Source organism: Pseudomonas sp. K2I15, assembly GCF_002204795.1.
GTDB lineage: Bacteria > Pseudomonadota > Gammaproteobacteria > Pseudomonadales > Pseudomonadaceae > Aquipseudomonas.
The window spans coordinates 1-54,209 of sequence record NZ_NIXO01000038.1 but is presented as its reverse complement, the minus strand read 5'-3'; the positions used below and the strand labels follow the sequence as shown (position 1 = coordinate 54,209).

58 protein-coding genes (1 of these 58 running past the window's edge) are annotated in these 54,209 nt (G+C 62.1%); 32 read left to right on the top strand and 26 right to left on the bottom strand.

The genetic code is table 11. The features are described from left to right. Both CEC48_RS21085 and CEC48_RS21080 read left to right on the top strand, forming a co-directional pair. Window positions 1–43, top strand: the final stretch of a protein-coding gene (locus CEC48_RS21085; RefSeq protein ID WP_003213791.1) for a TetR/AcrR family transcriptional regulator. The gene continues 629 nt to the left of window position 1, outside the view; 43 of the gene's 672 nt are visible here — the last part of the coding sequence; the start codon falls outside the window, past its left edge; its stop codon occupies window positions 41–43. Between the two features lie 39 nt (window positions 44–82). Continuing rightward, a complete protein-coding gene (locus tag CEC48_RS21080; protein WP_088425509.1) occupies window positions 83–937 on the top strand; it encodes a sulfurtransferase in 855 nt (284 codons plus the stop codon). Window positions 938–1,058: 121 nt separating this feature from the next. On the opposite strand, the gene CEC48_RS21075 is transcribed toward CEC48_RS21080, so the two are convergent. The 4 genes from CEC48_RS21075 to CEC48_RS21060 form a co-directional block, all read right to left on the bottom strand. Then, a complete protein-coding gene (locus CEC48_RS21075; RefSeq protein WP_088425508.1) occupies window positions 1,059–2,054 on the bottom strand; it encodes a hydrolase in 996 nt (331 codons plus the stop codon). A gap of 229 nt (window positions 2,055–2,283) precedes the next feature. Continuing rightward, window positions 2,284–2,901 (bottom strand): 16S rRNA (guanine(966)-N(2))-methyltransferase RsmD, encoded by a 618-nt coding sequence (gene rsmD, locus CEC48_RS21070; protein WP_088425507.1) that lies wholly within the window; start codon window positions 2,899–2,901, stop codon window positions 2,284–2,286. Then, window positions 2,901–4,391: a pitrilysin family protein gene (locus CEC48_RS21065; protein ID WP_088425506.1), complete on the bottom strand. Its 1,491-nt coding sequence runs from the start codon at window positions 4,389–4,391 to the stop codon at window positions 2,901–2,903. Before CEC48_RS21065 ends, rsmD begins: the two co-directional genes overlap by 1 nt. Continuing rightward, the gene (locus CEC48_RS21060; protein WP_088425505.1) at window positions 4,384–5,739 is read right to left on the bottom strand and encodes a pitrilysin family protein; all 1,356 of its coding nucleotides are present in this window, start codon (window positions 5,737–5,739) and stop codon (window positions 4,384–4,386) included. The genes CEC48_RS21065 and CEC48_RS21060 overlap by 8 nt, the downstream gene beginning before the upstream one ends. 232 nt (window positions 5,740–5,971) lie before the next feature. On the opposite strand from CEC48_RS21060, the gene ftsY reads away from it, so the two are divergent. The 4 genes from ftsY (at window position 5,972) to rpoH (ending at window position 10,046) form a co-directional block, all read left to right on the top strand. After that, complete coding sequence (gene ftsY, locus CEC48_RS21055) at window positions 5,972–7,375, top strand: signal recognition particle-docking protein FtsY (RefSeq protein WP_088425504.1); 1,404 nt, start codon at window positions 5,972–5,974, stop codon at window positions 7,373–7,375. Further along, window positions 7,372–8,043 (top strand): cell division ATP-binding protein FtsE, encoded by a 672-nt coding sequence (ftsE, locus tag CEC48_RS21050; protein ID WP_003213784.1) that lies wholly within the window; start codon window positions 7,372–7,374, stop codon window positions 8,041–8,043. The genes ftsY and ftsE overlap by 4 nt, the downstream gene beginning before the upstream one ends. After that, a complete protein-coding gene (ftsX, locus tag CEC48_RS21045; RefSeq protein WP_088425503.1) occupies window positions 8,040–9,062 on the top strand; it encodes a permease-like cell division protein FtsX in 1,023 nt (340 codons plus the stop codon). The genes ftsE and ftsX overlap by 4 nt, the downstream gene beginning before the upstream one ends. Before the next feature lie 129 nt (window positions 9,063–9,191). Then, window positions 9,192–10,046, top strand: coding sequence for an RNA polymerase sigma factor RpoH (rpoH, locus tag CEC48_RS21040; protein WP_003176698.1), 855 nt, complete (start codon window positions 9,192–9,194; stop codon window positions 10,044–10,046). Between the two features lie 134 nt (window positions 10,047–10,180). Here the strand turns inward: rpoH and mtgA are convergent, their stop codons facing one another. Beyond that, the gene (mtgA, locus tag CEC48_RS21035; protein ID WP_088425502.1) at window positions 10,181–10,903 is read right to left on the bottom strand and encodes a monofunctional biosynthetic peptidoglycan transglycosylase; all 723 of its coding nucleotides are present in this window, start codon (window positions 10,901–10,903) and stop codon (window positions 10,181–10,183) included. A gap of 74 nt (window positions 10,904–10,977) precedes the next feature. On the opposite strand from mtgA, the gene CEC48_RS21030 reads away from it, so the two are divergent. The 4 genes from CEC48_RS21030 to trmB all read left to right on the top strand — a co-directional run bounded on the left by CEC48_RS21030 (window position 10,978) and on the right by trmB (window position 13,242). Beyond that, complete coding sequence (locus tag CEC48_RS21030) at window positions 10,978–11,355, top strand: DUF423 domain-containing protein (protein WP_088425501.1); 378 nt, start codon at window positions 10,978–10,980, stop codon at window positions 11,353–11,355. Window positions 11,356–11,446: 91 nt separating this feature from the next. Continuing rightward, window positions 11,447–11,647 carry a sulfur carrier protein ThiS gene (thiS, locus tag CEC48_RS21025; RefSeq protein ID WP_176438750.1) on the top strand — a complete coding sequence of 67 codons (201 nt, stop codon included), beginning with the start codon at window positions 11,447–11,449 and terminating at the stop codon, window positions 11,645–11,647. A 65-nt stretch (window positions 11,648–11,712) separates the two neighbouring features. After that, window positions 11,713–12,507: a thiazole synthase gene (locus tag CEC48_RS21020; protein WP_088425499.1), complete on the top strand. Its 795-nt coding sequence runs from the start codon at window positions 11,713–11,715 to the stop codon at window positions 12,505–12,507. Window positions 12,508–12,516: 9 nt separating this feature from the next. Then, window positions 12,517–13,242 (top strand): tRNA (guanosine(46)-N7)-methyltransferase TrmB, encoded by a 726-nt coding sequence (trmB, locus tag CEC48_RS21015; protein ID WP_017737956.1) that lies wholly within the window; start codon window positions 12,517–12,519, stop codon window positions 13,240–13,242. Between the two features lie 141 nt (window positions 13,243–13,383). Here trmB and CEC48_RS21010 read toward each other — a convergent pair whose 3' ends face one another. The 9 genes from CEC48_RS21010 to CEC48_RS20970 all read right to left on the bottom strand — a co-directional run bounded on the left by CEC48_RS21010 (window position 13,384) and on the right by CEC48_RS20970 (window position 20,144). Then, on the bottom strand, window positions 13,384–13,707 hold the full coding sequence (locus CEC48_RS21010; RefSeq protein ID WP_003213776.1) for a DUF3392 domain-containing protein: 324 nt from the start codon (window positions 13,705–13,707) through the stop codon (window positions 13,384–13,386). Between the two features lie 19 nt (window positions 13,708–13,726). Next, window positions 13,727–14,929 (bottom strand): radical SAM family heme chaperone HemW, encoded by a 1,203-nt coding sequence (gene hemW, locus CEC48_RS21005; protein WP_088425498.1) that lies wholly within the window; start codon window positions 14,927–14,929, stop codon window positions 13,727–13,729. Beyond that, window positions 14,926–15,522 (bottom strand): RdgB/HAM1 family non-canonical purine NTP pyrophosphatase, encoded by a 597-nt coding sequence (gene rdgB, locus CEC48_RS21000; protein WP_088425497.1) that lies wholly within the window; start codon window positions 15,520–15,522, stop codon window positions 14,926–14,928. Before rdgB ends, hemW begins: the two co-directional genes overlap by 4 nt. Then, window positions 15,519–15,953, bottom strand: a complete 435-nt coding sequence (locus CEC48_RS20995) for a DUF4426 domain-containing protein (RefSeq protein WP_010167700.1) — start codon at window positions 15,951–15,953, stop codon at window positions 15,519–15,521. Before CEC48_RS20995 ends, rdgB begins: the two co-directional genes overlap by 4 nt. A gap of 21 nt (window positions 15,954–15,974) precedes the next feature. Then, window positions 15,975–16,595 (bottom strand): methionine biosynthesis protein MetW, encoded by a 621-nt coding sequence (gene metW, locus CEC48_RS20990; RefSeq protein ID WP_088425496.1) that lies wholly within the window; start codon window positions 16,593–16,595, stop codon window positions 15,975–15,977. Window positions 16,596–16,620: 25 nt separating this feature from the next. Further along, the gene (locus CEC48_RS20985; protein WP_088425495.1) at window positions 16,621–17,763 is read right to left on the bottom strand and encodes a homoserine O-acetyltransferase; all 1,143 of its coding nucleotides are present in this window, start codon (window positions 17,761–17,763) and stop codon (window positions 16,621–16,623) included. A 230-nt stretch (window positions 17,764–17,993) separates the two neighbouring features. Then, on the bottom strand, window positions 17,994–18,581 hold the full coding sequence (locus tag CEC48_RS20980; RefSeq protein WP_088425494.1) for a YggT family protein: 588 nt from the start codon (window positions 18,579–18,581) through the stop codon (window positions 17,994–17,996). A gap of 24 nt (window positions 18,582–18,605) precedes the next feature. Then, a complete protein-coding gene (gene proC, locus CEC48_RS20975; RefSeq protein WP_088425493.1) occupies window positions 18,606–19,424 on the bottom strand; it encodes a pyrroline-5-carboxylate reductase in 819 nt (272 codons plus the stop codon). Between the two features lie 33 nt (window positions 19,425–19,457). Next, on the bottom strand, window positions 19,458–20,144 hold the full coding sequence (locus CEC48_RS20970) for a YggS family pyridoxal phosphate-dependent enzyme (RefSeq protein WP_088425492.1): 687 nt from the start codon (window positions 20,142–20,144) through the stop codon (window positions 19,458–19,460). A gap of 57 nt (window positions 20,145–20,201) precedes the next feature. Here CEC48_RS20970 and CEC48_RS20965 point away from each other — a divergent pair, with 57 nt between their 5' ends. Continuing rightward, window positions 20,202–21,236: a type IV pilus twitching motility protein PilT gene (locus CEC48_RS20965; RefSeq protein ID WP_088425491.1), complete on the top strand. Its 1,035-nt coding sequence runs from the start codon at window positions 20,202–20,204 to the stop codon at window positions 21,234–21,236. Window positions 21,237–21,377: 141 nt separating this feature from the next. Here CEC48_RS20965 and CEC48_RS20960 read toward each other — a convergent pair whose 3' ends face one another. After that, window positions 21,378–22,013, bottom strand: a complete 636-nt coding sequence (locus CEC48_RS20960; protein WP_088425490.1) for a C40 family peptidase — start codon at window positions 22,011–22,013, stop codon at window positions 21,378–21,380. Between the two features lie 249 nt (window positions 22,014–22,262). On the opposite strand from CEC48_RS20960, the gene CEC48_RS20955 reads away from it, so the two are divergent. Beyond that, on the top strand, window positions 22,263–22,691 hold the full coding sequence (locus tag CEC48_RS20955) for a TM2 domain-containing protein (RefSeq protein ID WP_088425489.1): 429 nt from the start codon (window positions 22,263–22,265) through the stop codon (window positions 22,689–22,691). A gap of 148 nt (window positions 22,692–22,839) precedes the next feature. Here CEC48_RS20955 and CEC48_RS20950 read toward each other — a convergent pair whose 3' ends face one another. The 7 genes from CEC48_RS20950 to gshB form a co-directional block, all read right to left on the bottom strand. Further along, entirely contained in the window at window positions 22,840–24,111 is a 1,272-nt protein-coding gene (locus tag CEC48_RS20950) for a dihydroorotase (RefSeq protein WP_088425488.1), read from the bottom strand. After that, window positions 24,108–25,112: an aspartate carbamoyltransferase catalytic subunit gene (locus CEC48_RS20945; protein ID WP_088425487.1), complete on the bottom strand. Its 1,005-nt coding sequence runs from the start codon at window positions 25,110–25,112 to the stop codon at window positions 24,108–24,110. Before CEC48_RS20945 ends, CEC48_RS20950 begins: the two co-directional genes overlap by 4 nt. Window positions 25,113–25,136: 24 nt before the next feature. Further along, entirely contained in the window at window positions 25,137–25,643 is a 507-nt protein-coding gene (pyrR, locus tag CEC48_RS20940) for a bifunctional pyr operon transcriptional regulator/uracil phosphoribosyltransferase PyrR (protein ID WP_088425486.1), read from the bottom strand. A gap of 84 nt (window positions 25,644–25,727) precedes the next feature. Further along, window positions 25,728–26,165 (bottom strand): Holliday junction resolvase RuvX, encoded by a 438-nt coding sequence (ruvX, locus tag CEC48_RS20935; protein WP_003213744.1) that lies wholly within the window; start codon window positions 26,163–26,165, stop codon window positions 25,728–25,730. Beyond that, window positions 26,165–26,734, bottom strand: a complete 570-nt coding sequence (locus CEC48_RS20930) for a YqgE/AlgH family protein (protein WP_088425485.1) — start codon at window positions 26,732–26,734, stop codon at window positions 26,165–26,167. The genes ruvX and CEC48_RS20930 overlap by 1 nt, the downstream gene beginning before the upstream one ends. A 190-nt stretch (window positions 26,735–26,924) precedes the next feature. Continuing rightward, window positions 26,925–27,824, bottom strand: a complete 900-nt coding sequence (locus CEC48_RS20925; protein ID WP_088425484.1) for an energy transducer TonB — start codon at window positions 27,822–27,824, stop codon at window positions 26,925–26,927. Between the two features lie 77 nt (window positions 27,825–27,901). Then, entirely contained in the window at window positions 27,902–28,855 is a 954-nt protein-coding gene (gshB, locus tag CEC48_RS20920) for a glutathione synthase (protein WP_003213738.1), read from the bottom strand. Window positions 28,856–29,094: 239 nt separating this feature from the next. Here gshB and pilG point away from each other — a divergent pair, with 239 nt between their 5' ends. The 16 genes from pilG (at window position 29,095) to madM (ending at window position 47,273) form a co-directional block, all read left to right on the top strand. Continuing rightward, a complete protein-coding gene (pilG, locus tag CEC48_RS20915; RefSeq protein ID WP_003213736.1) occupies window positions 29,095–29,502 on the top strand; it encodes a twitching motility response regulator PilG in 408 nt (135 codons plus the stop codon). 47 nt (window positions 29,503–29,549) lie between these two features. Further along, entirely contained in the window at window positions 29,550–29,915 is a 366-nt protein-coding gene (gene pilH / locus CEC48_RS20910) for a twitching motility response regulator PilH (RefSeq protein ID WP_017476512.1), read from the top strand. A gap of 12 nt (window positions 29,916–29,927) precedes the next feature. Further along, window positions 29,928–30,452 (top strand): chemotaxis protein CheW, encoded by a 525-nt coding sequence (locus tag CEC48_RS20905; RefSeq protein ID WP_088425483.1) that lies wholly within the window; start codon window positions 29,928–29,930, stop codon window positions 30,450–30,452. Then, entirely contained in the window at window positions 30,449–32,500 is a 2,052-nt protein-coding gene (locus tag CEC48_RS20900; protein WP_088425482.1) for a methyl-accepting chemotaxis protein, read from the top strand. The genes CEC48_RS20905 and CEC48_RS20900 overlap by 4 nt, the downstream gene beginning before the upstream one ends. Before the next feature lie 185 nt (window positions 32,501–32,685). Beyond that, a complete protein-coding gene (locus tag CEC48_RS20895) occupies window positions 32,686–38,526 on the top strand; it encodes an Hpt domain-containing protein (RefSeq protein WP_088425481.1) in 5,841 nt (1,946 codons plus the stop codon). Continuing rightward, a complete protein-coding gene (locus CEC48_RS20890) occupies window positions 38,519–38,974 on the top strand; it encodes a chemotaxis protein CheW (RefSeq protein ID WP_088425480.1) in 456 nt (151 codons plus the stop codon). Before CEC48_RS20895 ends, CEC48_RS20890 begins: the two co-directional genes overlap by 8 nt. A gap of 497 nt (window positions 38,975–39,471) precedes the next feature. Then, complete coding sequence (locus CEC48_RS20885) at window positions 39,472–39,795, top strand: DUF6124 family protein (protein ID WP_088425479.1); 324 nt, start codon at window positions 39,472–39,474, stop codon at window positions 39,793–39,795. 312 nt (window positions 39,796–40,107) lie between these two features. Beyond that, the gene (gene mdcA, locus CEC48_RS20880) at window positions 40,108–41,778 is read left to right on the top strand and encodes a malonate decarboxylase subunit alpha (RefSeq protein ID WP_088425478.1); all 1,671 of its coding nucleotides are present in this window, start codon (window positions 40,108–40,110) and stop codon (window positions 41,776–41,778) included. After that, complete coding sequence (locus tag CEC48_RS20875) at window positions 41,779–42,627, top strand: triphosphoribosyl-dephospho-CoA synthase (RefSeq protein ID WP_088425477.1); 849 nt, start codon at window positions 41,779–41,781, stop codon at window positions 42,625–42,627. It begins immediately after the preceding gene. After that, window positions 42,627–42,926 carry a malonate decarboxylase subunit delta gene (locus CEC48_RS20870; RefSeq protein WP_088425476.1) on the top strand — a complete coding sequence of 100 codons (300 nt, stop codon included), beginning with the start codon at window positions 42,627–42,629 and terminating at the stop codon, window positions 42,924–42,926. Before CEC48_RS20875 ends, CEC48_RS20870 begins: the two co-directional genes overlap by 1 nt. Further along, the gene (locus CEC48_RS20865; protein ID WP_088425475.1) at window positions 42,919–43,761 is read left to right on the top strand and encodes a biotin-independent malonate decarboxylase subunit beta; all 843 of its coding nucleotides are present in this window, start codon (window positions 42,919–42,921) and stop codon (window positions 43,759–43,761) included. Before CEC48_RS20870 ends, CEC48_RS20865 begins: the two co-directional genes overlap by 8 nt. Then, window positions 43,758–44,534, top strand: coding sequence for a biotin-independent malonate decarboxylase subunit gamma (gene mdcE / locus CEC48_RS20860; protein ID WP_088425474.1), 777 nt, complete (start codon window positions 43,758–43,760; stop codon window positions 44,532–44,534). Before CEC48_RS20865 ends, mdcE begins: the two co-directional genes overlap by 4 nt. Beyond that, window positions 44,528–45,124: a malonate decarboxylase holo-ACP synthase gene (locus tag CEC48_RS20855; protein ID WP_088425473.1), complete on the top strand. Its 597-nt coding sequence runs from the start codon at window positions 44,528–44,530 to the stop codon at window positions 45,122–45,124. Before mdcE ends, CEC48_RS20855 begins: the two co-directional genes overlap by 7 nt. Further along, window positions 45,121–46,026 (top strand): malonate decarboxylase subunit epsilon, encoded by a 906-nt coding sequence (mdcH, locus tag CEC48_RS20850; protein WP_088425472.1) that lies wholly within the window; start codon window positions 45,121–45,123, stop codon window positions 46,024–46,026. Before CEC48_RS20855 ends, mdcH begins: the two co-directional genes overlap by 4 nt. Window positions 46,027–46,093: 67 nt before the next feature. Next, entirely contained in the window at window positions 46,094–46,507 is a 414-nt protein-coding gene (madL, locus tag CEC48_RS20845; protein ID WP_088425471.1) for a malonate transporter subunit MadL, read from the top strand. Between the two features lies 1 nt (window position 46,508). Then, a complete protein-coding gene (gene madM / locus CEC48_RS20840; RefSeq protein ID WP_088425470.1) occupies window positions 46,509–47,273 on the top strand; it encodes a malonate transporter subunit MadM in 765 nt (254 codons plus the stop codon). Between the two features lie 158 nt (window positions 47,274–47,431). On the opposite strand, the gene CEC48_RS20835 is transcribed toward madM, so the two are convergent. The 3 genes from CEC48_RS20835 to CEC48_RS20825 are packed head-to-tail and all read right to left on the bottom strand — an operon-like array spanning window position 47,432 to window position 49,492. After that, window positions 47,432–48,346: a LysR substrate-binding domain-containing protein gene (locus tag CEC48_RS20835; RefSeq protein ID WP_010167642.1), complete on the bottom strand. Its 915-nt coding sequence runs from the start codon at window positions 48,344–48,346 to the stop codon at window positions 47,432–47,434. A 37-nt stretch (window positions 48,347–48,383) separates the two neighbouring features. Beyond that, window positions 48,384–48,926: a chromate transporter gene (locus tag CEC48_RS20830; RefSeq protein ID WP_063026551.1), complete on the bottom strand. Its 543-nt coding sequence runs from the start codon at window positions 48,924–48,926 to the stop codon at window positions 48,384–48,386. Further along, entirely contained in the window at window positions 48,926–49,492 is a 567-nt protein-coding gene (locus CEC48_RS20825) for a chromate transporter (RefSeq protein ID WP_088425469.1), read from the bottom strand. The genes CEC48_RS20830 and CEC48_RS20825 overlap by 1 nt, the downstream gene beginning before the upstream one ends. A 248-nt stretch (window positions 49,493–49,740) precedes the next feature. Here CEC48_RS20825 and CEC48_RS20820 point away from each other — a divergent pair, with 248 nt between their 5' ends. Then, complete coding sequence (locus CEC48_RS20820; RefSeq protein ID WP_088425468.1) at window positions 49,741–50,358, top strand: hemolysin III family protein; 618 nt, start codon at window positions 49,741–49,743, stop codon at window positions 50,356–50,358. Between the two features lie 49 nt (window positions 50,359–50,407). Here the strand turns inward: CEC48_RS20820 and CEC48_RS20815 are convergent, their stop codons facing one another. After that, window positions 50,408–51,310 (bottom strand): LysR family transcriptional regulator, encoded by a 903-nt coding sequence (locus CEC48_RS20815; protein WP_088425467.1) that lies wholly within the window; start codon window positions 51,308–51,310, stop codon window positions 50,408–50,410. Window positions 51,311–51,418: 108 nt separating this feature from the next. Here CEC48_RS20815 and CEC48_RS20810 point away from each other — a divergent pair, with 108 nt between their 5' ends. From CEC48_RS20810 to CEC48_RS20800, 3 genes are read left to right on the top strand one after another with little or no spacing between them, the layout of a single operon-like run. Beyond that, a complete protein-coding gene (locus CEC48_RS20810; RefSeq protein WP_088425466.1) occupies window positions 51,419–52,660 on the top strand; it encodes a D-amino acid dehydrogenase in 1,242 nt (413 codons plus the stop codon). A gap of 10 nt (window positions 52,661–52,670) precedes the next feature. Then, window positions 52,671–53,024, top strand: a complete 354-nt coding sequence (locus tag CEC48_RS20805) for a RidA family protein (RefSeq protein WP_088425465.1) — start codon at window positions 52,671–52,673, stop codon at window positions 53,022–53,024. 24 nt (window positions 53,025–53,048) lie between these two features. Further along, window positions 53,049–53,984, top strand: a complete 936-nt coding sequence (locus CEC48_RS20800; RefSeq protein WP_256579760.1) for a transporter substrate-binding domain-containing protein — start codon at window positions 53,049–53,051, stop codon at window positions 53,982–53,984. Window positions 53,985–54,209 lie beyond the last annotated feature (225 nt).

The window sequence follows — 54,209 nt, the reverse complement described above, 5'->3', positions numbered from 1 at the left end:
GTTTTACGTGCCGTTGAACCAGGCGCTGGAAGAAGTGAAGTAGGATATTTCCCGAACCCGAACGTAGCCACAGGAGTCAGTCATGCCGCTTGCCCAACTGATCAGCCCCCAGCAACTGGCCGAGCGCCAGAAGGCCGGCGGGCTGGTGATCCTTGATTGCCGCTTTGCCCTGGAAGACCCGGATTACGGCCTGTGCAGCTACGCCGAAGGGCATATCGAAGGGTCGCAGTATGCGGATTTGGAACGTCACCTCAGCGGGCCGGTGACCAAGGGCGTGACCGGTCGCCATCCCCTGCCGGCGGCGGATGCGTTTATCCAGCAACTGCGGGCCTGGGGCGTCAACTCGGACAGCGACATCGTGCTGTATGACGACGGCCCCGGTGCCTACGCCGCCCGCGCCTGGTGGTTACTGGCCTGGTTGGGCAAGCGCGACGGTGTTTTCATCCTCGATGGCGGCCTGAAAGCCTGGCATTCGGCGGGGTTCCCTCTGAGCTTGGATGGCCCGGTGGTTGAGCCTGGTACCTTCAACGGTACGCCGGACAACCACCTGCAACTGGACGCCGAGCACCTGCAAAAACGCCTTGGCCAGCCAGGCCTGACCCTGATCGACGCCCGCGCCCAGCCGCGCTTTCGTGGTGACGTGGAGCCGATTGACCCGGTCGCCGGGCACATCCCGGGCGCGCAGTGTGCGGCGTTCAATGAAAACCTGGGCAGCGACGGTCGTTTCCTGCCGGCGGACCAACTCAAGCAACGCTTCGCCGCCAAGCTGCAAGACCGCTCGCCGGATGATCTGGTGGCCTACTGCGGCTCGGGCGTGACGGCCTGCCACAACCTGTTCGCCCTGTGCCTGGCGGGTTACCCGTTGGGCAAGTTGTACGCGGGGTCGTGGAGCGAGTGGATCACTGATCCAGCGCGGGAAGTTGCAACAGGCGACTGAGGTCTACCTGATTCAACCCAATCAGAACTGTGGGAGCGGGCTTGCTCGCGAAGGCGATGTGTCAGTCACCAAATAGGTCGACGGGTATACCGCTTTCGCGAGCAAGCCCGCTCCCACATTTTTACCCGCGTTGTGCCAGCAGCCACTCTGGGATTCGCCGTTCCAGGTAGTAGGTTGGCTGTTTCAGAGAACCATCCACAAACCCGACATGCCCGCCCTTGGCCAGCAATTCGAATTCGGTGCAATCCGACAGTTCGCTGGCCTCGGGCAGGCTGTGGGCGAACACGAACGGATCGTCTGCCGCCTGGATGATCAGGGTGGGTGTGCGAATCGCGCCCAGGTAATAGCGGCTGGAGGCCTGGTGGTAATAGTCCTCGGCACTTAGGAAACCGTGCAGCGGCGCGGTGACGCGGCCGTCAAAGTCCCAGAACGTGCGTATCTTCTCCAGCGAGCCCAGGTCGGCCAGGGTTTTCAGGCCCGCCTCGTGGCCATCCTTTAGAAACCGGCTTTGTTTGACGCGGATGTAGGCCAGCATTTCGCGCATGAAATGCTTCTGGTAAACCCGTGAAAAGCCCAGGCCGATGCGATCGGCGCACTGGTCCAGGCGAAACGGCACCGATACGGCTGCCGCGCCTTGCAGGCCGGAGGCTTCGCCGGTTTCACCCAAATGCTTTAGCAGCACATTGCCGCCCAACGAATAACCCACCGCATACAGCGGCGCCAACGGGCGCTTGGCCCGCAGGTGAGCGATGGTTTCGGCCAGGTCTTCACTGGCGCCGGAGTGGTAGCTGCGGGCTAGCAGGTTGGGTTCGCCGGAGCAGCCGCGCCAGTTCAGCGCGACGCTGGCCCAGCCTTGAGCCGCCAAGGCTTTTTGCAGGCCGGCGACGTAAGGTGAGTTGGACGAGCCGGTCAGGCCGTGCAGCACCAGTACCAGCGGCGTTTGCGCGTCATGGGGGCCATGCCAGTCAAGGTCGAGAAAGTCGCCGTCTGCCAGCCACAGCCGTTCGCGCTGGCGTTCGATGTGGGTGGTTTTGCGCCACAGCGGTCCCCACAGCGTTTGCAGGTGCGGGTTGCCGAGGCCGAAGGCGGGGGTGAAGCGGTCGGGCGTTTTTGACACGATGGTTCTCGCGGCGGATGGCAGGGCGGATGAGCAACCTGTGGCGAGGGAGCTTGCTGTGGCGAGGGAGCTTGCTCCCGCTGGGCCGCGAAGCGGCCCTAAACGCTAACCCCTCAATCTCTCAGGAAACACCATCGCCTGCTTTGGGGCTGCTGCGCAGCCCAGCGGGAGCAAGCTCCCTCGCCACAACAAGCTCCCTCGCCACATTGGGCTGCGCAAGTTCAGGTGTTTAGGCGGCGCCCGACGTCGTACGTTGCCACAACGCGTAATACACCCGTCCGGATTTCTGCTCCCGGTGCAGGCGCCAGGTGCCCGGCAGGCCGAGTGTAGAAGGTGCCGTCTCGCTTTCGGTATAGATCCAGGCATCCGGTGCCAACCACTGGCGCTCTTCCAGCAACGCACACACAGTCGGCAACAGGTTCTGGTTAAACGGCGGGTCCAGGAACACCACGTCAAACTCACGCGCTTCCTGGGTTTCCAGGTAGCGCAGCGCGTCAGCGGTCTGCACTTGCCCAGTGGTGCAACGCAGGGTGCTCAAGTGTTCCTTGAGGCTGGCAACCGCCACATTGCTGGCATCCAGCGCCTGGCCCAAGGCGGCGCCACGGGACAGGGATTCCAGGAACAACGCGCCGCTACCCGCGAACGGGTCCAGCACCTTGGCTCCGGCAATGTACGGCGCGAGCCAGTTGAACAGGGTTTCACGCACGCGGTCTGGCGTCGGGCGCAGGCCCACGACGTCGGGGAAGCTCAGCTTACGGCTGCCCCACTCTCCGCCGATGATGCGCAGTTGGCCCACACCGTTGTGAACGTTGTGGACAGGTTTTTTTGGACGGGATGGACGGGCCATTAATGCTCCGGAACCCCGAGCGGTTGCTCGGCGGGTTTATCTGTGGGGGGCGGTAGTGGCTTTTGCGCAATCGTCGGGCCGGCAGTCACGATGACCAGCTTGTCGGCACTCAAATGTTTGTTCAAAGCAGCTTTGACCTGATCTACGGTCAGCGCCTGGGATTGTTTCATGAAATCTTCAAGGTAGCTCAGCGGCAGGTTATAGAAACCCATGGCGCCCAATTGCCCGACGATATCGGCGTTGCTGGCGGTGGACAGCGGGAAGCTGCCGGCCAGTTCGCGCTTGGCGTCTTCGAGTTCTTTTTGCGTCGGGCCGGTCTTGAGGTAGTCGGCTAGCACGTCCTGCACCAACCTCAACGTACCGGCGCTCATTTCGGCGCGGGTTTGCAGGTTGATCATGAACGGGCCGCGCACCTGCATCGGTGAGAAACCGGAGTATACGCCGTAGGTCAGGCCGCGTTTCTCGCGGACTTCGCTCATCAAACGGGTGCCGAAGCCTCCGCCGCCGAGGATCTGGTTGCCCAGGGACAGCGCGGCGTAATCCGGATCGGCACGGTCGATGCCCAGTTGCGCCAGCAGCAGGGTTGTCTGCTTGGACGGGAACTCGATATGCGTAGTGCCAGCCTTCGGCTCAACCGGTTGGGCGATCTTCGCCAGCGCCGGGCCCTTAGGCAGTGAAGCGGAAACCTTCGCGGTCATGGCTTCGGCTTCGGCGCGGGTCAGGTCGCCGACTACAGAAATTACCGCGTTGCCGGCGGCGTAGGCCTTGGCGTGGAAGTCTTTCAATTGCGCGAGGGTCACCTTCGGCACGCTCTCGGCGTTGCCTTCGCTCGGGTGGGCGTAAGGGTGGTCACCGTACAGATGCTTGAACAGCTCGATGCTCGCCAGTTTGCCGGGGTTCTGTTTCTGGTACTCGAAGCCGGCCAGCAGCTGGTTCTTGATCCGCGCCAGGGAGTCGGCGGGGAAGGTCGGTTTGCCGATCACGTCGTCAAACAGCGCCAGGGCCGCATCACGCTTGTCGCTGGCACTCAGGCTGCGCAGGGAAACCAGCGCCATGTCGCGGTAAGCGCCATTGCTGAAATCAGCCCCCAGGCCGTCGAAACCGGCGGCAATCTGGCTGACATCCTTGCCCGGCACGCCTTCGTTGAGCATCGCATTGGTCAACAGCGCCAGGCCTGGGGTGTTGCCGTCCTGGCTGCTGCCGGCGGCGAACAGGATGCGCATGTCAAACATCGGCAGTTCATGGGCTTCGACGAACAGCACCTTGGCGCCTTCAGCGGTGGTCCAGGTTTGCACGTCGAGCTTGCGGTTGGTCGGCGCCTTGCCGTCCAGCTCGGCCAAAGATTGCAGCTTGTTGGCGGACTTGGCCTGCTCCAGCGCCTGGCTGGCGACGGATTCGCTCGGGCGCAGGAAATACACCACGCATGCGGCGGCCAACGTGACCACGATCAGGCCGGGCAGCACCAGGCGGTTGTTTTTGCGTTCACTCATGAGCGGTCTCCTCAGGCAAAACATGGGCGACGCTGAGACGTTCGCGGGTGAAATAGGTGCGTGCAGCTTTCTGGATGTCTTCGGCGGTGACGCTTTGCAGCTCGGCAAGCTCGGTGTCCATGAGTTTCCAGGACAGGCCGACCGTCTCCAGGGAGCCGATGGCGGTGGCCTGGCTGGTGATCGAGTCGCGCTGGTAAACCACGCCGGCGATGACCTGGGCGCGAATCCGCTCCAGTTCGTCAGCGCTCGGTGGCTTGGCCTTCAGCTCGTCCAGCAGGCGCCACAGGCCGGCTTCAGCCTGGGCAACGGTTTTTTTCTTCTGCAGGTTCGGTGTGGCGGTCAGGGTGAACAGGCTGTCACCGCGGGTGTAGGCGTCGTAGCTCGACGAGCCGCCGGACACCAGTTCTTCACCGCGCTCCAGTTGCGTCGAAATGCGCGCGCTGTAGCCACCATCCAGCAGGGCCGAGATCAGGCGCAGGGCGTTGACCGAGCGTTTGTCTTCAGCGGTGGCGAGGCTAGGCACGTTGAAACCAAGGATTACGCTCGGCAGTTTGGTCTGTACGCGCAGGGTCAGCAGGCGTTCGCCGGGCTCGGCCAGTTCCAGCGGGATTTTTGCCGGTGGCACGTCGCGCTTGGGGATCGGGCCGAAGTAACGCTGGGCCAGGGTTTTGACTTCGTCCGGGGTCACGTCGCCCACCACTACCAGCGTGGCGTTGTTCGGCACGTACCAGGATTGGTACCAGTGGCGCAGCTCTTCGACCTTCATGCGTTCAAGGTCGGCCATCCAGCCGATGGTCGGCGTGTGGTACCCGCTGGCCGGGTACGCCATGGCCTTGAAGCGCTCGTAGGCCTTGGACATCGGGTTGTCGTCGGTGCGCATGCGGCGCTCTTCCTTGATCACCTCGATCTCGCGGCTGAACTCGTCGGCCGGCAAGCGCAGGCTGGCCATGCGGTCGGCTTCCAGCTCAAAGGCAACGCCCAGGCGGTCGCGGGCCAGCACTTGGTAGTACGCGGTGTAGTCATCACTGGTGAAAGCGTTTTCTTCGGCGCCCAGGTCACGCAGGATCAACGAGGCTTCGCCTGGGCCGACCTTGGCGCTGCCCTTGAACATCATGTGTTCCAGGGCGTGGGACAAACCGGTCTGGCCCGGGGTTTCGTAGCTCGAGCCAACCTTGTACCAGACCTGGGAAACCACCACCGGGGCGCGATGGTCTTCGCGCACGACGACCTTGAGGCCGTTGTCCAGGGTGAATTCGTGGGTGGGTTGTGGGTCGGCAGCCAAAGCTGAAAGGGGCAGACAAACTGTGCTGAGCAGCAGGCCTGCGGCGCGGCGGGCTAGAGCATTCATTCGTTTTTAAACCTGTTGAGCTGCCCGCTTGGTCTTAGCGTCGGCGGGCGAGGAGGTGCTAGGATACTGATCCGACCTAGGGACGGCCACTACGGCTGTCTTGTTGAGGCCCTATTTAGGCCTTACAAAATGTTGCGCATGAACGAGCTGGCTAAAAAACAGTCTGTTACGCATCGAATTTTATTTACCGACGCGCCCCTTGGCGCGTCGCTACCTTGAGATAGCCGTCTCCATGTTTGGTTCCAACGACGACAAGAAGACCCCAGCTGCGGCTGGCGAGAAAAAAGGCCTGTTCGGATGGCTGCGCAAAAAGCCGCAGGAAACCGTCGTCGAACAGCCGCAGGTTCAAGCAGAACCGATCCCTGAATCCATAGTAGAAGCCGAACCGGTTGCCGAAACGCCGGCCCCGGTGGTGTTGCCGATGGCGGAGCCGGTGTTGCAGCCGGTGGTTGAGCCAGAGCCTGCGCCCGAGCCCGAGCCGTGGCTGGTGTTGCCGGTGGCGGAAGAGCCTGTGGCATTGGTTGAAGACGAGCAAGCCGAGCACGTGACGCCGCCGATTCCGGCCGTCGTGGAACCGGTGGCCGTTGTGGTTGAAGCGCCGCCGGTGGTTGAAGTGCCTGCGCCGGTTGTCGCCGAGCCTGTGCCGGTCGTCGTCGCCGCGCCAGCGATCATCGAAGAACCTGCCGCCCCCACCGAAACCAGCAAGACCGGCTTCTTTGCCCGCCTCAAGCAAGGCCTGAGCAAGACCAGCGCCAGCATCGGCGAAGGCATGGCCAGCCTGTTCCTCGGCAAAAAGACCATCGATGACGAATTGCTGGAAGACATCGAAACCCGTCTGCTGACTGCCGACGTGGGCGTCGAAGCCACCGCCGTGATCATCCAGAGTCTTACCCATAAGGTCGCGCGCAAGCAGCTGACTGACGCCGATGCGCTCTACAAGTCGCTGCAGGCCGAGTTGGCCAATATGCTCAAGCCGGTGGAAGAGCCGCTGGTGATCAATACGCAGAACAAGCCGTTTGTCATTTTGGTGGTCGGCGTCAACGGCGCCGGCAAAACCACCACCATCGGCAAGCTGGCCAAAAAGCTGCAACTGGAAGGCAAGAAAGTCATGCTTGCCGCCGGTGACACCTTCCGTGCCGCAGCCGTGGAGCAATTGCAGGTCTGGGGCGAGCGCAACAAGATCCCGGTGATCGCCCAGCACACCGGCGCCGATTCGGCTTCGGTGATCTTCGATGCGGTGCAGGCTGCCAAGGCGCGCAACATTGATGTGCTGATCGCCGATACCGCCGGTCGCCTGCACACCAAAGACAACCTGATGGAAGAGCTGAAGAAAGTCCGCCGCGTGATCGGCAAGCTCGACGCCGACGCGCCCCACGAGGTGTTGCTGGTGCTGGACGCCGGTACTGGCCAGAACGCCATCAGCCAGGCCAAACAATTCCACCAGACGGTCCAACTGACCGGCCTGGCATTGACTAAGCTCGACGGCACGGCCAAGGGCGGCGTGATCTTCGCCCTGGCCAAGCAGTTCGGGTTGCCGATTCGTTATATCGGCGTCGGTGAAGGCATCGACGACCTGCGCACTTTTGAAGCCGAACCCTTTGTACAGGCGTTGTTTGCCGAGCGGGAGCGTTCATGATTCGTTTCGAACAGGTCGGTAAACGCTACGCCAACGGGCATGTCGGCTTGCACGAGCTGAGTTTCCGGGTGCGTCGCGGCGAATTCTTGTTTGTGACCGGCCATTCGGGTGCCGGTAAAAGTACCTTGTTGCGCCTGCTGCTGGCCATGGAACGTCCAACCACCGGCAAACTGCTGCTGGCGGGCCAGGACCTGGCCACCATCAGCAACGCGCAGATTCCGTTTTTGCGCCGGCAGATCGGCGTGGTGTTCCAGAATCACCAGTTGCTGTTTGATCGCACGGTGTTCAACAACATCGCCTTGCCGTTGCAGATTCTCGGGCTGTCCAAGGCCGAAATCGTCAAGCGTGTGGATTCGGCCCTGGAGCGCGTGGCGCTCTCGGACAAGACCGACCTGTACCCGGGCGACCTGTCCACCGGCCAGCAACAGCGCGTCGGCATCGCCCGCGCTATCGTGCACCGCCCGGCCTTGCTGCTGGCGGACGAACCCACCGGTAACCTCGACCCGCGCCTGGCCGCAGAAATCATGGGTGTGTTCGAAGACATCAACCGCTTGGGCACCAGCGTGCTGATCGCCAGTCACGACCTGGCACTGATCGCCCGCATGCGCCACCGCATGCTCACCCTGCAACGCGGCCGCCTGATCGGTGACGGGGAGGCTGGGGTATGAGTGCTACACGCAGCCCGAAGGTTTCCGAGCGCGTCGCGCCAAAACCGGCTGATCCGCAACCACAGAAGAAAAAACGCGACGAAGACGACGGCCCGGATTTCGGCACCCTGGTGCATGCCTGGATCGAAAGCCACCGTGCGAGCCTGGTGGACAGCCTGCGCCGCCTGGGCAAGCAGCCAATCGGCAGCTTCTTCACCTGCTTGGTAATGGCTGTGGCCTTGAGCCTGCCGATGGGCTTGTCGCTGCTGCTTAATAATGTCGAGCGCCTTGGCGGCTCGTGGCAGCGGGCGGCGCAGATTTCGCTGTACCTGGACCTGGATGCCAGCGCCAAAGACGGCGAAGCCCTGCGCGACGAGATCAAAGGCCTCCCGGGTGTGGCCGAGGCTGAGTACATCAGCCGCGATCAAGCCCTGGAAGAGTTCCAGCAACAATCCGGCCTGGGCGAGGCGCTCAAGGAATTGCCGCAAAACCCGCTGCCGGGCGTAGTGCTGGTAACACCAAATGAAGTCGACAAGACGACCCTGGAAGCCCTGCGACAAAAACTTGCAGAGCTGCCGAAGGTCCAGCAGGCACAACTTGACCTGGTCTGGGTAGAGCGTTTGGCGGCGATTCTCAAGCTGGGCGACCGGTTTGTGTTCGGCCTGACGGTGTTGCTGGTTTCTGCATTACTTTTGGTGATAGGCAATACCATTCGTCTTCATATTGAAAACCGCCGCACCGAGATAGAAGTGATTAAACTCGTCGGCGGCACAGACAGCTATGTGCGTCGTCCATTTCTGTACATGGGCGCGCTTTATGGCTTCGGTGCGGGGATTCTGTCCTGGGGCGTGCTGGCTTTTGGCCTGAACTGGCTGAACGACGCGGTTGTGGGGCTCGCCGGCTTGTACGGCAGTGATTTTGCCCTGGCTGGCGTACCGGCAGCCGATGGTCTGTCATTGTTGCTTGGGGCAGTGCTCTTGGGGTATATCGGTGCTTGGATTGCGGTCGCACGGCATTTACGTGAGCTGGCGCCCAAGTAGTTAATGTCACGGTAATGTGGTTTCGTTTGTATTGACCGTATCAGTGGTTTAGGGAACTTGTCCTACGGTTCCCGGTCAATTTTCGCAGTGCTGAACTGCACGAGTTATGTGAGTCGGAGGTTTTTTCGTATGACCACTTCTTTGCAACCTGCTTATGCCTTGGTCCCGGGTGCGAACCTGGAGGCCTATGTGCACACGGTCAACAGCATTCCATTGCTGACGCCCGAGCAGGAGCGTGAACTGGCCGAGAGTCTCTACTATGAGCAGGATTTGGGGGCGGCTCGGCAGATGGTGCTCGCCCACCTGCGTTTTGTCGTACATATCGCCCGTAGCTATTCCGGCTACGGCTTGGCCCAGGCTGACCTGATTCAGGAAGGCAACGTTGGCCTGATGAAAGCGGTAAAGCGCTTCAACCCGGAAATGGGTGTGCGCCTGGTGTCGTTTGCTGTGCACTGGATCAAGGCGGAAATTCACGAATTCATCCTGCGCAACTGGCGCATCGTGAAGGTCGCGACCACCAAGGCCCAGCGTAAGCTGTTCTTCAACCTGCGCAGCCAGAAGAAACGCCTGGCGTGGCTGAACAACGAAGAAGTGCATCGCGTGGCCGAAAGCCTTGGCGTTGAGCCACGTGAAGTGCGCGAGATGGAAAGCCGCCTGACCGGCCATGACATGGCCTTCGACCCGGCCGCCGAAGCGGACGACGACAGTGCTTTCCAATCGCCGGCCAACTACCTGGAAGACCACCGGTACGACCCGGCGCGTCAACTGGAAGATGCCGACTGGAGCGACAACTCCAACCACAACCTGCACGAAGCGCTGGAAGTGCTGGACGACCGTAGCCGTGACATCCTCTACCAACGTTGGTTGGCAGAAGAAAAAGCCACGCTGCACGACCTGGCGCAGAAGTACAACGTGTCGGCTGAGCGGATTCGTCAGCTTGAGAAGAGTGCGATGAACAAGCTGAAACTGTCGATCGCCGCCTGACACAGGTAGCCAAGACAGCACGATCGAAATGTGGGAGCGGGCTTGCTCGCGAAGGCGGTATGTCAGTCATATATCAGGTGACTGATCCACCGCTTTCGCGAGCAAGCCCGCTCCCACATTTGTTTTGTGTGGTGTCAGTCAGCCCAAGGCGCCTTGCGCGAGTTGTTCAGCTCGTTCAGGTAACTGTCGCCACCCAGCTGACTCATCTGCTGCCGAATCCACGCGGCCCGTCGCGCCACATATGACGTTGGATGGCTGGCACTCCACACCCGCGGGTTAGGCAGCACAGCCGCCAGGTAGCTTGCCTGCTGGCGGGTCAGCGCCTTGGCACTCACCCCAAAGTGATGCCGCGCCGCCGCTTCTGCGCCAAACACGCCTTCATCCCACTCCACGCTATTGAGGTACACCTCAAGAATCCGCTGCTTGGGCCAGAAAATCTCGATCAGCCCGGTAAACCAGGCTTCCAGCCCCTTGCGCAAATAGCTGCGGCCGGTCCACAAAAACAGGTTCTTCGACACCTGCTGGCTCAAGGTGCTGGCGCCGCGAATCGAACCGCCGCGCTCGTTATGCAGCAACGCCGCCTGGATCGCGCCGAAATCAAAACCCCAATGCTGCGGGAAGCGCTGATCTTCGCCCGCCATCACCGCCACTTTAAGTTCGTCGGAAATCTGATCCCACGGCACCCACGTGCGCTGCACGTCAATCGGCTCGCCGTCGACCCAGGATTCGACCTTGCGCTCAACCATCAGTGCAGTGCCCGGAGGCGGCACGACACGAAACAGCAGCACCAGCAACACACTGCCGATGGCAAACCACTTGAGGACTTTGAGAAAACGCTTGAAGAGGAGACGCAGCATAGAGATGGCTTGGCCGAACCCGTTGAGCGGGCCATTATACAGACCCTGCCCACTGAGTCTGACTGGAGTTCCTCATGTTGCGTGGCTTTCTGATGCTGGCTGCCTTTTTCGGTTTCACTGGCGTGGCCCTTGGCGCGTTTGCCGCCCACGGCCTGAAAAACCGCCTGAGCGCCGACTACCTGGCGATTTTCCACACCGGCGTGACCTACCAACTGGTGCACACCTTGGCGCTGTTCGGCGTGGCGCTGCTGGCTGCGCACATTCCGGGCCGGCTGGTGACGTGGGCAGGCGTGTCCTTTGCTGTCGGCATCCTACTGTTCTCCGGCAGCCTGTATGTGCTGACCATGACCGGCATCAGCAAGCTCGGCATCATCACCCCGTTCGGTGGGCTGGCGTTCTTGATTGGCTGGTTCTTCCTGGGTCTCGCTGCGTGGCGCCTGCAAGCCGCCTGAAGCTTGCGCCAGGTTGCTGACCGGAGGGCTTGGGTCATCACCGCCGATCACGCTAGAATGCTGGCCCCTAAAAACGATGGCGGCCCGTGGCATGCGCATTCAGTTGAACGGCGAATCCTTAGAACTGCCCGACGGTGAAACCGTTGCGGCCCTGCTGACTCGTCTGGACCTCACCGGACGCCGCGTCGCAGTGGAGCTCAACCTGGATATCGTCCCGCGTAGCCAGCACGCCGAAACTGCGCTCACCGAAGGTGACCAGGTCGAAGTGGTCCACGCCATCGGCGGCGGCTAGTCGCCTGCCGCTCAAGGGCGCCAACCCGCATTCTGCAGAACCTCACCCAAACTCGAGGATTTCCCATGAGCATCGTTCGTAGCGACAAGCCCTTCGTCCTGGCCGGTCGTACCTACCAGTCGCGTTTGCTGGTCGGCACCGGCAAGTACCGCGACATGGAAGAAACCCGCCTGGCCATCGAAGCCTCGGGCGCCGAGATCGTCACCTTCGCCGTGCGCCGCACCAACCTCGGCCAGATCGAAGGCGAGCCGAACCTGCTCGAAGTGCTGTCGCCGGATCGCTACACCTTCTTGCCGAACACTGCCGGTTGCTACGACGCCATCGAAGCCGTGCGCACCTGCCGCCTGGCCCGTGAGCTGCTCGACGGCCACAACCTGGTGAAGCTGGAAGTACTGGCCGACCAGAAAACCCTGTTCCCCAACGTGATCGAAACCCTCAAGGCCGCCGAAACCCTGGTCAAGGAAGGCTTCGACGTGATGGTCTACACCAGCGATGACCCGATCATCGCGCGCCAACTGGCAGAAATCGGCTGTATCGCCGTGATGCCGCTGGCCGGTCTGATCGGTTCCGGGCTGGGCATCTGCAACCCGTACAACCTGCAGATCATCCTCGAAGAAGCCAAGATCCCCGTGCTGGTGGATGCGGGCGTGGGCACTGCCTCCGACGCCACCATCGCCATGGAGCTGGGTTGCGATGCGGTGCTGATGAACTCGGCCATCGCCCATGCGCAGCAGCCGATCATGATGGCTGAAGCCATGCAACACGCCATTGTCGCGGGCCGCCTGGCGTACCTTGCCGGGCGCATGCCGAAAAAACTTTACGCCAGCGCCTCCTCGCCGCTGGGTGGTCTGATCAAGTAAGAGCCATTGATGACTGAATCAAACGAAACGCCGAACACCGTGGAAGAAGGCGACGAGTCCAAGCACCGCCGCATCAAGAGTTTTGTGATGCGCGCCGGTCGTATGACCGAAGGCCAGCAAAAGGGCCTGGAGCAGGGCACGCCGCTGTTCGTGTTGCCGCTGGCGGATGCACCGGTGGATTACGACCAGGTATTCGGCCGTTCGGCGCCACGCTCCCTGGAGATCGGCTTCGGCATGGGCCATTCCCTGCTGGAAATGGCCGCGGCTTCTCCGGAACAGGATTTTATCGGGGTTGAAGTACACCGTCCGGGTGTCGGCGCGCTGCTCAATGGCGTGCTGACCCAAGGGCTGACCAACCTGCGGGTCTACGACTGTGATGCGATTGAAGTGCTCAACCGCTGCATCGCCGACAACAGCCTCGACCGCCTGATGCTGTTCTTCCCGGACCCATGGCACAAGAGCCGCCACCACAAGCGCCGCATCGTCCAGGCGTCCTTCGCGGAACTGGTGCGCAGCAAGCTGAAAGTGGGCGGCATCCTGCACATGGCCACCGACTGGGAACCGTATGCCGAATACATGCTGGAAGTGATGGACGTAGCCCCTGGCTACCGCAACCTGGCCGAAGACGGCAAATGCGTCCCGCGCCCGGCCGAGCGGCCAATCACCAAGTTCGAACGTCGCGGCGAGCGACTCGGGCATGGGGTTTGGGATTTGAAGTTCGAGAAAGTGGACTGATAAGCCCCAGGCTTGGAATGCGGTAAAAAATGTGTGCGGGCTTGCTCGCGAATGCGGAGTGTCAGTCACCGGAAACATCGACTGATTCACCGCTTTCGCGAGCAAGCCCGCTCCCACATTTGTTTTGTGCTGTGCCTAAGGTCAGCGGCGATCCGCCACAACCCCGATCAACACCAGCACCACCAACAACACCGGCGCCAGGCTGTAGTTATTGAACTGGCTCAGCCCGCGCACAATCCACGGCGTGGCATAGATCAGCGCAGCACCGCTGCCGATCATGCACACCAGCGCCATCAGCGGTACGCGCAGCGCACCTGCGATGCTGCCCAGCCGTGCTTCTACCCAACCCTTGATGTCGGCGCCAAACAGCACCAGCAGGCAGCCTACCAGCGCCAGGGAGATTTCCGACAGGTTGCTACGGCTCCAGCGGGACACGGTGGCGAGTAGATCGAGTACCAAATCCATTCGATTTCCTTAAGAGCAATCAGCTCAAAAACTTCTGCAGCAGGTCATTGAGAAAGAGTTGCCCGCGGTCGGTGGCCGCCAGGCGTGACGGTTCGACCTGCATTAAGCCACTTTGTTCTGCATCCGTGCGGGCTTCATCGAGGCTGGACAGCTCAAGGCCGGTGCGCTCGGCGTACAGCCTGGCTTCCACACCATCGGTGAGGCGCAGGGCGTTCATCAGGAACTCGAACGGTAACTCTTCGTTGGTCAGTTCTTTGGACCCTGCCTGGTAGTTTTTCGCCGGGTTGAGGTAGTCCTTCGGCGCTCGGGTTTTCCAGGTGCGCACGATGCGCCCGTCCGGGTGGCTGAGCTTGCCGTGGGCGCCGGCACCGATGCCGATAAAGTCGCCAAAGCTCCAGTAGTTCAGGTTATGCCGCGCCGGCCTACCCGGTTGGGCGTAGGCCGAGACTTCGTACTGGGCGTAACCGTGTTCGGCGAGCAATGCCTGGCCTGCTTCCTGGATGTCCCACAGGGTGTCGTCTTCCGGCAGCACAGGCGGCTGGTTCCAGAACACGGTGTTGGGCTCCAGGGTCAGTTGGTACCAGGACAGGTGCGTGGGTTTGAGGGCAATGGCCTGGCGCAGGTCGTCCAGGGCGTCGTCCAGCGACTGATCGGGCAAACCGTGCATCAGGTCCAGGTTGAAGTTGTCGAACCCGGCCTGGCGCGCCATGCCGGCAGCACGTACGGCTTCGTCACCGTTGTGGATGCGGCCCAGTGCTTCGAGCTTTTCCTGCTGGAAACTCTGGATGCCAATCGACAGCCGATTGATCCCCAGCTTGCGATACGCCACGAACTTCTCTTGCTCGAAGGTCCCGGGGTTGGCTTCCAGGGTGATCTCGATGTCGCTGGCGAACGGGATGCGTGCTTCCACACCCTTGAGCAGTCGGCCCAGTGCAGCGGCGCTGAACAGGCTTGGGGTGCCACCACCGAAGAAGATCGAACTCAGCTCACGGCCATACACCGCATGCAGGTCCTGATCGAGGTCGGCCAGCAGAGCGTCTACGTATTCTTCTTCCGGCAGCACCTTGCTGGCGGTGTGGGAGTTGAAGTCGCAATAAGGGCATTTGCGCACGCACCACGGGATGTGGATGTACAGCGCCAGGGGCGGCAGGTGAGGCAGGGCCGCCCGAGGGGTTTGCGCGCCACCGAGGATCAGTGGCTGCGCGGAGGTGTTCTGAGTCATTTCAAACCCAGACGCAGGCGCAGCAAATCCATTGCGCGGGCGCGGTGGCTGATCTGGTTCTTGTCGGCCGGGCTCAGTTCGGCACTGGAGACATTGCGCTCCGGCACCCAGAACAGCGGGTCGTAGCCAAAACCATGTTCGCCACTGGCGGCATGCAGGATGCGCCCGTGCCACAGGCCTTCGCAGAGGATCGGCAGTGGATCATCGGCGTGACGTACCAGGGCCAGCACGCAGACAAACTGCGCGCCACGCATCGCGTCCGGTACGTCCTTGAGGGCATCCAGCAGCTTGGCGTTGTTGGCCGCGTCGCCTTTGCCATCGGCGTAACGCGCCGAGTAGATGCCTGGCGCGCCGCCGAGGAAGTCCACGGCCAGCCCCGAGTCGTCGGCCAGCGCCGGCAGGCCGGAGATGCGCGCGGCATTGCGGGCCTTGAGGATGGCGTTCTCGACAAACGACAGGCCGGTCTCTTCCGGCTCTACCTGGCTGAACTCGCCAATCGAGCGCAGTTGCACCGAGTCGCCGAGCATGGCCTGGAGTTCTTTGAGCTTGCCGGCGTTATGGCTGGCCAGTACGAGTTGTGTGAGGTTCATCATTCGGCCGGAAACAGTTCCTGGTTGAAACTGAAACCGTGGGCTTTGCCGCCGGTTTCAACGTTGATGGTGAAAATTCGTACTTCCTGCTGCGGCACGGAGTACTGGGCGAGGTAGTAAATCGCACCTTTCTCGGTGATCTGCTTGAAGGTCAGCATCTCACTCTTGCCGCTCAGGTCTTTGACCGTGCCCGTCACCTGGGCCACCACGGGTGTGACGCCCTTGATCACCGACACATTGATCACGCCCTTGTTCTTGCTGCGCACCAGTTCAACGGCCTGGGCCACGTCGGGTTGCAGGAAGCTGGAGGTGAAGGTGTTGTAGTGCACAGTGATGTCGCCGAAATCTTTCTGGCGATTGGGGTCGATAACGTCGGCAGCCATGGCGCTGACGCCCAGGCAGGCAGTGAGTAGAAAAACAGCCAGGCGACTCATGATCGTCCTCCTTGAATATGGTTAGACGGCTATCTGGTGGTCCGTCAGGCCCGGGCTGCTGACCCGGTAGATCCCGATCTCACCCAACAGGTTAGGCCATAGCTTACTCGCCCAGCCGTGACGGTGCTGTTGATCGACGGCAAGGCGGTTGATGACTTTGGCGTCACGCTCGCCACACAGCGCTTCGAAGTCTTCGAAGGTGCAGAAGTGGATGTTGGGCGTGTTGTACCAGGTGTACGGCAGGAAATCCGACACCGGCATGCGGCCCTTGCTGGCCAGGTACCAGCGGCAGCGCCAGTGACCGAAATTAGGGAAGGTGATGATGCACTGGCGGCCGACGCGCAACATTTCGTCGAGGATCCGGTCCGGGTAGTGCACGGCTTGCAGCGCCTGGGTCATGACCACGATGTCGAAGCTGTTGCTGGCAAAGTTGCCCAGGCCCTTGTCCAGGTCCTGCTCGATCACGTTGATGCCCTTGGCCACGCACTGGGCGATGTTGTCCGGGTCGTTTTCCAGGCCGTAGCCGGTGACTTGCTTGTTGTCGCGCAGCCAGCTCAGCAGTTCGCCATCGCCGCAACCGAGGTCGAGCACGCGGCTGCCGGCGGGGATCCAGTCTTGGATGATTTCCAGGTCGGCTCTCATGGCGTTCTCCCAAAGCGTAAGCAATTCATATAAGCGCTATTCGGTTCATGTAGTTGCCAAAGGCCTGCAAGTAACGCGGGATCGGGATCAGGAACGCGTCGTGGCCCTGCGGTGCATCGATCTCCAGGTAGCAGACGTCTTTCTTGGCGGCCATCAGCGCATCCACCAGCTCCCGCGAGCGGGCCGGCGAGAAGCGCCAGTCAGTGGTGAACGACATCACGCAGAACTTGGCGGTGGCCGCCTCAAAGGTGCGCGCCAGGTCATCGTCGAAGTTCGCCGCCGGGTCGAAGTAGTCCAGGGCCTTGGTCATCAGCAGGTAGGTGTTGGCGTCGAAACGCCCGGAAAACTCCTCGCCCTGATAACGCAGGTAGCTCTCGACCTGGAACTCGACGCTGTGGAAGTCGTAGTTGAGCTTTTCGCTCTTGAGACCACGGCCGAATTTCTCGCCCATGGAGTCATCCGACAGGTAGGTGATGTGCCCGACCATGCGCGCCAGCATCAGCCCGCGCTTGGGGATCACACCGGCTTCCTGGAACGAACCACCGTGGAACTCCGGGTCGGTAAGGATCGCCTGGCGCGCCACTTCGTTGAAGGCGATGTTCTGCGCCGACAGCTTGGGGGCCGAGGCGATGGCCAGGCAATGGCGCACGCGGTCCGGGTAGGTGATGGTCCATTGCAGGGCCTGCATGCCGCCCAGGCTGCCGCCGATCACGGCGGCCCATTGGGCGATGCCCAGTACGTCGGCCAGGCGCGCCTGGCTGTGCACCCAGTCTTCCACGGTCAGTACCGGGAAGTCGGCGCCAAACGGCTTGCCGGTTTCCGGGTTCAGGCTGCTGGGGCCGGTAGAGCCGTTGCAGCCGCCGAGGTTGTTCAGGCTGACCACAAAGAACTTATTGGTGTCGATGGGCTTGCCGGGGCCGATGCAGCTGTCCCACCAGCCGGGCTTGCGCTCGTCCACACTGTGGAAGCCCGCAGCATGGTGATGGCCGGACAGGGCGTGGCAGATCAGCACGGCATTGCTGCCTGTGGCGTTCAGTTGGCCGTAGGTTTCATAGATCAGGTCGTAGGCGGGCAGCGAACGGCCGCAGGCCAGGGCCAGCGGTTCGCTGAAGTGCGCCACTTGGGGCACGACCAGTCCAACAGAATCGGGGGGGAAGGCAGTTGGCATCGACCCTGCTCTCGTTTAAATGAGGCGTAAGTCTAAAGACCGCTGCACCCAGCGGCAAGCAAAGGCCCGCAGAGGTTTTTTTTAAGGCTTTTAGTGGCGAGGGAGCTTGCTCCCGTTGGAGCGCGGAGCGCTCCCAATCCGGCCGCCGCAATTGTGCAGGTGCAGCGCGGTCATCCTTTTTGGGGCTGCTGCGCAGCCCAGCGGGAGCAAGCTCCCTCGCCACATTGTTGTCAGATCAGACCGAACAGTTCTTTGGGCATGAATGCATAGAAGGCCAGACGCGGAATCACCCAGCTTTGCAGCAGCTGAATGGCGATAAACGCGAAGATCGGCGAGATATCCAGGCCACCCAGGTTCGGTATCAGGCGACGGAACGGTGCCAGCACCGGTTCAGTGATCTGCGCCACCAGCTCTGCGCCAGGGCTGCGGCTGCCGGGAGCGACCCACGAGAGGATCACGCTGATGATCATCGACCAGAAAATGATCTTCAAAAACAGCGAGAAAATCCCGATCAAGGCCCACGGCAGCAACAGCAGCGTGGTGGCCTGATAGCCGTTGAGCAGCAGGATGACCGCGAACAGCAGGATCTGCAGCAACAGCGCCAGCACCAGCGACGACATGTCCAGGCCGAACATACTCGGGATCACCCGGCGCAGTGGCTTGAGCAGCGGTTGCGTGGCCTTCACCACGAACTGGCACAGCGGGTTGTAGAAGTTCGCCCGCACCAGTTGCAGGATAAAACGCATCAGCACGATCAGCAGGTACAGGCTGCCCAGGGTCTGGATGATGAAGATGGCAGCGTCATTGATTCCGAGCATGTTTAATTCCTATGTTGGGGACGACTATTTGCCCAGCTGCTCGGCCATTTCAGCCGAACGATGTGCTGCGGCACCCAGTGCTTTTTCCACCAGGGCTTCAAAGCCCCCGGCCTGGAACGATTCGATTGCCGCTTGGGTCGTGCCGCCCGGCGAGGTCACGCGACGGCGCAGTTCGGCAGCGTCGACATCACTGGCCACGGCCATCTGTGCGGCGCCCAATGCGGTTTGTTCGGCCAGTTGCTCAGCGACGTCGCGTGGCAAACCCAGTTTCACGCCGGCGGCGGTCATGGATTCGATCAGCAAGAAGAAGTAGGCCGGGCCGCTGCCGGACACTGCAGTGACGGCGTCCAGTTGCTGCTCTTGTTCCAGCCACAGGGCGATACCCACGGCAGACAACAACTCTTGTGCCTGGTCGCGCTGGGCTGCGGTCACCTCGCTGGTGGCGTACAAGCCGCTCACGCCCTTGCGCAGCAGCGCCGGGGTGTTGGGCATGCAGCGCACAATCGGCTGGGCGCCGAGCCAGGCGTTCATGCTGGCGCAGGTGATGCCGGCGGCGATGGACACCACCAGTTGATGCGGCTTGAGGCTCGGGCGCAGGCTTTCGCACACGGCTTTCATGGCCTGTGGCTTGACCGCCAGCACCACGACATCAACGCCTTCAATCGCTTGTGCGTTGTCGGCGAAGGTTTCGATACCGTGCTCGGCGCTGACGCGGGCGCGGGTGTCGGCGCCCGGGTCGCTGGCGCGAATCTGTTGTACTTCCAGGCCCTTGGCCCGCAGGCCGCCGATCAGGCTGGCCGCCATGTTACCGGCGCCGATAAAGGCAATACGCGTGTTGCTCATGACAGGTCCTTATTCAGATGGAAGTCAGCCATGTCACGGCTGGCCGTAGTCGCGGGCACCAAACAGGGCGGTACCGATCCGCACCCAGGTGGCGCCTTGGGCGATGGCCGACTCAAGGTCATGGCTCATGCCCATGGAAAGTGTGTCGAGCGGGAGGTTCAGGCTCGCTTGCAGATCGCGCACGGTGGCGAAGGCTGCGTCCTGCTCTGCACGGTCTTCGGTTGGCTCGGGAATCGCCATCAAACCGCGCAGCTTCAGGCGCGGCAGGGCGCTGATGGCTTCGGCCAGGGCGGGCAGGTCGGCGGGTGTACAGCCGGACTTGCTGGCTTCGCCACTGACATTGACCTGGATGCAGATATTCAGCGGCGGCAGGTCAGCCGGGCGTTGCTCGGACAGGCGTTGTGCGATTTTCAGGCGGTCCACGGAATGCACCCAAGCGAAGTTCTCGGCGATCGCACGAGTCTTGTTCGATTGAATGGGGCCGATGAAGTGCCAACTCAAGGGCAGGTCGGTTAATTCGGCCTGTTTGCCCAGGGCTTCCTGCAGATAGTTCTCGCCAAAGTCACGCATCCCGGCGGCATAGGCTTCGCGCACGGCTTGTGCCGGTTTGGTCTTGCTCACGGCCAGCAGGTGCACGCTGCCTGCGTCGCGCTGCGAGGCCTCGGCCGCCGCACGGATCCGCTCGGAAACCAGGCTGATGTTGTCTGCTATGGTCGACATTCAAGTTGCGCCCGTGGATATGGAGTCCGCGGCATTCTACTGGAAATGGAAAGCCCTATGGATATCACTGAACTGCTGGCCGCCAGCGTGCGCCTGCGGGCCTCAGACCTGCATCTGTCGGCCGGGTTGGCGCCGATGTTGCGAGTTGATGGCGAAGTCTGGCCGCTCGATTGGCCGGTGCTGGCACCCACGCAAGTGGCGGAGTTACTCAGCCCTTTACTGAACAATCACCAGCAAAAGGATTTCGAAACATCTCTTGAAACGGATTTTGCCTTCGAGTTGCCTGAGGTGGCGCGGTTTCGGGTGAATGTGTTCCAGCAGCACCGGGGCATGGGTGCGGTGTTTCGTACCATCCCGTCAACGGTGCAGAGCCTGGAAAGCCTGGGGCTGGGCGAAGTATTCCGGCGCATCGCCGATTTGCCACGTGGGCTTGTATTGGTCACCGGGCCGACCGGGTCCGGCAAGTCCACGACCCTGGCGGCGATGATCGATTACCTCAACACCCATCGTCGCCAGCACATCCTCACCCTTGAAGACCCGATCGAGTTTGTTCATCTACCGAAAAATGCCCTGATCAACCAGCGGCAGGTGCATCGCGACACACACAGCTTTTCGACCGCCCTGCGTTCGGCATTGCGGGAAGACCCTGATGTGATTCTGGTGGGTGAGCTGCGGGATCTGGAAACTATCCGGCTCGCGCTGACTGCGGCAGAAACCGGGCACCTGGTGTTCGGCACGCTGCACACCACCTCAGCGGCTAAAACCGTGGACCGAGTGGTGGATGTATTTCCCGCGGTGGAAAAGGCCATGGTCCGCTCGATGCTCTCGGAGTCATTGCAGGCGGTGGTGTCTCAGGTGTTGGTGAAGAAAGTCGGCGGCGGACGAGTGGCGGCTCACGAAATCATGCTTGGCACATTGGCGATTCGTAACCTGATCCGCGAGGACAAGGTGGCGCAGATGTACTCGGCGATCCAGACCGGCGGGGCGCTGGGGATGAAGACGCTGGACATGAGCTTGAAGGAATTGGTCAGCGAGGGGCTGATCAGCCGGGAGCATGCCCGGGAGAAGGCGAGGGTGCCTGGGGATATTTGAGATCGTGTGAGCGATGAAGAGCTAATGTGGGAGCGGGCTTGCTCGCGAATGCGGTGGTTCAGTCAAATATGCATCGACTGACACTCCGCCTTCGCGAGCAAGCCCGCTCCCACACAAGCCCGCTCCCAAGTCAGCCGGGTATCAGCGTTGCACAACCCGCAGATTGTTCTGTTCTTTAGGCAGGACACGCTTGGCAATCACGTAGTTCTTGTCCCAGAACGGCTTCTTCAGCGTATCGATACTCACGGACTTGCCACGACGCGGTGCGTGGATGAAGCGGTCGTTGCCCAGGTAAATGGCAACGTGGTTCACCTGGCGGCTCTTCAGCTTGAAGAACAGCAGGTCACCCGGTTTCAAATCCTTGCGCTCAACCTTTTGCCCGTGGCCGGCGGCCATGGCGTTGGAGGTGCGCGGCAAATCCACGGCTTTTACGTCGTTAAACGCATATTTCACCAAACCGCTGCAGTCGAACCCTTTACTTGGGCTGCTGCCGCCCCAACGATAAGGAGTACCGAGCACGTTGACGGCGCGGCTGAGGACGTTGCTGCTTTGCTTGGTGTTGACTGCCATCAGCCCTGGAGCTGTTTTGCCGTGGGCCTTGCTCAGTTGAGTCGGGCGCTTCACGGTCAGCTTTACCGATTTGGCGGAGCTGGTGGTGGCGTGAACTTTAGGGGTGAAACCGTTAACGTTGGGAAGTCGTTGCTCACGATTGGTGGCGTGGGCGGCCAGTGGCATTAATAGGCAAATGGTTAGCCATGTCTTGAAAAATGGTCGCATTAGGCGTGGCTCTTTTTGGTTTGCGCGCAACTTTATAACAGCTTTTTGTGTCGTTCTAAGGCCGTTTGTCGACTGAACCCTGGGGTCAAATTCAGGAAAAACGCGACGAATTGCCGCTATTGTCCTACTCAGGTCAGGTGGCATAAGGCTTTGCGGGAGGGAAGATACCATTTGCCGTGCGTCGGGCGCCCGTAAAAAAGTCACAAAGAAAATGAAAAAATTTATCTATCGAGGCAAAAGAGGTACTCCATGAACACCTATCGACAGGATGTTTCGCAACAAGACACCCACAGCAAGGTGATCGGTTACCTGCTTTGGATTTTCGGTTTTACCGGCGCTCATCGCTTTTATTACGGCAAGCCGGTGACCGGGACGATCTGGTTTTTCACCTTCGGGTTGTTCGGGATTGGCTGGCTGATCGACTTGTTCCTGATTCCGGCCATGGACCGGGAAGCCGACCTGCGATTTACGGCAGGGCCGATTGAGTACAACGTGGCGTGGATCCTGTTGGCGTTCCTGGGTGTGTTCGGTTTGCACCGCATGTATCAGGGCAAATGGATCAGCGGGATCGTTTACCTGCTGACCGGTGGTTTGTTCCTGATTGGCGTGCTGTATGACTTCTGGACGCTGAATACGCAGATTTCGATCCGCAATGCCGAGCGTAACGGCGGTCGTTAAGCACTCTAAACCAATGTGGGCGCGGTTAAGTGTGGGAGCTGGCTTGCCTGCGATGCGGGCACCTCGGTGTATCTGATGTACCGAGGTGATGCTATCGCAGGCAGGCCAGCTCCCACATTTGACCGTGCCCACATTAGAGGTGCGAGGGTCAAGCCTGGTAGCTGATCCGCCCATCCACCAGCGTGTACCGCACATTCGCCGGCAAACTATGGCCGATGAACGGGCAGTTCTCGCCCTTGGACAGCCAGTGCTCACCGGCAATCGTGGAGCTGGCCGTATCAAACAGCACCAGGTCCGCCGCCGAACCCACCGCCAACTTGCCCGCCGGCAGGCGTAGCGCCTCGGCAGGGCCCGCACTGAGGCGCGCCAGCAACGTCGGCAGGTCCAGCAAGCCATCCTCCACCAACGTCATCGCCAGCGGCAGCAACAGCTCGACACTGCTGATGCCAGGCTCTGTCGCGCCGAATGGCGCCAGCTTGGCATCCCGCTCGTGGGGCTGGTGATGGCTGGAAATCGCCGAAACCACCCCGGACTTCACCGCCGCCCGCAAACCGTCACGGTCAGCGCGCGTACGCAGTGGCGGCTGCACGTGATACAGGCTGGAGAAGTCGATCAGCGCCTCATCCGTCAAAATCAGCTGATACAGCGCTACATCTGCCGTCACCGGCAAACCGCGAGCCTGCGCCTGAGCGATCAGGGCCACGCCGCGAGCGCTGGTCAACTGGCTGAAGTGTGCGCGTACGCCGCTTTGTTCCACCAACAGCAGGTCGCGGGCCAGGGCCACGGTCTCGGCGGTTTCCGGAATGCCCGGCAGGCCGAGGAAGCTCGCGGTGGCGCCTTCGTGGGCCAGGCCGCCTTCGGCCAGGTCACGGTCTTGGGAGTGGAAAATCACCGTCAGGTCGAAGGTCGCGGCATATTCCAGTGCGCGGCACAGGGTGCGGGTGCTGCGAAAGCTCTCCAGACCGTTGCCAAACGCTACGCAGCCGGCGTCGCGCAAAGCGATCAGCTCCGCCAGTTGTTCGCCGTCCAGGCCTTTGCTCAGGGCGCCGATGGGGAACACTTTGCAGTTGCCGGCTTCGCGGGCGCGGTCGAGGATCAGCTCGGTCACGGCCGAGGTGTCGAGCACCGGCTTGGTGTGAGGTGGGCAGCACAGGCTGGTCACGCCACCGGCAGCAGCGGCGCGGGTTTCGCTGGCGATGCTGCCTTTGCGGCTGTAACCCGGCTCGCGCAGGGCGACATTCAAGTCCACCAGCCCGGGCGCAGCGATCAGACCTTTGGCGTCGAGGGTTTCGCTGGCACTGAAACCGCTTGGCGCGGCGCCGATGGCAATGATCTTGCCGGCTTCCAGGTGCAGATCGGTGACTTGATCCAGGCCGCTGGCCGGATCGATGACGCGGGCGCCGAGGATGCTGAGCTTCACTGGGCGTTCTCCTGCTCGAATTGACGTTGCGCGGTTTGCCCGCTCATGGCCATGGACAACACTGCCATGCGGATGGCGATGCCGTACGTAACCTGGTTCAGAATCACCGACTGAGGGCCGTCGGCCACCGCCGACTCAATTTCCACGCCACGGTTGATCGGGCCCGGGTGCATCACGATGGCATCCGGTTTGGCACCGGCCAGGCGCGCGGTGGTCAGGCCGAACAAGCGGTAGAACTCGCCTTCGCTCGGCAGCAGGCCACCGGCCATGCGCTCGCGTTGCAGGCGCAGCATGATCACCACGTCCACATCCTTCAGGCCTTCGGTCATGTTGGTGTAGACCTTCACGCCGTATTGCTCGATGCCGACCGGCAGCAGGGTTTTTGGCGCGATCACGCGGATGTCCGGGCAACCCAGGGCTTTCAGGGCCAGCATGTTCGAGCGCGCTACCCGCGAATGCAGGATGTCGCCGACGATGGCCACCGAGAGGTTTTCAAAGCTGCCCTTGTGCCGACGGATGGTCAGCATGTCGAGCATGCCCTGGGTCGGGTGAGCGTGGCGGCCGTCGCCGCCGTTGATGATTGCCACGTTCGGGCACACGTGCTCGGCAATGAAGTGCGCAGCACCGGAGTCGCCGTGGCGCACCACGAACATGTCGGCGGCCATGGCTTCCAGGTTGCGCAAAGTGTCGAGCAGGGTTTCGCCCTTGCTCGCTGACGAGGTGGACACGTTCAACGTGATCACGTCAGCCGACAGGCGCTGGGCGGCCAGCTCAAAGGTGGTGCGGGTGCGGGTCGAGTTCTCGAAGAACACGTTGCAGATGGTCTTGCCGCGCAACAGCGGGACTTTTTTCACCGCCCGGCCGCCGACTTCGAGGAACGAGTCGGCCGTGTCGAGGATTTCGGTGAGCAGTTCGCGGGGCAAGCCGTCGAGGGACAGGAAGTGTTGCAGCTGGCCCTGAGCATTGAGCTGCAGCGGGCGCTTGGCATCTAGAGGCGTCATCGCGGGGACTCTTTACAAGGCGGTTTAAAGGGCAAGGTCTTGCAGTTCGAGTTCGAGCGGCGTGGGACCGGACAATTTTACCCGCTGGTGGGCTTCAAGGGACAGGGTTGCGCCAACCACATCCGGGCTGATCGGCAATTCGCCGGCGTCCAGGTCCAGCAGGCAGACCAGGGTTACGCTGGCCGGGCGACCGTAGTCGAACAGTTCGTTCATGGCGGCGCGGATGGTGCGACCGCTCATCAGTACGTCATCGATCAGCACCAGGTGCTGGCCTTCGATCTCGAACGGCAGGGCTGAGGGGCGCACTTGTGGGTGCAGGCCGTTCTGGCTGAAGTCATCGCGGTAGAAGGACACGTCCAGGGTGCCGAGGGGCGAGTTGCTGCCCAGTTCTTCCAACAATGCCTGGGCCACCCACACACCACCGGTGCGAATGCCGATAAAGCGCGGTTCGCTGATGGCACGGTGTTGCAGGTGCGCCTTGAGGCGGATCGCCATCTGGCTGATCAGGTCGGCGGGATTGGGCAGGCTCATGGTGGCTCCTTCAAGGCCTTGCGCGGCGGGGGTTGCCTGCAAGGTCCGGGCTCAAACGTAAGAAGACGCGGCAAGCCGCGTCAGTCAGGATTCAAATAAAGCGGTGTTTTCATCCAGCCAGCCCTGCAACAGCAGGGCGGCGGCGATGGCATCCACCGGGTTGTCGCGGTAGCTGCCTTTCTGCCCGCCACGGTCACGGCGCTCGCCCTTGGCCTCAAAGGTGGTCAGGCGTTCGTCGTGGGTATAGAAGGGCAGGTTGTAGCGGCCATTCAGGCGGCGGGCGAATTTTTCTGCCCGCAGGCACATCTCGCTCGGGGTGCCATCCATGTTCAGGGGCAGGCCGACCACTACGGCATCGGGCTTCCACTCCTTGATCAGGGCTTCGACCTGGTTCCAGTCCGGCACGCCGTTCTGGGCTTTCAAGGTGCACAGCTCGCGGGCCTGGCCAGTGATGACCTGGCCGACGGCAACGCCGATCTGTTTGGTGCCGTAGTCAAAACCGAGGATCAAACGCAAGGCCATCAGGCGTGCCCCGCCTGGCTGGTCAACAGGCTGAGGTTGATCCGCAGTTTGGCGGCGGCCGCTTCCAGGCGCAGTTCGCTGGGGGTGTTGAACAGGATGTCGGCGTCAAACGGGCAGGTCAGCCAGGCATTGCTCGCAAGCTCGGCTTCCAGCTGCCCGGCTTCCCAGCCGGCGTAGCCCAGGGTGATCACACTTTGATCAGGCCCCACGCCGTCGGCGATGGCGAACAACACATCCTGGGACGTGGACAGGGACAACCCTTCAAGGTCAACGGTCGCCTGGAATTTCGGCCCGGTGGGGTGCAGCACAAAACCCCGGTCAGTCTGCACTGGCCCGCCGATGTAGATCGGGACGTGCTGGCAGCTGGCGGGCGGGTCGATGTCCGGGCGCAGTTGCTCGAGGATATCGGCCAGGCTCAGGTCTTGCGGGCGGTTGATCACCAACCCCATCGCACCATTGGCGGTGTGCTCGACGATGTAGGTCAAGGTTTGCGCAAAGTTCGGGTCGGCCATATGGGGCATGGCGATCAGGAATTGGTGCTTGAGGTAGGTCGGGCTGACATTTTTCATGTCCGCTAGTGTGGCGTTGGAGGGGCGAACTGACAAGCTGAGGATGCGCAGGAATGGGTTTGGCGTGTTGATTCTCTGTAGAAGCGAGCTTGCTCGCGAAAAACCTGAGAGCGCCGGGGTAAACCAGAAAGCCCGCGTTATCGTTAACGACCTTCGCGAGCAAGCTCGCTCCTACAGAGAGCAGGGTCGGTTAGTTGCTGGACAGCCGATCCCCCTTGGCAAAGCGCCAGGTGCGAATGATTTCCAGGCGGTCGATGTCGTTCAAGTCCCCGGTAAACGGCGCAAAAGGTGCCGCCAGGCGCACGATGCGTTGCGCCGCCTGGTCCAGCAGCGGTTGGCCGGAGGACTCCAGCACCTGCACCTCGTACAACGTGCCATCGCGGTTGATCGACACCAACAGTCGCAAATTACCGTAGATCTGCTGGCGGCGGGCTTCGTCCGGGTAGTTCAGGTTGCCGATGCGCTCGACCTTCTTGCGCCACTCGTCCTTATACCAGGCGCCTTTGTCGCGCATGGTGGAGGCGGCGTTGAGGCGGTAGATGCGTGGGCGCTTGGCGTACAGCTGTTGTTCGTGGGCCAGTTCGGCTTCCAGGCTGGAGATTTCACTGGAGAGTTGCGAGCTGTCAAATGTCGGGGCCGGCGGGGTGGGCGCGGGTTCGGTCTTGGCCTTTTCGCGTTGGGTCGGGGCTTTTTGAGGTTTGGGCGCAATGGTGGTGACGGCGGCCTTGGGTGCAGCTTGTTTCACCTCTGGCTTGGGCGCAGGCGGTGGCGTGACCTTATTGACCTTGTTGTCCTGGAACGGCGCTACTTCAGTGGTCTTGGGCACGGCCTTCTTGTCGAGGGTGCCGCTGCCTTGCTGGTTGTCCTGGGCGAGAAAGTCAGCCTTCTCGGGCTTCTTTTCGCTTTTGAAGGTGGCGAGGGTGATTTCCAGGGTCTTGGTGATCTGCTTGGGTTCGGCAAAGGTGAAACCCAGGCCCAGGATCAACGCCAGGTGAATCAACGCTGCCAGAAACAGGGTAAATCCGAGCCGATCAGCCGGGCGCACGCCGCTGTGGGAGAGTTCGGGGGGTAGATCGGGCGGGAGCGTCATGACAAGAAAACCAACATCGCGCGTTTCACAGGTGGCGCATGATAACGCAATGTTGGTTTGTGTCCGGCTGTTCTATGTCACTTGGCTTGTAGCTTGGCGGCAATCGCCGCCATCAGCATTTCGCCGATGTTCGTGCCAAATGCATTGTCGATCTCGCGAATGCAGGTCGGGCTGGTGACGTTGATTTCGGTGAGGTTCTCGCCGATGACGTCCAGCCCTACGAACAGCAGGCCTTTTTCGCGCAGGGTCGGGCCAACTTGTGCCGCAATCCAGCGATCCTTGTCGGTCAACGGGCGGGCTTCACCCCGGCCACCGGCGGCCAGGTTGCCGCGGGTCTCGCCGGCTGCCGGAATGCGTGCCAGGCAATAAGGCACCGGCTCGCCGTCGATCATCAGGATGCGCTTGTCGCCGTCCTTGATTGCGGGAATATAAGCCTGGCCCATGATCTGCTGGGTGCCCAGTGCGGTCAGGGTTTCCAGGATCACCGACAGGTTCGGGTCGCCGGCGCGGTGACGGAAGATCGAGGTGCCGCCCATGCCGTCCAGCGGCTTGAGGATCACATCGCCGTGCTTGGCGGCGAATTCACGCAGCACATCGGCGCGGCGGCTGACCACGGTCGGCGGCGTGCATTGCGGGAACAAGGTGGCGAACAGCTTTTCATTGCAGTCGCGCAGGCTCTGGGGCTTGTTGACGATCAGCACGCCCGCGCGCTCGGCCTGCTCCAGCAGGTAGGTGGAATAGACGAACTCCATGTCGAACGGCGGATCCTTGCGCATCAGGATCACGTCGAGGTCGCTCAGGGGGCTGTCGATTTCGTCTTGCAGCTCAAACCATTTCTCAGGGTTGGCAAACACCTGCAGGGGACGCATCCGCGCCCGCGCTTCACCGTCGCCCTGGTAAAGGTCCGGCTGTTCCATATAGAACAGGCTCCAGCCGCGGGCCTGGGCGGCCAGCAGCATGGCCAGCGAGCTATCCTTTTTATAGGAGATGCTGGCGATAGGGTCCATGACAATGCCGACGCGAACGCTCATGGGGGATTTCCTCTAGCAAATAAGGGCGCATAAAAGTGGCGTCAGAGTGGCGCTGCGGCTGTTGTGGGTCAAGGAAAAACCACCGCGCGGGTCGGCCGATAGATTGCGTTCTGAGACTGTGCTAAAAAGGCTGCCATAGCGCATCAGCCCTTGAATCCCGAGGCTTTTGGCGCGCGTCCCGTGCAACATCAGGCAGTACACACCGAAAACCTATTCGCTGTGGCGATGGTAGAGCAGATATGGAACAGCATTCCAACGCCTTGAAAGTGATGGTGATCGACGATTCGAAAACGATTCGCCGCACCGCCGAAACACTGTTGAAGAACGTAGGGTGCGACGTCATCACGGCCATCGACGGTTTCGATGCCCTGGCCAAGATTGTTGACCATCACCCGCACATTATCTTTGTCGACATCATGATGCCGCGCCTGGATGGCTATCAGACCTGTGCGCTGGTGAAGAACAACCCGGCGTTCAAGTCGATCCCGGTGATCATGCTGTCATCCAAGGATGGTCTGTTCGACAAGGCCAAGGGGCGCATCGTCGGCTCTGATCAATTTTTGACCAAGCCTTTCAGCAAGGAAGAACTGCTGAGCGCGATCAAGGCCTATGTACCGGGCTTCGCCGCAGTAGAACAAGCACACTGACGAGGGCCCCACGAGGGCTTGCGTCTACTAAAGAAGTGGGGAAAACCATGGCACGTGTTCTGATCGTCGACGATTCGCCGACTGAAATGTACAAATTGACCGAAATGCTCGAAAAGCATGGTCACGAAGTCCTCAAGGCCCAGAACGGCGGCGATGGCGTCGCGCTGGCCCGCCAGGAAAAGCCTGACGCGGTATTGATGGATATCGTCATGCCTGGCCTCAATGGCTTCCAGGCCACCCGACAGCTGACCAAAGACCCTGAAACCGGGCACATCCCGGTGATCATCATCACCACCAAGGATCAAGAAACCGACAAGATCTGGGGTGAACGCCAGGGCGCCAAGGACTACCTGACCAAGCCGGTGGACGAAGAAACCCTGATCGCCACCCTGAACAAGGTGCTGGCCGGCTGACGGCACGTTCCCATGACCGAGTCGCAAACCGCCTTCGAGCTGCTGCTGGACATCGACCGCCGCTGCCGCTTGCTGGCCGCCGACCTGCCGTCCCAGGAAACCCGGCTGCACAGCTGGAGCGGGATCGGGTTTCGGCTCGGCGGGCACTGGTACGTGGCACCCATGGGCGAAGTCGCGGAGGTGCTGCACGAACCGCGTTGCACCTTGATGCCCGGGGTCAAAGCGTGGGTCAAGGGCGTGGCCAACCTGCGCGGGCGCTTGCTGCCGGTGATGGACCTGGGCGGGTTCCTCGGCCTTGACCTGTCGGTGGCGCGCAAACAACGGCGGGTGCTGGTGGTGGAATATCAGGACGTGTTTGTAGGCCTGTTGGTGGACGAGGTGGTGGGCATGCAGCATTTTGCACAAGACGCATTGTCGACGAGCACTGAGGCCAGCGCGCCGTTTATCCAGGGCCAGTTCGACGGCGACCAGCTGTGGCAGGTCTTCAGCCCCTTCGCCCTGGCCCAGGCTCCAGGTTTCATGGATGTTGCCGCATGAGTACCGTCACCCCCGCCAAACCCCAGGAAGCTTCCCGCAGCCGCTCGCAGATCATCGTGCTGTTTATCGCGCTGATCGTGTTCATCATGCTGCTGTTCGCCAACTTCGCGTACCTCAACACCCAGTCCACCTACGACAAACAGTATATCGGCCACGCCGGTGAGCTGCGGGTGTTGTCCCAGCGTATCGCCAAGAACGCCACCGAGGCCGCCGCCGGCAAGGCTGCTGCGTTCAAGCTGCTGGGGGATGCGCGCAACGATTTTGCCCAGCGCTGGGGTTACCTGAAAAAAGGCGACCCGGCCACCGGTTTGCCTGCTGCGCCCAACGCGGTACGTGCGGAAATGCGCGCCGTGCAGACCGACTGGGAAGCACTGCTGAAAAACGCCGATGCGATCCTGGCCAGTGAGCAGACCGTGCTGTCGCTGCATCAGGTGGCCGCCACCTTGGCGGAAACCGTGCCGCAGTTGCAGGTCGAGTCGGAAAAGGTTGTGGATATCCTCCTGCAACGCGGCGCACCTGCCAGCCAGGTGGCGTTGGCCCAGCGCCAATCGTTGCTGGCCGAACGCATTCTCGGTGCAGTCAACACCGTGCTGGCGGGCGATGAAACCGCCGTGCAGGCCGCCGATGCCTTTGGCCGCGATGCCAACCGTTTTGGCCAGGTTTTGAACGGCATGCTCCAGGGCAATGCCGGGCTGCGCATCACCCAGGTTGAAGACCATGATGCGCGGGCGCGCCTGGCGGAAATCGCCGAGCTGTTCGAGTTCGTCTCCGGCTCCGTGGACGAAATCCTCGAGACTTCGCCGCAGCTGTTCCAGGTGCGCGCCTCGGCGAGCAATATTTTCAACCTGTCGCAAACCCTGTTGGATGAAGCCTCGCACCTGGCCACCGGTTTTGAAAACCTGGCAGACGGGCGCACCTTCGACACCATCGGCGGCTACGTGCTGGGCTTGCTGGCGTTGGCCTCGATCATCCTGATCGGCCTGGTGATGGTCCGCGAGACCAACCGCCAGTTGCGGGAAACCGCCGAGAAGAACGAGCGAAACCAGAACGCGATCATGCGCCTGCTGGATGAAATCGAAGACTTGGCCGATGGCGACCTGACCGTCACCGCCTCGGTCACCGAAGACTTCACCGGGACCATCGCCGACTCCATCAACTATTCCGTGGATCAACTGCGCGACTTGGTGGCGACCATCAACCTCACCGCCGGCCAAGTGGCTGGCGCGGTGCAAGACACCCAAGCCACCGCCATGCACCTGGCCCAAGCCTCCGAGCATCAGGCGCAGCAGATTGCCGAAGCCTCCACGGCGATCAACCAGATGGCCCAGTCCATCGACCAGGTGTCGGCCAACGCCGCCGAATCTTCGGCAGTGGCCGAGCGCTCGGTAGAGATCGCCAACAAGGGTAACGAGGTGGTGCACAACACCATCCACGGCATGGATAACATTCGTGAACAGATCCAGGACACCGCCAAGCGCATCAAGCGCCTGGGGGAATCGTCCCAGGAGATTGGCGACATTGTCAGCCTGATCGACGACATCGCCGAGCAGACCAACATCCTGGCCCTCAACGCCGCCATCCAGGCGAGCATGGCCGGCGATGCCGGGCGTGGTTTTGCGGTGGTGGCCGATGAAGTACAGCGGCTGGCCGAGCGTTCTTCTGCCGCCACCCGGCAGATCGAAACGCTTGTGCGGGCGATCCAGACGGACACCAACGAAGCCGTAATCTCCATGGAGCAAACCACCACCGAAGTGGTGCGCGGTGCGCGGTTGGCCCAGGACGCCGGGGTGGCGCTGGAAGAGATCGAAGGCGTGTCGAAAACCCTGGCGGCGTTGATCCAGAGTATTTCCAACGCGGCGCAGCAGCAGACGTCGTCGGCGGGGCAGATTTCCCTGACGATGAACGTGATTCAGCAGATCACCAGTCAGACTTCGTCGGGCTCCACGGCCACGGCCGAGAGCATCGGCAACCTGGCAAAAATGGCCAGTCAGTTGCGGCGGTCGGTGTCGGGCTTCACGTTGCCGGCGGCGAAGCGGGTGGATGAGTGAAATGCTATCTGTCAGGCACCACCGAACCCCTGTGGGAGCCGGCTTGCCTGCGATAGCGGTGTGTCAGTGCCGAAGATGCAAACTGATGCACCGCCATCGCAGGCAAGCCAGCTCCCACATTCGATCTCCATGGTCCTGGGAGTCGTCATTCACACAGCAACTCATGAATTCAGACGGGAGCGGTTATGGTTGATCGGCACGACTACGTGGCCCTCGAATGGGTCAAGGGCGAAATTGCCGAAACCCTGAAGCAGGCCCGTTCGGCGCTGGACGCCTATGTTGAAGAGGGCAGCAGCGAGGCCATCGGCCAATGCCTGGAATGCATCCATCAGGTCCATGGCAGCTTGCTGATGGTCGAGTTCTATGGCGCAGCCCTGTTCGCTGAAGAAATGGAACAGCTGGCCCTGGCCCTGCAAGGCGCGCGCGTCAGCCAGCGCGACGAAGGCATTCGCCTGCTGCAACAGGGCCTCGGCCAATTGCCGCTATACCTCGACCGCGTGCACAGCGCCCGGCGCGACCTGCCCTTGGTGGTGTTGCCGCTGCTCAACGACCTGCGCAGCGTGCGCGGCGACAGCCTGCTCTCGGAAACCAGCCTGTTCAGCCCGCAACTGCTGGTGATCCCGCCGCTGCCCGAAGAGGCGCTGGCCCAACGCACGCCGGAGGATTTCCCCGAACTGCTGCGCCAGTGGCGGCAGATGCTGCAACAGGCGCTGGTCGGTTTGCTGCGTGAAGACCACGGCCCCAGCAACCTGGAAGACATGGCGCGGGTATTCGCCCGCCTCGAAGCCCTGTGCCATGGTGCGCCGCTGTTACCGTTGTGGCAGGTGACCTCGGCGCTGGTGGAAGGCATGCTCATTGGCGTGGTCGCCAACAGCCCGGCGTTGCGCAGTTTGCTCAAAGCCTGCGACAAGGAACTCAAGCGTTTGCTGATCCAGGGCATCAACGGAATCAACACCCCAGCCCCGGATGAGTTGCTCAAGAGCCTGTTGTTCTACGTCGCCAAAGTCACCCGACCGACTCCACGGATGCAAAGCTTGAAAGAACGTTATGGCCTTGATGAAGCCCTGCCCGACAGCGCCGTGGTGGACGCCGAACGCGCCCGCCTGGCCGGCCCGGACCGCGACGCCATGGGCTCGGTGCTCGGCGCGCTGTGTGAGGAGCTGGTGCGGGTCAAGGAGCGTCTGGACCTGTTCGTGCGCAGCGACCGTCAGCATGCTTCGGACCTCGATGCATTGTTGGCGCCCTTGCGCCAGATCGCCGACACCCTGGCCGTATTGGGCTTCGGTCAGCCGCGTAAAGTGATCATCGACCAACTGGCGGTGGTGCTCGGCCTGGCTCAAGGGCAACGCGAGCCCAACGATGCGGTATTGATGGATGTCGCGGGTGCATTGCTCTACGTCGAAGCCACGCTGGCCGGGATGGTCGGCACTGTCGAGCCGGAGCGCCGCGAAGAAAGCCGCCTGCCCACCACCGATCTGACGCAGATTCACCACCTGGTGATCCGCGAATCCTGTCAGTGCCTGACCCAGGCCAAAGAGCTGGTGATCGACTGCATCGAAGCCCAGTGGGACCGCCAGCGCCTGGAGTCGTTGCCCGAGTTGCTGACCCAGGTGCGCGGTGCGCTGGCGATGATTCCGCTGCCCCGCGCGGCGAGCCTGATGCGTGGCTGCAATGATTACGTCAACGAACAACTGATGGTCAGCGATGCCGCGCCTTCCGAGGCGCAGCTTGAGCATTTTGCCGATGTACTCACCAGCCTTGAGTACTACCTGGAACGCATGCTCCAGGACCACGACGCCCCGGGTGAGCGGGTGCTGGAAGTCGCCGCCGAAGGCCTGGCAGCGCTGGGCTATTTGCCAGCCGAAAAACCCTGGCGCCAGGCGCTGCTCGCCCAGGATGACGCGCCAGCGGAACAAACCCCGTTTCTCGCGGATGCACTGGCCAGCCCCACCTCACGCCTCAACCCGCCAGCCCTCCAGCGCCCCGGCAGCCTGCTGCCGCCGCCTGCGGGTGAGGAACCTATCGACGACGAGTTGCGCGAAGTATTCCTCGAAGAAACCGCCGAAGTCCTCGACGTGCTGAACCGCTACGTGCCCGCCGGCACCGCGAGCCTTGAAGACAAGGCCACCCTGAGCGAAATGCGCCGCGCCTTCCACACCTTGAAAGGCAGCGGTCGCATGGTCCGCGCCCTGGTGTTGGCGGAGCTGGCCTGGGCGGTCGAAAACCTGCTCAACCGCGTACTGGAACGCAGCGTCGCGCCGGGCCCTGATGTGCAAGCGGTGCTGGATGACGTGGTGGACTTGCTGCCTGAGCTGATCACCGACTTTGCCGCCGATGCCCAGCGCCAGCGCGACGACGTAGACGAGCTGGCAGCACGGGCGCACGCCTTGGCCAGCGGTGTCGAACCCTCGGCCACAGACCCGGCGGCGCTGGACCCGCAGTTGCTGGAAATCTTCCGCAACGAAGCCCAGAGCCACCTCGACAGTCTCAACCATTTCCTGCAACAAGCCACCGAGCACCTGCCGCTGCAAGTCAGCGATGAGCTGCAACGCGCGCTGCACACCCTCAAGGGCAGTGCCTACATGGCGGGTGTATTGCCCATCGCCGAACTGGCGCGACCACTGGACCACCTGACCCGCGAATACAAGGCCCACCGCCTGCCGCTGGACCTGGATGAAATCGAATTGCTGCTGGAAGCCGAGGCGCTGTTCCAGCGCGGGGTGCGCCAGCTGGACAGTGATCCCCACGCGGCCATCAACGGCGCGGCGGGGTTGATCGAACGTACGCAAAACCTGCTGAACAGCCAGCTTGAAGCCCTGCTGAATGCGCCCAACACCGGCCTGCGCATCAAGCGCGACCCGCAGTTGATCGCCAACTTCCTGGCCCAGGGCATGGACATCCTGCTGGACGCCGAAAGCCTGCTGCGCCGCTGGCAACAGCACCCCGGCGAGCGCCAGGAACTGAGTGCGCTGCTGGACGAACTGACCACCCTCGGCGAAGGTGCGCACCTCGCCGACCTGCACCCGATGGACGAACTGTGCGAAGCCTTGCTCGACCTTTACGGCGCGGTGGAAGAAAGCAGCCTGGCGGTCAGCGAGCGCTTCTTCCATGAGGCCGAACAGGCTCATGAAGCCCTGATCAACATGCTCGACCAACTGGCCGCCGGGCAGGAAATCAGCGCGGCGCCGGCGCGGGTACGAGCCCTGCGCGAACTGCTGGATGAAGGCCTCGACCCGTCCGCCACCGGCCTGATCAAAACCGATGGCAGCCGTGCGCTGAGCATCTCCGAACTGGGCGCCGCCACGGCGAAGTTGGACCAGGGCTTTGCAGTGGATGACGAGATTGTCGAGATCTTCCTTGAGGAAGCGGTGGACATCCTCGACAGCGCCGGGCAGTCCCTCAAGCGCTGGTTGCTGGACCCGGATAACGCAGCGCCGCTCTCGTCGTTGCAGCGTGATTTGCACACCCTAAAGGGTGGCGCGCGCATGGCTGAAATCGGTGCGGTGGGCGACCTGGCGCTGGAGCTGGAAAACCTTTACGAAGGTTTGGTGGACCGTCGCTACAGCTATTCCGGCGAGCTGGCCAACGTGTTGATGGCCAGCCATGAGCGGCTGGCGCTGCTGCTTGAGCAATTGCAACACCAGCAACCGCTGAGCGACTCCACCGACCTGATCAGCAACTTGCGTGAGTTGCGCCAAGGCACCGGGCAAGCGGCGCCCCCGGCGGCCGCCGAGGTCGAGACACCGGGCACAGATCCCGAGCTGCTGGATATCTTCCTCGAAGAGGCCGCCGACATTCTCGACAGCTCCGGCGCCGCGCTGTTGCGCTGGCAGGCCGAGCCGAAAAGTCGCCAGGAAGTCGAGACACTGCTGCGCGACCTGCACACCCTCAAGGGTGGCGCTCGCATGGTTGAGATCGGCCCCATCGGCGACCTGGCCCATGAGCTGGAATTCCTCTACGAAGGCCTGTCGGCAGGTTTGCTGGCGCCCTCGCCGGAGCTGTTCGCGCTGCTGCAAGGTTGCCATGACCGCCTTGCGCAGATGATCGATGCAGTGGCGGCGGGGATGCTGGTGGGCTCGGTGGACCTGCTGATCGAGCGGATCAAAAGCCTGGTGCATCCGGCTGAAGTGACGGCCGCACCGGTGGCGTTGGCTGCGACCAAAACCGAGGCGGTACCGGCCAGCGATCCGGCCGCCGACATGGTGAAAATATCGGCCGATTTGCTGGACGACCTGGTCAACCTGGCCGGCGAAACCTCGATCTTCCGTGGGCGCATCGAGCAACAGGTCAACGATGCGAGCATCGCCCTGCATGAAGTGGAAACCACCATCGAGCGCATGCGCGACCAACTGCGCCGGCTCGACACCGAAACCCAGGGCCGCATCCTCAGCCGCCAACAGGCCGAGGCCGAGCGCCTGGGCTACGAAGAATTCGACCCGCTGGAAATGGACCGCCATTCCCAACTGCAACAACTGTCCCGGGCCTTGTTCGAATCGGCCTCCGACTTGCTTGACCTCAAGGAAACCCTCGACCGCCGCAACCAGGACGCCCACAACCTGCTGCAACAACAAGCACGTATCAACACCGAGCTGCAGGAAGGCCTGATGCGCACGCGCATGGTGCCCTTCGAACGCATGCTGCCGCGGCTCAAACGCATCGTGCGGCAGGTGGCGGGCGAGCTGGGCAAGGATGTGGAATTTGTCGTCGGCAACGCCGAAGGCGAGATGGACCGCAACGTCCTAGAACGCATGGTCGCGCCGCTGGAGCACATGCTGCGCAACGCCGTCGACCATGGCCTGGAATCCCGGGACGCGCGATTGCTGGCGGGCAAGCCCGAGAAAGGCCGCATTAGCCTGGACCTGACCCATGAAGGCGGCGACATCGTGTTCGACATGCGCGACGACGGTGCCGGTGTGCCGCTTGAAGCGGTACGGCGCAAGGCGATCAAGCGTGGCTTGCTCGACCCCAATCTGGAAATCAGCGACCGCGACGTGTTGCAGTTCATCCTGCAACCGGGGTTTTCCACTGCCGAAAAAATCACCCAGATTTCCGGGCGTGGCGTCGGCATGGACGTGGTGCATGAAGAAGTGCGCCAGCTGGGCGGTTCGATGGTCATCGATTCGACGCCGGGGGAGGGCGTGCATTTTCGCATCCGCCTGCCGTTCACCGTGTCGGTCAACCAGGCGCTGATGGTGCAGTGTGCGGACGATCAATACGCGATCCCGCTGAACACCATCGAAGGCCTGGTGCGGGTCATGCCCCATGAGCTGGAAGGGCACTATCAGCAGGACCCGCCGCGTTACGAATACGCCGGCCGACGCTACGAACTGTTCTACCTTGGCGACCTGCTGCACACCGTCGGCCGCCCGAATTTGCTCGGCCAGTACCAGCCACTGCCGGTGCTGCTGGTGCAGTGCAACGAGCGGCGTGTGGCGGTGCAAGTGGACGCCATGGCCGGCACCCGGGAGATCGTGGTCAAAGGGCTGGGGCCGCAATTTGCCGGGGTGAAGGGATTGTCTGGCGCAACCATTTTGGGCGATGGTCGCGTGGTATTGATTATCGACCTGCTGGCGCATATCCGCGCGCGGCCACCGGCGTTGCCGGCCCAGGCGGCGGACGCACCGTTGATCCTCAACGACCCGCTGAAAAAGCGCCCGCTGCTGGTGCTGGTGGTGGACGACTCGGTCACGGTGCGCAAAGTCACCAGCCGCCTGCTGGAGCGCAACGGCATGAACGTCCTCACCGCCAAGGACGGCATCGACGCCATGGCCGTGCTGGAAGAACACACCCCGGACCTGATGCTGCTCGACATCGAAATGCCGCGCATGGACGGCTTCGAAGTGGCCATCCAGGTACGCGACGACCCACGGCTGATGCGCATGCCCATCATCATGATCACCTCCCGTACCGGGCAAAAACACCGCGACCGCGCCATGGCGATTGGCGTCAACGACTACCTCGGCAAGCCTTATCAAGAGTCGGTGCTGCTGGAAAGCATCGCTTACTGGAGCAAGTCCCGTGCTTGATCACCGCGCAACTCAACTCACCGGCTTGCTGCTGCCATTGGCCGACCGTCACCTGTTGTTGCCCAACGTTGCCGTGGCCGAGCTGATCGACTTCCAGCGCGGCGAACCGGCCAGTGATGCGCCGCCGTGGTATTTGCGGCAGGTTACCTGGCGGGATCGGCAGTTGCCGTTGATCAGCTTTGAAGCGGCGTGTGGCGAGTCGGGCGTGGTGGGGGAACGGGCGCGGATTGTGGTGCTGAATACTCTGGGCGGGCGGCCGACGTTGAAGTTTATTGCGTTGGTGATTCAGGGGATTCCGCGTTCGTACAAGCTCGATAGCCAGTTGAGTTATGTGGACGTGCCGTTGTGCCCGCTGGAATTGGCGGCGGTGCAGGTGGGGGAACACGTGGCGAAGGTGCCGGATTTGATGGGGTTGGAGGCGTTGTTGGTCGAAGCCGGATTGGCCTGAACGGCCCATTTCCCAAGACCAATGATGACCCCTGTGGCGAGGGAGCTTGCTCCCGCTGGGCTGCGAAGCGGCCCCAAAACCTGCAACCGTGCACTATCTGGAGGAATGCGGCGCAGTTATTGGGGCTGCTGCGCAGCCCAGCGGGAGCAAGCTCCCTCGCCACATTGTTTATCACTGACTTCGGATTTTTCCTGCAACCTCCAGCGCTGTGCATGAACTTGTTGTGCCCTGCGATCGCGCCTAGTCTTCGTCCGTTATCGCAAAAAACGGTGACACGGACGTGCAAGTCCGACGAAACTGTTTAGGCGTACAAACGCCCAGCCATCCAACGGGCGTTTTTTGTGCTCGCTGCTTTATGGCGGCTGCGCGCAGGAGGTCTTCGGACCTGCTGGGTGTCCTAAACAGGCCCGGTCTTGCACACCTGCGCACGGTCGCCACCCTCATTCGCGTGCAAGCGAACGGTGGCGCTCCTTACTCATCTGTTTAGGAGTTTCATCATGTTCAAACCTACCCCCAATCCGCCCCACAACACCGAAATCGAACACCGCAAACTCCAGGCCGTTGCCGAGCGCGCGATGGATCATTGCTTTCCGACTTCGGCTTCATCTTCACTCTTTACCGTCACCCCCTCTCAATCCACCGAAGCCCTGCTGGCCAACGCTTCTGAAACCTTTGCCTCACTCAACGCCCTGACTTCCAACCTGGCCTTTGAATTGGAAGGTTCCCAGCGCGGCGTGGTGCTGGCCATTCAGCAGATGAGTGAGCTGGGGCAGTTACTGGTTGATCAGGCGTTGGAGCAGGTGAGCCCAGCGGCGATGTGACGAAGTGGGATCGGTCCCAAAAAGGGACTGATCGTTCCCATTTTGGGACTCTTGCGTACGTTCTTAAGAACACAGCCGATCAAAATGTGGGAGCTGGCTTGCCTGCGATGCGGGCGACTCGGTGAGTCAGGCTCACCGCAGCGATGCCATCGCAGGCAAGCCAGCTCCCACATTTGATCTCTATCGGTTCCAAACCAGCGTTCATTGGCAAACCATTACTCCAATCGTAACGATCCACCGCCCAGCTTGATTGATGCCCCCCCAATACCCTCCTAAGGTACAGCCCACGACAGCACATCCCGTGGAGCGACCATGACAACAATAACTTCCCCCGACTCGCGCTGGACGCGGCGGCGCGACGAGAAGCAGCGTCGGCTGGCGTTAGTGCGATCCTTCGCCGACGGCGCCGTGCTCCCCAGCGACCGCATCGTCGAAGCCCTGGAAGCCCTGATCCTCCCCGGCGACCGCGTGGTACTCGAAGGCAATAACCAAAAGCAGGCCGATTTCCTCTCCCGCTCCCTGGCCAAGACCGACCCCGCCAAGCTCCACGACCTGCACATGATCATGCCCAGCGTCGGGCGCTCCGAGCACCTGGACCTGTTTGAAAAGGGCATCGCCCGCAAGCTGGATTTCTCCTTCGCCGGCACCCAATCCCTGCGCATCAGCCAGTTACTGGAAGACGGTCTGCTGGAAATCGGCGCGATTCACACTTATATCGAACTCTACGCACGACTGGTGGTGGACCTGATTCCCAATGTGGTCCTGTCCGCCGGCTTCATGGCCGACCGCGCGGGCAATATCTACACCGGCCCGAGCACCGAAGACACACCCGCGCTGATCGAACCGGCCGCTTTCAGCGATGGCATCGTCATCGTCCAGGTCAACCAACTGGTGGATGACGTCACCGACTTGCCTCGCGTCGACATCCCCGCCAGTTGGGTCGATTTCGTGGTGGTCGCCGACAAGCCCTTCTACATCGAACCGCTGTTCACCCGCGACCCACGGCACATCAAGCCGGTGCATGTGTTGATGGCGATGATGGCGATCCGTGGCATCTACGAAAAACACAACGTTCAGTCCCTGAACCACGGCATCGGTTTCAACACCGCCGCCATCGAATTGATCCTGCCAACCTACGGCGAATCTCTAGGCCTTAAGGGCAAGATTTGCCGTAACTGGACCCTCAACCCGCACCCAACTTTGATCCCTGCGATCGAAAGCGGCTGGGTCGAAAGTGTGCATTGCTTCGGCACTGAACTGGGCATGGAGAACTACATCGCGGCCCGGCCGGATGTGTTCTTTACCGGTCGTGACGGCTCGCTGCGTTCCAACCGAATGTTCTGCCAACTGGCCGGCCAATACGCGGTGGACCTGTTTATCGGCGCCACCCTGCAAGTCGATGGCGACGGTCATTCCTCCACCGTCACCCGTGGCCGTCTCGCCGGTTTTGGTGGGGCGCCGAACATGGGCCACGACCCGCGCGGTCGCCGCCACAGCACGCCGGCCTGGCTCGATATGCGCCACGACGATGCCCCGCAAGCCTTGCTCGAACGCGGTAAAAAGCTCGTGGTGCAGATGGTCGAGACGTTCCAGGAAGGCGGCAAACCGACCTTCGTCGAAACCCTCGACGCGGTAGAAGTCGCCCGCAAAAGCGGCATGCCGCTGGCGCCGATCATGATCTACGGCGATGACGTTACTCACCTGCTCACCGAAGAGGGTATCGCCTACCTGTACAAGGCCCGCTCATTGGAAGAACGCCAGGCGATGATTGCCGCCGTCGCAGGCGTAACCGCCATTGGCATGCGCCACAACCCCAAGGACACCGCGCGCATGCGCCGCGAAGGCTTGATCGCGCTGCCTGAAGACCTCGGCATCCGCCGCACCGACGCCACCCGCGAGCTGCTGGCCGCCAAGAGCGTGGCCGATCTGGTGGAGTGGTCCGGTGGCCTGTACAACCCGCCCGCCAAGTTCAGGAGCTGGTAAATGTACGCACTCAAACTGCACGACCTGACACTGGCCGAACGCCTGGCCGACATGGCCGTCGACGCCTTGATTGATGAAGCCGACCTGTCACCAAAACCTGCGCTGGTGGACCGGCGCGGCAACGGCGCCCATACCGATTTGCACCTCGGCTTGATGCACGCGTCGGCGCTGTCGCTGTGGCCAGCGTTCAAGGAAATGGCCGAGGCCGCTATCAAATTTGGCGAAGTGGGTTTGCCCTTGCGTGAAGCCCTCGGGCGGATCGGTCGCGAAGGCGAGCAGGCGATGCTCGTCACCACCAACGGCGTGAACACCCATCGCGGCGCGATCTGGGCGCTCGGCTTATTAGTCGCCGCCGCCGCGCTGCAACCCGAATCCAGCACCGCCAATGCAGTGACGTTACGCGCCGCTCGCATGGCCTTGCTCAACGACCGCTACGCACCTCAACCACTGAGCCACGGTGCCCAAGTCGCACAACGCTACGGCGCACGCGGTGCCCGTGAAGAAGCGCAATTGGGCTTCCCATCGGTGCTGCAACGCGGCCTGCCACAGTTGAAGAAAAGCCGCCTGCAACAACACGGCGAACAGAACGCTCGCCTCGACGCCTTGCTGGCGATCATGACGGACCTGGCCGACACCTGCGTGCTCTACCGCGCCGGGCCTGAAGGCTTGCAGGCCATGCAACAAGGCGCCCAAGCGGTGTTGGACGCCGGTGGCAGCGCAAGCCTCGCCGGCCGCCGCCAACTGCACGAGCTGGACCAGCAACTGCTGGCGCTGAATGCCTCCCCCGGTGGCGCCGCCGACCTGTTGGCCGCCTGCCTGTTTATCGACCGCCTCGACGGAGCGCTGTGATGGAAACCTTATCCTTTGAATTCCCCGCCGGGCCGCCCGCCAAAGGCCGCGCACTGGTGGGTTGCGTCGGCTCCGGCGACCTGGAAGTGCTGCTGGAACCGGGTACTGCCGGCACCTTGACGATTCAGGTGCAGACCTCGGTGAATGGTGCGCAGCTACGTTGGCAGCACCTGTTTGAACGGATCTTCCAGGAACAGACGCCTCCCGCATTGAACATCGATATCCATGACTTCGGCGCCACACCTGGCGTGGTGCGCCTGCGCCTGGAGCAAGGCTTCGAGGAGATCGGTCATGACTGATTTGCGCAGCAAACACAGCTTCGTCGAACTCGGCGCCCGGCAGCGGGCCAAGGCCTTGCTCGATGCGGGCAGCTATCGCGAACTGATCGACCCGTTCCAGCGCGTCATGTCGCCGTGGCTGAGTCGCCAGGGCGTGGTGCCTCAGGCGGATGACGGTGTGGTTATCGCCAAGGGCAGCATCGCCGGGTTGCCGGTGGTTATCGCCGCCATCGAAGGAAATTTCCAGGGCGGCAGCCTCGGTGAAGTCGGCGGCGCGAAGATGGCGGGCGCCCTGGAGCTGGCCGCTGAAGACAACCGCAACGGCGTCCCGACTCGCGCCATCCTGCTGTTGGAAACCGGCGGCGTGCGCTTACAGGAAGCCAACCTGGGCCTGGCCGCGATTGCCGATATTCACGCGGCGATTGTCGACTTGCGCCAGTACCAGCCGGTGATCGGCGTGGTGGCGGGCAGCGTCGGTTGTTTTGGCGGCATGTCCATCGCGGCAGGCCTGTGCAGTTATCTGCTGGTGACCCGTGAGGCTCGCCTTGGCCTGAACGGCCCGCAGGTGATCGAACAGGAAGCCGGGCTTGAGGAATACGACTCCCGCGACCGGCCCTTCATCTGGAGCCTGACCGGCGGCGAGCAACGCTTTAACAGCGGCTTGGCCGACCGTTATGTGGCTGACGATGTTGCGCTGATTCAGCAGCAAGTCACCGAACTGCTGCAACAAGGCTTGCCGGAAAAACAGCGCAGCCGTCAGGTTGAACATTATCTGGAACGCCTGGCTGCACTGAACGCCGAACCGCAAATCGACCCGGCGACGGTTCGCGATCTGTATCAGGGAGAACGCTCATGAGAGGTTTGCAGTGGTTCAACGCATTGAGCAGCGATGCAACGCCGGTGAGCGGTTTGCCGAACTCGCTGAAAGTTGCCGACGGTGTGCTCGGTGATCAGCCCGTGCGCTTTATCGCGGTGGTCACCGATGCGCAAAACCGCTTCCCCCGCGCCCGCAACGGTGAAGTCGGTTTGCTGGAAGGCTGGGGTTTGGCCAAGGCGGTTGATGAGGCGATCAACGCCGGAGACAAGCGTCCGCTGATTGCCATCGTCGATGTACCGAGCCAGGCCTATGGTCGTCGCGAAGAAGCCTTGGGCATCCATCAAGCCCTGGCCGCCGCCGCCGACAGCTACGCCCGTGCCCGCTTGGCCGGTCACCCGGTGATCGCACTGCTGGTCGGCAAGGCGATGTCCGGCGCATTCCTCGCCCACGGTTACCAGGCCAACCGCCTGATCGCCCTGCGCGACCCCGGCGTGATGGTGCATGCCATGGGCAAGGCCTCGGCGGCGCGGGTGACCCTGCGCAGTGTCGAAGAGCTGGAAGCCCTGGCCGCCAGCGTGCCGCCGATGGCCTATGACATCGACAGTTATGCCAGCCTCGGCTTGCTCTGGGAAACCTTGTCGGTCAGCCAGATTGAGCAGCCAACCAGCGAAGATGTAGCGAGGGTCAGTGATTGCCTGGTGCACGCGATCAAGGATGTGCAAGCAGGTGGTCGTGACCTGAGCGGCCGCCTGGGCGCCACCAACCGCGCGGCTTCCAGCCACGTGCGCCAACTGCTGCGGGAGCAATGGTGAACGCTCACGACTTGCTCTGGGGCATGACCCCGGCGCATGCGCCCGCTGACGCTCCGGCCTGGGTGCTGGAGGTGTTGGACGCCGGGCATCCGGTGGTGGTTCGGCGCGCCATTGCGCAGCCGGGCCAGGTGGCGGTGGGCGTACGCGGGCGTTTGCGCGAGCAGCGTTTCGCCGCCGTGATGCCGCTGGCGGCCGTGCAGCGGCGCGTGGCACCGGAAGACTTGCGCGGCGTTATCTCTCCCCGGGATTTGCCGGCGTTGCAGGCGCTCGCTCAACTGCGCCCGGTGTTGGCGCAGGAGAACTGGGGCGTCACCGGCAGTGCCGGTTTCGAACTGGCCAGCGGCATCGAAGCGCTGCACGCAAAGAGTGATCTGGATTTGATTCTGCGCGCGCCCGAGCGACTTGAACGAGGCGACGCAGAGGACCTGCTGGCAATACTGGACACGGCGGTGTGCGCCGTGGACCTGCAACTGCAAACGCCTTTCGGCGCTGTCGCCTTGCGGGAGTGGGCCGGTGGTTCACGCCGTGTGCTACTGAAGAACGCAAGCGGCGCGCAGTTGGTAATTGACCCGTGGCAGGCCGTGGCATGAGCAGCCTCCTGGCGTTTCCGGGGCAGGGCGCCCAGCGTCCCGGCATGCTCCAGCAGTTGCCGCGCGCGGTATTGGACGAAGCCAGTGCGGCCTTGAACGAGGACGTGCGCAAGCTCGATTCCACCGAAGCGCTGGCCTCCACCCGCGCCGTGCAACTATGTCTGTTGATCGCTGGCGTGGCCAGTGCGCGCTTGCTTGAACACACACCCGATTACGTAGCGGGGCTGTCCATCGGTGCCTATCCCGCCGCCGTGATCGCCGGTTCCCTGGACTTTGCCGATGCGCTCAAACTCGTCAGCCTGCGCGGAGACCTGATGCAACAGGCGTATCCCCACGGCTATGGCATGACCGCCCTCATCGGCCCGGACCTGTCCACCGTCGAAGGCTTGCTCGCCCAGGTCCACAGCCCGCAAACCCCGGTGTACCTGGCCAATATCAATGCCGACAACCAGACGGTTATCGCCGGCAGCGACGCAGCAATGAAAGCAGTCGCCAATCGGGTCCGTGGCAACGGCGTCGCCAAACGCCTCGCCGTCAGCGTGCCGTCCCATTGCGCGCTGTTGGAGAAACCTGCCGAGGCACTGGCCGAAGCATTCGCCCAAGTGACACTGAAAACGCCGACCATCACCTACCTGAGCAGCACCCGCGCCCGGCCGGTACACAACACGGAACACCTGCGCGACGACCTCGCCTTCAACATGTGCCGCATCGTCGATTGGCGCGGCACTGTGCAAAGCGCCTTTGAGCGTGGCGTGCGCCTGCATATCGAACTGCCTCCCGGCGCCGTGCTCACGGGCCTCGCGCGCCGGGTGTTCGAGCAAGGCACCGTCATCGCCTTCGAAGGCGCCCGCCTGGACACCTTGCAGGCCTTGCTGCGAGAGGAGGGAAGCCACCACCGATAAAGCACCACCCAAGGCTTTCGAAGCACAAAAACAACAATTTCGATGAAGCACTTTGAGGACAACCATCATGATTATTTACGGTGTGGCGTTGCTGGCGATCTGCATGTTGGCAGGCGTGATTCTGGGAGACATGCTCGGCGTGCTGCTGGGGGTTAAATCCAACGTGGGCGGGGTGGGGATCGCGATGATCCTGCTGATCTGCGCCCGACTGTGGATGCACAAGCACGGCGGCATGACCAAGGAATGCGAGATGGGCGTCGGCTTCTGGGGCGCCATGTACATTCCGGTGGTGGTGGCGATGGCGGCGCAGCAAAACGTGGTGACCGCGCTGCACGGCGGCCCGGTGGCGGTGCTGGCGGCGATTGGTTCGGTGGTGGTGTGTGGTTGCACGATTGCCTTGATCAGCCGAACGCACAAAGGCGAACCGCTGCCCGATGAAGAGCCGCTGATCGCGGCTGCACCTGCAGCGGGAGGTCGCTGATATGTGGGACCTCATCGAGAAAGGCCTGGCAAATAATGGCCTGGTGACTGCCTTTGCATTCGTTGGCGTAGTGATGTGGATTTCGGTGGTGCTGTCCAAGCGCCTGACGTTCGGACGCATCCACGGCTCGGCCATCGCGATTGTGATCGGGCTGGTGCTGGCCTGGGTGGGCGGCACGCTGACCGGCGGGCAGAAAGGCCTGGCGGACGTGGCATTGTTTTCCGGGATCGGGCTGATGGGCGGCGCGATGCTGCGGGACTTTGCGATTGTGGCCACGGCGTTTGAAGTACAGGCCACCGAGGCGCGCAAGGCCGGTTTGATTGGTGCGATTGCCTTGCTGCTGGGCACGGTGTTGCCGTTTATTGTGGGCGCGAGTATCGCCTGGGCGTTTGGGTATCGCGATGCGATCAGCATGACCACCATTGGTGCGGGCGCGGTGACGTATATCGTCGGGCCGGTGACGGGTGCGGCATTGGGTGCGAGTTCGGATGTGGTGGCGCTGTCCATTGCGACCGGCTTGATCAAGGCGATCCTGGTGATGGTCGGTACGCCCATGGCCGCACGCTGGATGGGCCTGGATAACCCGCGCTCGGCGATGGTGTTTGGTGGTTTGGCTGGCACGGTGAGCGGTGTGACGGCGGGCTTGGCAGCGACGGACCGTCGACTGGTGCCGTATGGCGCATTGACCGCCACCTTCCACACCGGGCTTGGGTGCTTGCTGGGGCCTTCGTTGCTCTACTTCATCGTGCGTGGGATTGTCGGCTAACCCCGTGATGCACCCGACTGCTTTTGTGGCGAGGGAGCTTGCTCCCGTTGGGGCGCGAAGCGGTCCCATTGCATTCTTCCTGAAAAAACTCGGGCGCTGATTTTACGACTGCTGCGCAGCCGAACGGGAGCAAGCTCCCTCGCCACAGGAGCTCATCGTCAGGCCTGGCGGTTTGCATACATCCGGCACTCCGCCAACAGCGCGAGCAAATTCGGGTCGCGCTCCTTGGCTTTCAGAAACACCACGCCAATGTGCTGCTGCAAGCGGTAGCGCGGTTGCAGGGGAATCAGCTTCACCCGGTTCTCATACACCGCCGCAATCCTCCCCGGCAGCAGCGCATAACCCACACCTGAGCTGACCATGCTCAGCAGGGTGAAGATGTCGTTGACCTGCATCGCCACCTTCGGCTCGAACCCCGCCTGCTTGAACACACGGTTGCCGTCCTGATGAGTAGCGAAGCCTTGGGTCAGGGTGATGAAGGTGGCGTCGCGCACATCCGCCAGGTCAATTTCCTGCTCGCGGTCGAAGGGTGAATCGGCCGGGGTGGCGAGGAAGATATCGTCGGAGAACAGTGCGATCTGCTCGCAGTCCGGATCGTTGGCGTGTTCGTCGAGGGAGATCAGGATCGCGTCGACTTCCATGTTCTTCAGCTTGTACAGCAGGTCGAAATTGGAACCGAGGATCAGGTCGATATTCAGTTCGCTGCGGCGAATCTTCAGCCCCATGATCAACTGCGGCACGGTCTTCACCGTCAACGAATACAGCGAACCCAGCTTGAAGCGCTCGGCGGAAAAGCCGGCGGCTTCGCGGGTAACCCGCACGCTGTCGACCACATCCTGCACCAGCTTTTGCGCGCGCTCTTCCAGCACATAGGCGCTTTCGAGCGGCGTGAGGTTGCGCCCCTCGTGCTTGAACAGTGGGCAGCGCAGGGCGTTTTCCAGGGAGTGGATCGCCCGGTGCACGCTGACGTTGCTGGTCTGCAATTCAGCCGCCGCCCGCGCCAGGTTGCCGGTGCGCATGAACGCCAGGAAGATTTCCAGTTTCTTGAGGGTGAATTCTTCGTCGATCAGCATGAGGGTGACTCTTGTTCGAATGCCGTCGATTGTGCCCCTAAAACCAGTTCACTCCCAGCCATGCGCTGCACAGGCCCAACACCACGCCGAGGATGATCAGCCAGATTGCGTTTAGCCGCGTGTAATACACCACGGCGGCGCTGGCCAGGGTCAGCACCAGGCTGGTCGCGTTGTTTTCCAGGCTGTTCATCAGGATGTAGCTGGCGGCCAGGATCAGCCCGATGGAGATCGGCAACAGGCTGCCTTTGACCCGCTGCACCCACGGGGTTTCGGTGTGTTTTTCCAGCCAGCCGGCGCCGAAGTAGGTCAGTACCGAGCAGGGCACCAGCTTGGCGGTCAGCGCCACCAGTGCACCCGGCAACCCGGCGGCTTGCTGGCCGATAAACACCAGGAACATGCCGTTGGGCCCCGGCAAGGCCTGGGACAGGGCGAAGAAGGCGACGAACTGCGCGTCGGTGATCCAGTTCATGTCCGTGACGGTGTAGCGGTGGATATCGCTCAGGGCCACGGTGTTGCCGCCAATCGCCATCAGCGACCACAGCGCGCATTGGATCATCAGGTGAAACAGCACGCTCTGCATCAGCCGGCCACCTTCTGCTTGCCCATGAAACCCAAGGCCAGGGAGCTTGGGATGCAGATCAGCAAGACCATCCACAACGGCAACACCAGCACCGCCATCAACACGAAGGTCAGGGCAAACGCGCAGTAGTTGGCCAATGTGCGCGGCATGGCCTTGAGCAGGCGCAGGGTGGTGCCGAGCATCAGCCCGGTGGCAATCGGCATTACCGCACCGAAGATCTGCTGCACCACGTCGTGGCTCCACCATTTGGCATAGGCGAAGCCGGCCAGCACGGTGATCAGCGAGGGGAACAGATACAACCCAACCACGGTCACAACCGCACCCGGCAAGCCGTGCAGGCGCCGGCCATAGATGATGCCGACGTTGGCGATGTTCGGCCCGGGGAAGAATTGACCGGTGGTCAGCAGTTCGTTAAAACCTTGCTCGCTGACCCACTGCCTGCGGTCGACCATCATCTGCCGCGCCCAGGGCATTACGCCGCCGAAGCCAAACAGGCCGACCATGGCGAAGTTGTAAAACAACTGCCACAGACTGGGATGAGGTGGGGTGGGTTCAAGGTCGGGCATGGGGATTACCGATGGGGTGCTTTTATGTGGGCGCTGGCTTGCCTGCGATAGCGGTGTAACAGTCGAAAGAGATGTTGAATGTCAGCCCCTCATCGCGGGCAAGCCAGCTCCCACAGGATGAAGCGAATCATCCATCGGCGCGGGCCGTTTGGGCAAATGAAGAAAGGTTGTTACCTGATAGTGCGTGAGTGACGTCAGAATGCTCATGACCCAATCAGGTGATAACGGTTATTCGAGGTGAGTGACACATGTATCACGGGGAACGATTCAACGCCTGGAGCCACTTGGTCGGAGCGGTTGCGGCCTTTGTTGGCGCGGTATGGATGTTGGTGGTGGCCAGTATGGACGGCAGCCCCTGGAAGATTGTCAGCGTGGCGATCTACGGTTTCACGTTGTTGGTGCTGTACAGCGCATCGACCGTGTACCACAGCGTGCGCGGGCGCAAGAAAGCGATCATGCAGAAGGTTGATCACTTTTCGATCTACCTGCTGATCGCCGGCAGCTACACGCCGTTTTGCCTGGTGACGCTGCGCGGGCCGTGGGGCTGGACGTTGTTCGGGATTGTGTGGGGGCTGGCGGTGATCGGCATCCTGCAAGAGATCAAGCCACGTTCCGAGGCACGGATCCTGTCGATTGTGATCTACGCCGTGATGGGTTGGATCGTGCTGGTGGCGGTCAAGCCGCTGATAGCGGCGCTGGGCCCCACCGGGTTTGCCTGGCTGGCGTCGGGCGGGGTGCTGTACACCGTGGGCATTATTTTCTTTGCCCTGGAGGACCGCCTGCGGCACTCCCACGGGATCTGGCATTTGTTTGTGATCGGCGGCAGCCTGCTGCATTTTGTGGCGATCATGGGGTACGTCCTTTGACTGGCAGCACACTCTAAAGTGTGGGAGCAAGCCCCACATTGGGACTGTGTTATAGCCGGTCCAATTGCTCCTGGGCCCGGCTGCCGAAGATCTCCAGCAGGCTCGCCAGCATATGCGGCGGCGGTTCGTCGGCGCGGGTCAGGGCGTACAGGGTGATCGGCAGCGGCGGCGCCAGCGGGCGAATGCAGGTGGTCGCCGGTGACGCGCCGAGGGCGGTGAACGGGTCGATGACGGCCAACCCGGCGCCCGACTCGACCATGGCCCTGGCCAGCGAATAGGTCTGCACCGCGATGCTGACCCGCGGCGGCGGATCGACCGCTTCCAGGTAGCTGTCCAGTTTGGCCGACAATGGGTCAGCGCTGGACAGGCCAATCAACGGCGCACCCGCCAGGGCCATCAGCGGTAGCGGTTTGCCCAGCTCGTTTTCCTTCCAGTAATCCTTGGGCGCCAGCGCTACCAATACGCCGTGTGCCAACGCCTGCGCGCTCAGGCCTGGGTGATCGGGCGGTTGCAGGGTCAGCGCCACATCGACTTCACGCATCAGCAGGTTTTGCACCAGCTCGCGGCTGTGGGCGCTGGACAGCTCGCAGGCGATGTCCGGGTAGCGTTGGGTCCACTCGCGGATGGCCGGCGGCAGCAATGATAAGGCCAGCGCCGGTGTTGCGCCGATACGCAGGCTCTGGCCCGGCTCGCGGCGCAGGTTCTGCGCCAGGCGCCGCACGCCTTGCAGGCTCTCGGTCACCTTGTCGACTTCGCGCTCCAGCGCCAAGGCTTCCGGCGTCGGCTGCAGCTTGCCGCGTATGCGCAGGAACAGCGGGAACCCCAGCTGCAACTCGGCGTGCTGCAACACCTTGCTCACCGCCGGCTGCGAGACGTGCAGCAGTTGGGCGGCGGCGCTGATGGAGCCGGTCTGGCGGATGGCCTGGAAGATTTCGATATGACGCAAGCGCATGGGCAGTCCATAACCTTTGTTTATGGGTGACCCATCTTTATTCATTGTCCCGCCGATGTCACCTGCCCCTAACCTTCAAGCCTGACAACACACGGCTAAGGGACGCACATGGCTCAGCAGGTTTGCATCATCGGTGGTGGGGTTATCGGCCTGGCGAGTGCCTACGCGCTGGTGCGTGCCGGCATGCAAGTGACCGTGGTCGAAGCGCGGGACACCCTGGGCAGCGAGACCAGTTTCGCCAACGGCGGGCAGCTGTCCTACCGCTATGTTGCGCCTCTGGCCGATAAAGGCGTGCCGCTGCAAGCCATTGGCTGGATGCTGCGCGGTGACTCGCCGTTGAAGCTGCGCCCGCGCATGGACCCGGCGCAGTGGCGCTGGATGGCTTCATTTCTGGGCGCCTGCCGTGGCTCGGTGAACCAGCGCAATGCGGCCCATCTGCTGCGCTTGGCGTCTTTGAGCCAGGACACCCTGCAACGCTGGCGTGAAGAAGACCAGTTGGGCGACTTCCACTGGCGGCGTAACGGCAAGCTGGTGACCTTTCGCAGCCTTAACAGCTACGAGCGCGCACTGGATAAAGTCACCGATCACCTGCAGCAGCAAGTGCTCTCGGCGGCGGACTGCGCGCGGCTGGAGCCGACCCTGGACAGCGCCAGTTTTTCCGGCGGCATCTACACACCCAATGAAGAGGTCGGCGACTGTCACGCCTTCTGCCAGCAACTGGCGGCGCGCCTTAAGGCGTCGGGGCGTTGCACGTTCCTGCTGGGGCGCAAGGTGACGGGCCTCCACCATCACGCGGGCCGGGTGCATTCGATCGAAATGGGTGACGAGGCGCTGTCGGTGGAGCACCTGGTGCTGGCCGCCGGGCACCGCAGCCCCGAGCTGGCCTTGCCTGGCATGGCGCTGCCGCTGTATCCGCTCAAGGGCTACAGCCTGAGCGTGCCGATTGGCGCGCAGCATCAGGCGCCGAACATCAGCATCACCGACTACGACCGCAAGATCGTCTACGCGCGCATCGGTGAGCAACTGCGGGTGGCGGCGATGGTGGATATCGTTGGCTTCGACACCCGCCTTGAACCCAAGCGCCTGGCGCTGATTAAACGCCAGGCACTTGAGACTTTCCCGCTGGCCGGCGATTACCAGCACGCGGTGGAATGGGCCGGCATGCGCCCGGCTACGCCTACGGGTGTGCCGCTGATTGGCGCCAGCGCCTATAGCAACCTGTGGCTTAACCTCGGTCATGGTGCCCTCGGGTTTACCCTGGCCTGCGGCAGCGGCCAGGTGCTGGCCGAATTGATCGGCCGGCACAGCACTTCCATTGATATGCAGGGCTTCGCGCCCCGCGCCGCTTGAGGATACCTTGATGACGATCACCCGTATCAACAGTAATAGCCGCTTGTCTGGCGCCGTGGTTTTTCAGGATTTGGTGTTCCTGTCCGGCCAGGTGCCGGGCGAAGGCCGGGATGTGACGACACAGACCGAGGAAGTGTTGGCCAAAATTGACGCGTTGTTGGCTGAGGCCGGCAGCGACAAGGATCATCTGCTGAATGCGACCATCTACCTGAACAATATCCAGGAGGGATTTGCGCCGATGAATGAAGCCTGGTCCGCCTGGCTATCGCCGGGGCAGGCGCCGACGCGTACCACGTTGCAAGCGCAGTTGGCGCGACCGGATGTGCTGGTGGAGATCAGCGTCATTGCCGTGCGCCGTCCATAACTAAAACAAAAACGGAGAACAACAATGCAAAAACTGTGGCGAGGGGGCTTGTCCCCCGTTGGTCTGCGCAGCAGCCCTATACTCTTTCTGGCACTGATATTGAGCGCTCAGACCCAGGCAACCGAAGCCCCCTTGGAAGGCACGCTAAACAAGATCGCCAACGCCAAGAGCATCACCCTCGGCTACCGCGATGCCTCGGTTCCGTTCTCCTACGTGGGTGATCACAGCGGCAAACCCATGGGCTATTCGGTAGACCTTGCGAACAAGATCGTCGAACGCATCCAGCAGAAAACCGGCGTGCCGACGCTCAACGTGAAGTACAACCTGGTGACGTCCCAGACCCGTATTGCACTGGTGCAAAACGGTACTGTGGACCTGGAATGTGGCTCTACCGGCGTGACCGCCGAGCGGCAGAAGCAGGTGGCGTTTTCCTACGGGTTTATCTACGTGAAGGGCCAATTGCTGACTGCCAGCGACAGCGGCATCAAAAGCTTCGCCGACCTGAAAGGCAAGAACGTGGTGACCACCGCTGGCACCACCAACGAGCGTTTCCTCAAGAGCTACAACGTCGACCACAAATTGAACATGTCGGTGATCAGCGCCAAGGACCACGGCGAAGCCTTCCAGATGCTGCAGTCGGGCCGGGCGGTGGCGTTCTACATGGACGACGCGTTGCTCTACGGCGAGCGCGCCAAGGCCCGGGACCCACACAAGTGGGTGGTGGTCGGGGAAGAGCAGTCGCGGGAAATCTACAGCTGCATGGTGCGCAAGGACGACCCGCAGTTTCTCGCGGTGGTCAACGAAACCCTGGCCGGCCTTTACAGCTCGGGGGAGATCAACGGGATTTACCAGCGCTGGTTTGAACAGCCGATTCCGCCAAAGGGCTTGAACCTGGAATTCCCGATGACCAGTGAGCTGAAGGCGATTATTGCCAAGCCTGTGAGTGACCCGGTGGAGTAGCGGAGTGGTAACCCGATCAAAATGTGGGAGCGGGCTTGCTCGCGAAAGCGGAGTGCCAGCCAATATATGGGTGACTGACCCACCGTATTCGCGAGCAGGCCCGCTTGTGTCTTGATCCGGGATTAAGCTGAGGGTGAGAGCGGTGAGTGGCAAGCTGAATGCCCGGAGTGCTTAAAGCACGTGTGGGAGCCCATGCTGCCACTCACCTCTCCGCTCTGGACATGA

What these genes read in the sequence shown, in the direction of transcription:
- CEC48_RS20995 (WP_010167700.1), bottom strand. Translation starts at nt 15,953, where the DNA reads ATGAGTCGCCTGGCTGTTTTTCTACTCACTGCCTGCCTGGGCGTCAGC.
- CEC48_RS20985 (WP_088425495.1), bottom strand. Translation starts at nt 17,763, where the DNA reads ATGCCAACTGCCTTCCCCCCCGATTCTGTTGGACTGGTCGTGCCCCAA.
- trmB (WP_017737956.1), top strand. Translation starts at nt 12,517, where the DNA reads ATGACTGAATCAAACGAAACGCCGAACACCGTGGAAGAAGGCGACGAG.
- CEC48_RS21010 (WP_003213776.1), bottom strand. Translation starts at nt 13,707, where the DNA reads ATGGATTTGGTACTCGATCTACTCGCCACCGTGTCCCGCTGGAGCCGT.
- hemW (WP_088425498.1), bottom strand. Translation starts at nt 14,929, where the DNA reads ATGACTCAGAACACCTCCGCGCAGCCACTGATCCTCGGTGGCGCGCAA.
- rsmD (WP_088425507.1), bottom strand. Translation starts at nt 2,901, where the DNA reads ATGGCCCGTCCATCCCGTCCAAAAAAACCTGTCCACAACGTTCACAAC.
- CEC48_RS20980 (WP_088425494.1), bottom strand. Translation starts at nt 18,581, where the DNA reads ATGCTCGGAATCAATGACGCTGCCATCTTCATCATCCAGACCCTGGGC.
- CEC48_RS20895 (WP_088425481.1), top strand. Translation starts at nt 32,686, where the DNA reads ATGGTTGATCGGCACGACTACGTGGCCCTCGAATGGGTCAAGGGCGAA.
- rpoH (WP_003176698.1), top strand. Translation starts at nt 9,192, where the DNA reads ATGACCACTTCTTTGCAACCTGCTTATGCCTTGGTCCCGGGTGCGAAC.
- CEC48_RS20800 (WP_256579760.1), top strand. Translation starts at nt 53,049, where the DNA reads ATGCAAAAACTGTGGCGAGGGGGCTTGTCCCCCGTTGGTCTGCGCAGC.
- metW (WP_088425496.1), bottom strand. Translation starts at nt 16,595, where the DNA reads ATGAGAGCCGACCTGGAAATCATCCAAGACTGGATCCCCGCCGGCAGC.
- gshB (WP_003213738.1), bottom strand. Translation starts at nt 28,855, where the DNA reads ATGAGCGTTCGCGTCGGCATTGTCATGGACCCTATCGCCAGCATCTCC.
- CEC48_RS20815 (WP_088425467.1), bottom strand. Translation starts at nt 51,310, where the DNA reads ATGCGCTTGCGTCATATCGAAATCTTCCAGGCCATCCGCCAGACCGGC.
- CEC48_RS20835 (WP_010167642.1), bottom strand. Translation starts at nt 48,346, where the DNA reads ATGCTGATCGACGAAGAATTCACCCTCAAGAAACTGGAAATCTTCCTG.
- CEC48_RS20810 (WP_088425466.1), top strand. Translation starts at nt 51,419, where the DNA reads ATGGCTCAGCAGGTTTGCATCATCGGTGGTGGGGTTATCGGCCTGGCG.
- CEC48_RS20970 (WP_088425492.1), bottom strand. Translation starts at nt 20,144, where the DNA reads ATGTCGACCATAGCAGACAACATCAGCCTGGTTTCCGAGCGGATCCGT.
- CEC48_RS20905 (WP_088425483.1), top strand. Translation starts at nt 29,928, where the DNA reads ATGACCGAGTCGCAAACCGCCTTCGAGCTGCTGCTGGACATCGACCGC.
- ftsY (WP_088425504.1), top strand. Translation starts at nt 5,972, where the DNA reads ATGTTTGGTTCCAACGACGACAAGAAGACCCCAGCTGCGGCTGGCGAG.
- CEC48_RS20965 (WP_088425491.1), top strand. Translation starts at nt 20,202, where the DNA reads ATGGATATCACTGAACTGCTGGCCGCCAGCGTGCGCCTGCGGGCCTCA.
- madM (WP_088425470.1), top strand. Translation starts at nt 46,509, where the DNA reads ATGTGGGACCTCATCGAGAAAGGCCTGGCAAATAATGGCCTGGTGACT.
- ftsE (WP_003213784.1), top strand. Translation starts at nt 7,372, where the DNA reads ATGATTCGTTTCGAACAGGTCGGTAAACGCTACGCCAACGGGCATGTC.
- CEC48_RS20805 (WP_088425465.1), top strand. Translation starts at nt 52,671, where the DNA reads ATGACGATCACCCGTATCAACAGTAATAGCCGCTTGTCTGGCGCCGTG.
- CEC48_RS21020 (WP_088425499.1), top strand. Translation starts at nt 11,713, where the DNA reads ATGAGCATCGTTCGTAGCGACAAGCCCTTCGTCCTGGCCGGTCGTACC.
- CEC48_RS20870 (WP_088425476.1), top strand. Translation starts at nt 42,627, where the DNA reads ATGGAAACCTTATCCTTTGAATTCCCCGCCGGGCCGCCCGCCAAAGGC.
- CEC48_RS21030 (WP_088425501.1), top strand. Translation starts at nt 10,978, where the DNA reads ATGTTGCGTGGCTTTCTGATGCTGGCTGCCTTTTTCGGTTTCACTGGC.
- CEC48_RS20930 (WP_088425485.1), bottom strand. Translation starts at nt 26,734, where the DNA reads ATGAAAAATGTCAGCCCGACCTACCTCAAGCACCAATTCCTGATCGCC.
- CEC48_RS20945 (WP_088425487.1), bottom strand. Translation starts at nt 25,112, where the DNA reads ATGACGCCTCTAGATGCCAAGCGCCCGCTGCAGCTCAATGCTCAGGGC.
- thiS (WP_176438750.1), top strand. Translation starts at nt 11,447, where the DNA reads ATGCGCATTCAGTTGAACGGCGAATCCTTAGAACTGCCCGACGGTGAA.
- CEC48_RS20830 (WP_063026551.1), bottom strand. Translation starts at nt 48,926, where the DNA reads ATGCAGAGCGTGCTGTTTCACCTGATGATCCAATGCGCGCTGTGGTCG.
- mdcA (WP_088425478.1), top strand. Translation starts at nt 40,108, where the DNA reads ATGACAACAATAACTTCCCCCGACTCGCGCTGGACGCGGCGGCGCGAC.
- CEC48_RS20855 (WP_088425473.1), top strand. Translation starts at nt 44,528, where the DNA reads ATGGTGAACGCTCACGACTTGCTCTGGGGCATGACCCCGGCGCATGCG.
- CEC48_RS21060 (WP_088425505.1), bottom strand. Translation starts at nt 5,739, where the DNA reads ATGAATGCTCTAGCCCGCCGCGCCGCAGGCCTGCTGCTCAGCACAGTT.
- CEC48_RS20865 (WP_088425475.1), top strand. Translation starts at nt 42,919, where the DNA reads ATGACTGATTTGCGCAGCAAACACAGCTTCGTCGAACTCGGCGCCCGG.
- CEC48_RS20925 (WP_088425484.1), bottom strand. Translation starts at nt 27,824, where the DNA reads ATGACGCTCCCGCCCGATCTACCCCCCGAACTCTCCCACAGCGGCGTG.
- CEC48_RS20820 (WP_088425468.1), top strand. Translation starts at nt 49,741, where the DNA reads ATGTATCACGGGGAACGATTCAACGCCTGGAGCCACTTGGTCGGAGCG.
- CEC48_RS20955 (WP_088425489.1), top strand. Translation starts at nt 22,263, where the DNA reads ATGAACACCTATCGACAGGATGTTTCGCAACAAGACACCCACAGCAAG.
- rdgB (WP_088425497.1), bottom strand. Translation starts at nt 15,522, where the DNA reads ATGATGAACCTCACACAACTCGTACTGGCCAGCCATAACGCCGGCAAG.
- proC (WP_088425493.1), bottom strand. Translation starts at nt 19,424, where the DNA reads ATGAGCAACACGCGTATTGCCTTTATCGGCGCCGGTAACATGGCGGCC.
- CEC48_RS20885 (WP_088425479.1), top strand. Translation starts at nt 39,472, where the DNA reads ATGTTCAAACCTACCCCCAATCCGCCCCACAACACCGAAATCGAACAC.
- pilG (WP_003213736.1), top strand. Translation starts at nt 29,095, where the DNA reads ATGGAACAGCATTCCAACGCCTTGAAAGTGATGGTGATCGACGATTCG.
- mtgA (WP_088425502.1), bottom strand. Translation starts at nt 10,903, where the DNA reads ATGCTGCGTCTCCTCTTCAAGCGTTTTCTCAAAGTCCTCAAGTGGTTT.
- ftsX (WP_088425503.1), top strand. Translation starts at nt 8,040, where the DNA reads ATGAGTGCTACACGCAGCCCGAAGGTTTCCGAGCGCGTCGCGCCAAAA.
- madL (WP_088425471.1), top strand. Translation starts at nt 46,094, where the DNA reads ATGATTATTTACGGTGTGGCGTTGCTGGCGATCTGCATGTTGGCAGGC.
- CEC48_RS21065 (WP_088425506.1), bottom strand. Translation starts at nt 4,391, where the DNA reads ATGAGTGAACGCAAAAACAACCGCCTGGTGCTGCCCGGCCTGATCGTG.
- CEC48_RS20960 (WP_088425490.1), bottom strand. Translation starts at nt 22,013, where the DNA reads ATGCGACCATTTTTCAAGACATGGCTAACCATTTGCCTATTAATGCCA.
- CEC48_RS20825 (WP_088425469.1), bottom strand. Translation starts at nt 49,492, where the DNA reads ATGCCCGACCTTGAACCCACCCCACCTCATCCCAGTCTGTGGCAGTTG.
- CEC48_RS20900 (WP_088425482.1), top strand. Translation starts at nt 30,449, where the DNA reads ATGAGTACCGTCACCCCCGCCAAACCCCAGGAAGCTTCCCGCAGCCGC.
- mdcH (WP_088425472.1), top strand. Translation starts at nt 45,121, where the DNA reads ATGAGCAGCCTCCTGGCGTTTCCGGGGCAGGGCGCCCAGCGTCCCGGC.
- pyrR (WP_088425486.1), bottom strand. Translation starts at nt 25,643, where the DNA reads ATGAGCCTGCCCAATCCCGCCGACCTGATCAGCCAGATGGCGATCCGC.
- pilH (WP_017476512.1), top strand. Translation starts at nt 29,550, where the DNA reads ATGGCACGTGTTCTGATCGTCGACGATTCGCCGACTGAAATGTACAAA.
- ruvX (WP_003213744.1), bottom strand. Translation starts at nt 26,165, where the DNA reads ATGGCCTTGCGTTTGATCCTCGGTTTTGACTACGGCACCAAACAGATC.
- CEC48_RS21080 (WP_088425509.1), top strand. Translation starts at nt 83, where the DNA reads ATGCCGCTTGCCCAACTGATCAGCCCCCAGCAACTGGCCGAGCGCCAG.
- mdcE (WP_088425474.1), top strand. Translation starts at nt 43,758, where the DNA reads ATGAGAGGTTTGCAGTGGTTCAACGCATTGAGCAGCGATGCAACGCCG.
- CEC48_RS20875 (WP_088425477.1), top strand. Translation starts at nt 41,779, where the DNA reads ATGTACGCACTCAAACTGCACGACCTGACACTGGCCGAACGCCTGGCC.